General features: G+C 34.2%; 36 protein-coding genes and 3 tRNA genes. 15 read left to right on the top strand and 24 right to left on the bottom strand.

What is annotated here, in order from left to right:
- Positions 1-180: 180 nt before the first annotated feature.
- From ABD745_RS10995 to ABD745_RS11005, 3 genes are all read right to left on the bottom strand, one after another.
- Positions 181-253: transfer RNA gene (locus ABD745_RS10995), tRNA-Lys, on the bottom strand.
- A 71-nt stretch (positions 254-324) separates the two neighbouring features.
- Positions 325-407 (bottom strand) — tRNA-Leu (locus tag ABD745_RS11000).
- 35 nt (positions 408-442) lie between these two features.
- A tRNA-Lys gene (locus ABD745_RS11005) sits at positions 443-515 on the bottom strand.
- A gap of 114 nt (positions 516-629) precedes the next feature.
- Here ABD745_RS11005 and ABD745_RS11010 point away from each other — a divergent pair.
- Positions 630-1,145, top strand: coding sequence for a shikimate kinase (locus tag ABD745_RS11010; RefSeq protein WP_344829268.1), 516 nt, complete (start codon positions 630-632; stop codon positions 1,143-1,145).
- Positions 1,146-1,160: 15 nt separating this feature from the next.
- Here the strand turns inward: ABD745_RS11010 and ABD745_RS11015 are convergent, their stop codons facing one another.
- Entirely contained in the window at positions 1,161-1,604 is a 444-nt protein-coding gene (locus ABD745_RS11015; protein WP_344829270.1) for an RNA-binding S4 domain-containing protein, read from the bottom strand.
- Positions 1,605-1,658: 54 nt separating this feature from the next.
- Between ABD745_RS11015 and ABD745_RS11020 the strand changes: the two genes are divergently transcribed.
- Positions 1,659-2,414 (top strand): hypothetical protein, encoded by a 756-nt coding sequence (locus ABD745_RS11020; RefSeq protein WP_344829272.1) that lies wholly within the window; start codon positions 1,659-1,661, stop codon positions 2,412-2,414.
- A gap of 45 nt (positions 2,415-2,459) precedes the next feature.
- On the opposite strand, the gene ABD745_RS11025 is transcribed toward ABD745_RS11020, so the two are convergent.
- The 3 genes from ABD745_RS11025 to ABD745_RS11035 form a co-directional block, all read right to left on the bottom strand.
- Entirely contained in the window at positions 2,460-3,977 is a 1,518-nt protein-coding gene (locus tag ABD745_RS11025; protein WP_344829274.1) for an FMN-binding glutamate synthase family protein, read from the bottom strand.
- A 53-nt stretch (positions 3,978-4,030) separates the two neighbouring features.
- Positions 4,031-5,377: a tRNA (N(6)-L-threonylcarbamoyladenosine(37)-C(2))-methylthiotransferase MtaB gene (gene mtaB, locus ABD745_RS11030; RefSeq protein WP_344829280.1), complete on the bottom strand. Its 1,347-nt coding sequence runs from the start codon at positions 5,375-5,377 to the stop codon at positions 4,031-4,033.
- A 65-nt stretch (positions 5,378-5,442) separates the two neighbouring features.
- Positions 5,443-6,033 (bottom strand): DUF1572 family protein, encoded by a 591-nt coding sequence (locus ABD745_RS11035; protein ID WP_344829286.1) that lies wholly within the window; start codon positions 6,031-6,033, stop codon positions 5,443-5,445.
- A gap of 82 nt (positions 6,034-6,115) precedes the next feature.
- Here ABD745_RS11035 and ABD745_RS11040 point away from each other — a divergent pair, with 82 nt between their 5' ends.
- Complete coding sequence (locus ABD745_RS11040) at positions 6,116-6,451, top strand: nuclear transport factor 2 family protein (protein WP_344829290.1); 336 nt, start codon at positions 6,116-6,118, stop codon at positions 6,449-6,451.
- A 45-nt stretch (positions 6,452-6,496) separates the two neighbouring features.
- Here ABD745_RS11040 and ABD745_RS11045 read toward each other — a convergent pair whose 3' ends face one another.
- Together ABD745_RS11045 and ABD745_RS11050 are read right to left on the bottom strand one after the other, a co-directional pair.
- A complete protein-coding gene (locus ABD745_RS11045) occupies positions 6,497-8,590 on the bottom strand; it encodes a T9SS type B sorting domain-containing protein (RefSeq protein ID WP_344829296.1) in 2,094 nt (697 codons plus the stop codon).
- A 134-nt stretch (positions 8,591-8,724) separates the two neighbouring features.
- A complete protein-coding gene (locus tag ABD745_RS11050; protein ID WP_344829302.1) occupies positions 8,725-9,522 on the bottom strand; it encodes a hypothetical protein in 798 nt (265 codons plus the stop codon).
- Between the two features lie 204 nt (positions 9,523-9,726).
- Between ABD745_RS11050 and glgP the strand changes: the two genes are divergently transcribed.
- Positions 9,727-11,391: an alpha-glucan family phosphorylase gene (gene glgP, locus ABD745_RS11055; protein WP_344829307.1), complete on the top strand. Its 1,665-nt coding sequence runs from the start codon at positions 9,727-9,729 to the stop codon at positions 11,389-11,391.
- A gap of 156 nt (positions 11,392-11,547) precedes the next feature.
- On the opposite strand, the gene ABD745_RS11060 is transcribed toward glgP, so the two are convergent.
- Positions 11,548-11,733, bottom strand: coding sequence for a DUF6496 domain-containing protein (locus ABD745_RS11060; RefSeq protein ID WP_344829315.1), 186 nt, complete (start codon positions 11,731-11,733; stop codon positions 11,548-11,550).
- A 12-nt stretch (positions 11,734-11,745) separates the two neighbouring features.
- The gene (locus ABD745_RS11065; RefSeq protein WP_344829323.1) at positions 11,746-12,219 is read right to left on the bottom strand and encodes a hypothetical protein; all 474 of its coding nucleotides are present in this window, start codon (positions 12,217-12,219) and stop codon (positions 11,746-11,748) included.
- Between the two features lie 120 nt (positions 12,220-12,339).
- Here ABD745_RS11065 and ABD745_RS11070 point away from each other — a divergent pair, with 120 nt between their 5' ends.
- The gene (locus ABD745_RS11070) at positions 12,340-14,469 is read left to right on the top strand and encodes a S9 family peptidase (RefSeq protein WP_344829333.1); all 2,130 of its coding nucleotides are present in this window, start codon (positions 12,340-12,342) and stop codon (positions 14,467-14,469) included.
- 69 nt (positions 14,470-14,538) lie between these two features.
- On the opposite strand, the gene ABD745_RS11075 is transcribed toward ABD745_RS11070, so the two are convergent.
- On the bottom strand, positions 14,539-14,820 hold the full coding sequence (locus ABD745_RS11075; RefSeq protein WP_344829350.1) for a type II toxin-antitoxin system RelE/ParE family toxin: 282 nt from the start codon (positions 14,818-14,820) through the stop codon (positions 14,539-14,541).
- Positions 14,820-15,074: a DUF2281 domain-containing protein gene (locus ABD745_RS11080; RefSeq protein WP_344829359.1), complete on the bottom strand. Its 255-nt coding sequence runs from the start codon at positions 15,072-15,074 to the stop codon at positions 14,820-14,822. Before ABD745_RS11080 ends, ABD745_RS11075 begins: the two co-directional genes overlap by 1 nt.
- Before the next feature lie 87 nt (positions 15,075-15,161).
- Here ABD745_RS11080 and ABD745_RS11085 point away from each other — a divergent pair, with 87 nt between their 5' ends.
- The 5 genes from ABD745_RS11085 to recG all read left to right on the top strand — a co-directional run bounded on the left by ABD745_RS11085 (position 15,162) and on the right by recG (position 23,368).
- Positions 15,162-16,871, top strand: a complete 1,710-nt coding sequence (locus tag ABD745_RS11085; protein ID WP_344829371.1) for a peptide MFS transporter — start codon at positions 15,162-15,164, stop codon at positions 16,869-16,871.
- Positions 16,872-17,005: 134 nt separating this feature from the next.
- Positions 17,006-18,892 (top strand): peptide MFS transporter, encoded by a 1,887-nt coding sequence (locus tag ABD745_RS11090; protein ID WP_344829380.1) that lies wholly within the window; start codon positions 17,006-17,008, stop codon positions 18,890-18,892.
- 138 nt (positions 18,893-19,030) lie between these two features.
- Positions 19,031-20,542 (top strand): peptide MFS transporter, encoded by a 1,512-nt coding sequence (locus tag ABD745_RS11095; protein WP_344829389.1) that lies wholly within the window; start codon positions 19,031-19,033, stop codon positions 20,540-20,542.
- 38 nt (positions 20,543-20,580) lie between these two features.
- Positions 20,581-21,114, top strand: coding sequence for a thioredoxin family protein (locus tag ABD745_RS11100; protein ID WP_344829398.1), 534 nt, complete (start codon positions 20,581-20,583; stop codon positions 21,112-21,114).
- Between the two features lie 166 nt (positions 21,115-21,280).
- Positions 21,281-23,368 carry an ATP-dependent DNA helicase RecG gene (gene recG, locus ABD745_RS11105; protein WP_344830066.1) on the top strand — a complete coding sequence of 696 codons (2,088 nt, stop codon included), beginning with the start codon at positions 21,281-21,283 and terminating at the stop codon, positions 23,366-23,368.
- Between the two features lie 598 nt (positions 23,369-23,966).
- On the opposite strand, the gene ABD745_RS11110 is transcribed toward recG, so the two are convergent.
- The 4 genes from ABD745_RS11110 to dapA form a co-directional block, all read right to left on the bottom strand.
- Positions 23,967-24,413: a response regulator gene (locus ABD745_RS11110; protein WP_344829408.1), complete on the bottom strand. Its 447-nt coding sequence runs from the start codon at positions 24,411-24,413 to the stop codon at positions 23,967-23,969.
- Complete coding sequence (locus ABD745_RS11115; RefSeq protein ID WP_344829414.1) at positions 24,410-24,988, bottom strand: helix-turn-helix domain-containing protein; 579 nt, start codon at positions 24,986-24,988, stop codon at positions 24,410-24,412. The genes ABD745_RS11110 and ABD745_RS11115 overlap by 4 nt, the downstream gene beginning before the upstream one ends.
- A gap of 298 nt (positions 24,989-25,286) precedes the next feature.
- Positions 25,287-25,790, bottom strand: a complete 504-nt coding sequence (locus tag ABD745_RS11120) for a GNAT family N-acetyltransferase (RefSeq protein WP_344829422.1) — start codon at positions 25,788-25,790, stop codon at positions 25,287-25,289.
- Between the two features lie 74 nt (positions 25,791-25,864).
- Entirely contained in the window at positions 25,865-26,737 is an 873-nt protein-coding gene (dapA, locus tag ABD745_RS11125) for a 4-hydroxy-tetrahydrodipicolinate synthase (protein WP_344829431.1), read from the bottom strand.
- A gap of 194 nt (positions 26,738-26,931) precedes the next feature.
- Here dapA and ABD745_RS11130 point away from each other — a divergent pair, with 194 nt between their 5' ends.
- The 4 genes from ABD745_RS11130 to recO are packed head-to-tail and all read left to right on the top strand — an operon-like array spanning position 26,932 to position 31,614.
- A complete protein-coding gene (locus tag ABD745_RS11130; protein ID WP_344829442.1) occupies positions 26,932-27,690 on the top strand; it encodes a 5'-nucleotidase C-terminal domain-containing protein in 759 nt (252 codons plus the stop codon).
- Positions 27,690-28,640, top strand: coding sequence for a bifunctional metallophosphatase/5'-nucleotidase (locus tag ABD745_RS11135; protein ID WP_344829451.1), 951 nt, complete (start codon positions 27,690-27,692; stop codon positions 28,638-28,640). The genes ABD745_RS11130 and ABD745_RS11135 overlap by 1 nt, the downstream gene beginning before the upstream one ends.
- 2 nt (positions 28,641-28,642) lie before the next feature.
- On the top strand, positions 28,643-30,928 hold the full coding sequence (gene porZ / locus ABD745_RS11140; protein ID WP_344829472.1) for a type IX secretion system anionic LPS delivery protein PorZ: 2,286 nt from the start codon (positions 28,643-28,645) through the stop codon (positions 30,926-30,928).
- Positions 30,928-31,614: a DNA repair protein RecO gene (gene recO, locus ABD745_RS11145; RefSeq protein ID WP_344829479.1), complete on the top strand. Its 687-nt coding sequence runs from the start codon at positions 30,928-30,930 to the stop codon at positions 31,612-31,614. The genes porZ and recO overlap by 1 nt, the downstream gene beginning before the upstream one ends.
- Positions 31,615-31,627: 13 nt before the next feature.
- Here recO and ABD745_RS11150 read toward each other — a convergent pair whose 3' ends face one another.
- From ABD745_RS11150 to ABD745_RS11180, 7 genes are all read right to left on the bottom strand, one after another.
- Positions 31,628-34,285, bottom strand: a complete 2,658-nt coding sequence (locus tag ABD745_RS11150) for an MGH1-like glycoside hydrolase domain-containing protein (protein ID WP_344829487.1) — start codon at positions 34,283-34,285, stop codon at positions 31,628-31,630.
- A gap of 152 nt (positions 34,286-34,437) precedes the next feature.
- Complete coding sequence (locus ABD745_RS11155) at positions 34,438-35,247, bottom strand: glucose 1-dehydrogenase (RefSeq protein ID WP_344829497.1); 810 nt, start codon at positions 35,245-35,247, stop codon at positions 34,438-34,440.
- Between the two features lie 185 nt (positions 35,248-35,432).
- Positions 35,433-35,906, bottom strand: a complete 474-nt coding sequence (locus ABD745_RS11160; RefSeq protein WP_344829505.1) for a GNAT family N-acetyltransferase — start codon at positions 35,904-35,906, stop codon at positions 35,433-35,435.
- A gap of 3 nt (positions 35,907-35,909) precedes the next feature.
- Positions 35,910-36,524, bottom strand: coding sequence for a DUF1684 domain-containing protein (locus ABD745_RS11165; RefSeq protein ID WP_344829513.1), 615 nt, complete (start codon positions 36,522-36,524; stop codon positions 35,910-35,912).
- A 78-nt stretch (positions 36,525-36,602) separates the two neighbouring features.
- Complete coding sequence (locus ABD745_RS11170; protein ID WP_344829520.1) at positions 36,603-37,004, bottom strand: hypothetical protein; 402 nt, start codon at positions 37,002-37,004, stop codon at positions 36,603-36,605.
- Between the two features lie 91 nt (positions 37,005-37,095).
- Positions 37,096-38,598 carry a malate dehydrogenase (quinone) gene (mqo, locus tag ABD745_RS11175; RefSeq protein ID WP_344829528.1) on the bottom strand — a complete coding sequence of 501 codons (1,503 nt, stop codon included), beginning with the start codon at positions 38,596-38,598 and terminating at the stop codon, positions 37,096-37,098.
- A gap of 306 nt (positions 38,599-38,904) precedes the next feature.
- Positions 38,905-39,942 (bottom strand): NAD(P)H-dependent glycerol-3-phosphate dehydrogenase, encoded by a 1,038-nt coding sequence (locus tag ABD745_RS11180; protein ID WP_344829535.1) that lies wholly within the window; start codon positions 39,940-39,942, stop codon positions 38,905-38,907.
- Positions 39,943-40,170: 228 nt separating this feature from the next.
- Between ABD745_RS11180 and ABD745_RS11185 the strand changes: the two genes are divergently transcribed.
- Positions 40,171-41,202 carry a M23 family metallopeptidase gene (locus tag ABD745_RS11185; RefSeq protein WP_344829542.1) on the top strand — a complete coding sequence of 344 codons (1,032 nt, stop codon included), beginning with the start codon at positions 40,171-40,173 and terminating at the stop codon, positions 41,200-41,202.
- Positions 41,203-41,229: the final 27 nt, after the last annotated feature.

The raw sequence follows: 41,229 nt of genomic DNA on the forward strand, positions 1-41,229 counted from the left end.
AGTCACTTATCATCGAAATATCTGAAAATATAGATAGTCGTTTTTTAAGAGCTGCAAAGATACAATATTTTTTGTTTTTGCAAAATTTATTTTTAAAAATCAAAGGCTTCTTGCGGAAGCCTTTGAAACACCAAATCACAAAATATTAATATGAAAAAAATTTACTTTTCAGTAAACTTGTGACCCGGCTGGGATTCGAACCCAGGACCCATACATTAAAAGTGTATTGCTCTACCAGCTGAGCTACCGAGTCGGTCACAATCGTATGATAAATATAGTACTAAATCTAATAAATCATACCAATTATTTCAATTTTCTGCAGTGTGCCTGCGACTGGATTCGAACCAGCACATCCTTAGGAAACCACCCCCTCAAGATGGCGTGTCTACCAATTTCACCACGCAGGCAATAAAATTACAAAATGTGGTAATTTTTTTGCTTGTGACCCGGCTGGGATTCGAACCCAGGACCCATACATTAAAAGTGTATTGCTCTACCAGCTGAGCTACCGAGTCGGTCACTTTATTAACGATTAATACTGTAATAGTATCCCTCATTTTTAGTGGTGCAAAGATATGAGTTTTTTCTTTATCTCAAAACTTTTTCGCAAATTTGTTTAAAAAAAATTCATGATAATTTCATTGGTCGGATACATGGGAAGTGGCAAATCTCACATTTCCAAAATATTAAGCGAGAAAATAAATTTTAAATTAATTGACCTCGATAAAGAGATTTCTAAAAGAAAAAAGCTGACAATCCCTGAAATCTTCGAGAAAAAGGGAGAAATCTACTTTAGAAAGCTGGAAAGAGAAACTTTGGAAGAACTTCTGGCAACACAAGAAAACTTGGTTTTGAGTCTTGGTGGGGGAACTCCCGTTTACTATAATAATATGGAAATCATCAACCATAATTCAAAAAGTATTTTTTTGAGAGCATCAATTGCCACTTTGTCTGAAAGAATTTCAAAACAAAAAGAAAAAAGACCTTTGATTGCGAATATTTCCGAAGAGGACCTGCCTGAGTTTATTGCAAAACATCTATTCGAAAGAAATGAATTTTACAGTAAAGCACAATTTATTGTAAGTACCGATGCGAAAGAACCTGAAAAAATTGTTGAAGAAATAATAGAAAAGCTCTATCTCTAGAGCTTTTATTTAAAATTAATTTTCACTTCCCGAATCACCACCTGTTTCACCAAAGAAATCATCCCAATCTGTAAAATCTGCTGCCACATCATTTTCATTTTCTACATAATCATCCATTTCTCTTCGGTCTTTCTTGGTTGGTCTACCCTCACCTTTAATTCTGTAATAATCCTGTGATGCTTTCCTCATTTTGAGGATTTCATACTGTTCTTTATCTGTCACATCTTTTATGTGAAGCGAAACAAGTTTAGCCCCCATTCTGCTTTTAGGAATCTGAATCACTTTAATTTTATAATCAATCTGATTTTTACGGATCTTAATCACATCTCCTTCTTTTACCTCTTTAGAAGACTTCACAACCGACTCACCGATAGAAACTCTATTCTTTTTAATCTCCTCAGTAGCAATGGTTCTTGTCTTATAAAAACGAATACTCCATAAAAATTTATCTATTCTCATAATTTTTTATACTTTTGTCGTTATATTATTTGTAAAGTAATTAAAGTTTTTGAAATGAAAAAAATATTTTTATATATCCTTGCGGGATCTTTATGTTTTTCTGCTTGTAAAAAGGATGACGATGATGTGGCAACTTTTGTAGAGCCAGATGACATAGCAGTTAGAAATTCTTATGATGATCAGGCAATTCAAAAGTTTATGAATGAAAATTACCTGGATACTCAAGGAAATATAAAAGCATTCAGTTCAACAGATGCTACTGATGATAATTACAAAAAATTATCTGAACTTAATCCTGTAAAACTTCCTTCGGGGGTTGTTTATATTGTAAGAGACGGAGCACAACCTTCCCCCGGAGTTACAATTGACCCATTTGCGACTGATCTTAGTGCAAAAACCCAGATCAGAACAATGATAAGAGCAAACTATTATCTTGCAACCAATACAGATGGAAATATAGCTTTTTCACTTGCAGGAAGTCTTGTTAACACTATTAATGGCGGAGGCTCTCCTTTGACAGACCCTCTCTTTTATTATGTGAAAAAAAGCATTTTGGATGCAGACACTTCAAAACCAAGAAGTTACTATGAGATTGAAGGACTTCAAGAAGGATTGACATATTTCAAAGGATTTACAAATATGGCAGATGGAGATCCCTATAATTTACAAGGAGTGATTATTGTACCATCCAGAGCAGCCTTCGCAAGAGATGCACACTACAACTATAATAATTATTCATTGAAGAATATTTCTTTTATATTTAATTTTCAAATCTATAAAGCAAATGCAAGACCGCTTATTGATCAATAAATAAAAAAGCGCTTCAAAATTGAAGCGCTTTTTTATTTATTTAAATTAAGATCTTGCTTTCTGTTTTACATTACCCAAAATATCAGGAAAATAAAGGTCTGCCAAATGATCAAATTCATCACCCCTCATAAACATGGTAGCATCAACTTCTTCGTAAGAGCTTCTTCCGGCTGCTGCAATTAATTCGTTGCAAGTATGCAGGGTATTTTTATGAAAATGATATACTCTTTCTGCTTTATCTGTAACATCCAGTCCTTTAATTAACATTTTATCTTGTGTTGCAACTCCAGTAGGGCACTTATTATTGTTACATCTCAACGCCTGAATGCAACCCAAAGAAAACATAAATCCTCTAGCATTATTACACATATCTGCACCCATCGCAACTGCTCGCAGAATATCCAAACTTGTAAGAACTTTTCCGCTGGCAATGACTCTCAATTTTCCTCTTAAATTATAATTATTAAGCGTTCTGTTCACAAAAATCAGAGCCGGTTCCAAAGGCATTCCTACTCCATCTGAAAATTCCGGTGGTGCTGCTCCGGTTCCTCCTTCTGCTCCGTCGATTGTGATAAAATCAGGGTAAATTTTTAATACATTCATCTGAACACAGATATCTTCAAACTCTTTGGTATCACCAATACAAAGCTTAAACCCAACAGGTTTCCCTCCTGAAAGTTCTCTCAATTGCTGAACAAATCTCAACAATCCCGCTGCATTAGAAAAAGCTGAATGTGATGGAGGAGAAATGATCGTCATTCCCGGGGTGACGTGACGGATTTTTGCAATTTCAGGGGTATTTTTTACGCCCGGTAAAACTCCACCGTGACCGGGTTTTGCACCTTGAGATAATTTAATTTCAATCATCTTTACATTCGGAAGATTGGAGTATTTTGTAAACAATTCAGGATTAAATTTTCCTTCGTCATCCCTACATCCAAAATATCCTGTTCCGATCTGCCAGCAAAGATCTCCTCCTTCCAAATGATGGGGAGAAATCCCTCCTTCGCCCGTATTATGATAAAAATTTCCTTTTTTTGCGCCTCTGTTCAAAGAAATCTGAGCTCTGTCACTCAACGCCCCGAAACTCATCGCCGAAATATTAAATAATGAAGCATGATAAGGCTGGGAACACTGCTCACCTCCTACCCAAACTCTCGGCAGTTCTTCTGAGGGAGATTTAGCGTAAATAGAATGCTTAATTCCTTCATATTTTCTATGATTAACTTCTAATTGAGTTCCAAAAGGAACTGTATCACTCAGATTTTTGGCACGTCTGTACACTGCAGAACGCTGATTTCTAGGGAAAGGTTTCCCATCTGTTTCTCTTTCGATAAAATATTGCTGCATTTCGGGCGAAATACTTTCAAAAAAGTACCGGAAATACCCGACAACAGGAAAGTTCCTTAAAATAGCATGTTTTGACTGATAAGCGTTGTAAACCCCTAATGCATAGAAGGCTGACAAAAGAATCGGAATCCAGTAGTCTGCTTTGATCAGCAATGCCACAACCCAAGCGACAATTACCAACACAATTCCCCAAGATAAAAACTTATCTCTCATAGAATGTAATATTTAAAAGTTAAAATAAATTTAGTAGAAATTTTGCAAAGAGCCTATGCTTTTGCTAAAAAACTTTCGTAGGATGACTGCACAGAAACCGTGCCATCTGACAGGATTTTTTCTAAATTTAAGAATTCGATCTGGTTTACAGATGCTTGGTCAAAATCTTTTTGTACTCTCACATAATTTTCTGTGAAGCCATACATTTTGCCTTCTTTATTTTCGTGCTCCCAAAGAACAGGAAGTGTTTTCCCCAATTGAGTTTGATAAAATGCCATTTTCTTCTTTTCAGAAAGAATTCTAAGCATTTTGTTGCGTTTTTTTCTTTCAGGGATCGGAACAACGCCTTCCATTCCTACAGCTTCCGTATTTTCTCTTTCAGAATATGTGAAAACGTGTAAATAAGTAATAGGAAGATCATTCAGGAAATTATAGGTTTCCATGAATCTTTCTTCAGTTTCTCCCGGAAAACCAACGATTACGTCAACACCGATAGCCGCATCAGGCATTACTTCACGGATTTTATTGACTCTGTCATTGTATAATTTCGTTAAATAACGACGTTTCATTTTTTTCAATAAATCATCGCTTCCCGACTGCAACGGAATATGAAAATGTGGGACAAAACTTTTACTTTTAGAAACCAATTCAATGCTTTCGTCTTTCAAAAGATTAGGTTCAATCGAAGAAATACGGATTCTTTCGATTCCTTCAACCTGATCAAGCTCTGAAATTAAGTCTAAAAAAGTATGTTCGTGTCTTTTATTTCCGAATTCGCCCTTTCCGTAATCACCGATATTTACACCAGTTAAAACAATTTCTTTGATGTCTCTTCCGGCAATTTCTTTGGCGTTTTTGATAACATTTTCGATGGTATCGGAACGGGAAATCCCCCTTGCTAAAGGAATCGTACAGTACGTACATTTATAATCACACCCATCCTGAACTTTCAGAAAAGCTCTGGTTCTGTCACCAATTGAGTAACTTCCGATAAAGAAATCGGTCTCTTCAATTTCACAAGAATGAACAATACCTTCACTGTCAGATTTCTCCAAGTCATCAAGATAACTTAAAATATTGAACTTTTCTTTGGCTCCAAGAACCAAATCAACACCTTCAATCTGTGAAATTTCTTCAGGTTTCAGCTGTGCGTAACATCCGACAATCACCACCAAACCTTCCGGATTGGCTTTCATGGCTCTTTTTACGTGAAGTTTACATTCACGGTCGGCGTTTTCTGTTACTGAACATGTATTAATGACATAAATATTTGCCTTTTCGTCAAAACTCACCTTATCATAACCTGCATCTGTCAATTGACGGGCAATAGTAGATGTTTCCGCAAAATTTAATTTGCAGCCAAGGGTGTGAAATGCGGCTGTTCTCTGAAAAGTTGACATTATTTACTCCTAAATTTTAGGGTGCAAAGATAGTAATTTTAATATTATTTCTAAATTGATTGAATCTATTGATTATATTCATCTCTTACTTCCGGGCTATTTTGAAAACAAACAGGCGAAGAATTTGAATTAAAATCGTTTTCTGAAAGTTTGTTTTTCATTTCATTATTAAACTCCTGAGATTTATTTCTTGCAATAGAAAGTGTTTTCCAATCGCCATCTTTTATCATTTTTGCAATGTATACAATTTGTCCGATATGATAAGGATAATGAGCCATCTGACGGAAAACAGCATCTATAACCAATTGCGGCTCACTTCTTATATACAGCGTAGAATATAAATTATCGTCATTAATTTGGTTTAAAGCATTTAAAAAACATTTCCAGCCCTCTTCCCAAAAATCTAAAATCTCTTTTTTAGTTTTAAAATTATTTAGAAATTCTCCATCGCGGTTTCGCCAGCTTTTTTCGCCGTCTTCCGTTAAAAAATTTGTCCATCTCGAAAGCATATTTCCAGCAATATGTTTTACGATAATGGCTATGGAATTACTTTCTTCATTAAACTGCCAGAAAAGCTGCTCTTCGGAAAGCTGCTCAAATGTTTTATCACCAAGAGATTTGTAATATTCAAAACGTTTTATAAATAGCTCTTTCATGACATTTAAAATAAAAACCAAGTTAATAATTTTCGCGTATATGATATAAATGAAAATTATGATTTGTAAAGTCAGTCATTTTATGAAAGATTTAAATTCCTTGAATCCTGTACATCTGGAAAAATGGTTTACTGATGAAAGCATAATCTGGATTCCGCCTTCGAAAGAAATTTCGGGTAAAAACAGAATTCTGGCTTTGTTCAGGGCAATTTTCAGACGTTATGAAAATATAGAATGGCATGTTTCTGATATTTTTGCTTTAGGTAATGAGAAATATTTTTATCAAACCAATTCTTTGGGAAATATATCAGGAAAAGGAACATATGAAAACGAAATCTGTACAATTATCCAGTTTTCAGAAAGCGGAAAAATAGTATATCTTTCTGATTATTTTAAAGATACAAAAGTATTCAACTAAAAAACCATCTCTTTCAAGATGGTTTTATGTTTATCAAAATTATTTTTAGTCTCTGTTTTTCACCATTACCCATCCTGAATATTTGAATAAAGTATTCTTTTTATCATTCTCGTTCCATGTTACGGAATACCAGTAAGTACCTGTTGCGACTTTTTTTCCTGCAATGGTTCCGTCCCATTTGTAATTATTAGATTTATCTGCCTGGAAAATTTTTGTTCCATATCTGTCAAAAATATTGAATACTAAATTTTGTTTACTTCCCAATGCAGAATAATCTATAACATCATTAATTCCATCTCCGTTTGGCGTAATTACATTCACCAAATTAGGAACAACAATCGTAATATCAATTGGATCGCAATCGTAAGAATCTTTCACAAAAACATGACTGTCACCACGAGGAACATTGCTAAAGGCATTAGAATCCTGCCAGTTTATTCCGTCCATAGAATATTTATATGGTGCAGTTCCGCCTGTTACATTAACGGTAACTGTATTATTGGCAATATCAACACTTGAAATAACCGGCTGTTCAGAAGCATAAACTTTTACGGCTTGTTTTGTTACACATTCTCCTGTCTTGAGTTTAACCCAATAGGTACCAACTCCTACATTATTAATTGTCTGAGTTGTTGCTCCGGTACTCCATTCATAACTTGTAAATCCGGGACCGGCATCCAATGTTGTCTTATCTTCCATACAGATTATTTTATCTTCCAGAATATTCGAATATACCGGAGAAAGCACGATTAAAGTTACTTTCGCTATAGCAAAACAGCCGTTTCCGTTTATTACTTTTATGAAAACTACACCGTTTGGCGCGATATAAGCTGTTGGGGTAAGAATTTCATTTGTTCCATTCTCTGCATCTGCTAAAGACGGATAATATTTTTTAGTCCCCGTTTGGCTTGTAACCAGAGCAAGTGTAAGGTCGAATGACGCTGTTGAGGGTTTTGATTCAATAAAACATGATCTTAAAGTTGCATCATTTACAACAACTACAGGATAAAATTTAAGAGAAATTTCCGCAATGGCTACACATCCGTATTGGGAAGTAATTTTCACATAAACTATGCCTTCTGCAGATACAAAAGCGGCAGGATTGGTAATTTCATTAATGCCGGCATTAAGATCACCAATTGAATTATAATATTTTTTAACAGCAGTAGGATCAGCAAATACTGCTGCAGAGGTAAGATCGAATGTTCCAATTCCGGCATTGTTATTATTACAACTGTAAAGAATAACATTAGTTCCGGAAATATTTCCATATTTAAATTTAAAAGTTCCAACCTGTCTACAAGAATTTATAGGATTGGCAGGATTTGCAGGATCTTCGTAATGTATGCTATAATAGTAAGTAGAAGTTGTATTGACAGTCTGCGGTGCCAAAATAGGGTTTGCTCCGGAAAGGGCATCATTTTGAGAAGTATGATAACTTATCACGAAATTGACATTCCCGTTCAAAATACCTGCAGACAAAGTATTAAAATTAAAAATCATTGGATTTTCGCATACGACAATTTCCCTTGGATCTGCAGGATTTGCAGCAGGAACTCCCGGTGCTGTAAACGGCTGAGTCTGTATATTAGGATTCGTAAATGGTGAAGCCAAAGTAGCTGTTCCTCCCCACGTTAAAGAAAATGGAGCCATTGTAGGATTAAATACATCAACCCAATTATCTATATACAAATAATACGTCTGCCCCGGTAAAACATCCAAATATTTACAGTAAGGTGTAAGAGAACCACCTGGCGCGCTTATAATAGTGCTCGTCATATTTAATCCGGTCGCTGCACCAACACCAACAACAGTGGCTGCATTACATCGTATTGCCGCTCCTAAAGTTCCGCAGGTAACATTCGGGCCGTAAACTGCCCAATCATAATCTGCATCCGGATCACTCGGGGTGAGATCAAAAGTTAGTGTTCCGCCTGTAGCAATAGTAATTTTATACCAAATCGAATTATGTTCACCCGATATCAGACAGCCTCCTAAATTTTCATTAACGGCACCGATTCCCGAAGGAGAGTAGGTAATATTAGAATTTCCACAAACCGTCAATGCAGTAGAACAATCTGCCTGGGAGAAAACGGAGTGTGATACAAGTAATAAGAAAAGCAGTAAATATTTTTTCATATCCTTTCATTTTGGTTATTAATTCAGTGATGTAACTACGTGTATATCAAATGTAAACATTTTGCATGAAAAATAACTTATTTAAGAAAGAATAATTCAACAAAAAAGGAAAAATAATAAGGTTTTAATACAGATTATTTAATACTCGTAATATTTCCGCAAAGATTCTCTAAATGAAAAATTTTATGAAACGGGCTTTTCACTTCATTTAAATGCTCTTTATCCTGAATAAAAGTATATCTGGAAGCAATAGAATTCATGTCTGAAACAATCACCAGCCAACATTCATCAACGGTATTATCATAATAAGGAAATTTCTCGTTTTTCTTTTCGATTAATTCTAAAATTTTCTCCGAACAAAGCTCATCAAACAAGTTCATGTTATATTCGTGAGTAATGAAAACATTTCTGCGATGAGAAGATTTTCTGACACTTTTCACACATCCTGCAGGTTTTCCCCTTTTGATGCTTTTATAGATATTCAGAATAATTTCTTCATGACTTTCCAAAGTATCCAGTTTAATATTCGGGTAGAATTCTAAAAAATAAACACCACGATATTTCGTAGTGTCTTCTTGTTCCAATAATATTTCAGTCTGACGGAAAATTTTGTTTAAATTACTTTCAACCTTTTTCATTTCCAGATGGTTAATTACTTCGGTTAATTCGATTCCGATCTTTTTGTCGTTGAATTTTGCGATAAAGTCTGGACTTTCGCAGGTAAGATTTTCAAATTGAACTTCCGGAAAATGGTGCATAAAAGAATTGAGTAGTAAAATCTCGGCCTTCTTCTTATATTTTTCACGGTCGTGAAGAGGAGATTCATCTATTTTACGATGATATTTCTCTATCGGCTTTTTTTTCAAATGTCGATTCAGATAATATAAGCTTAGATTTTTAATTAAATCTTCATCAGAAAATACCTTTTTCATGTGACAATTTTTATTATCGTTATGGTACACATAAAACCTATGATTTTACATCATGAAAGTTTTGATTTTCAAAATTTTACATATTAAAGGTAAACAAAAAAATTGCTCGAAATTTATTTTTAATGTTAATTTATAAAATAATTAATCTAGAGTTTATTTTCATAATCGATACCTTTGACGCTTCATTATAAAAACTGTTGATGTATGGATTTTAAAAATTTTAAAATACCCTTTAGTGTAAATCCACAATATTCTAAAAAAGTAGCCTATTTCTCAATGGAATTTGCCATTGAACAGGTTTTAAAAATATATTCGGGAGGACTTGGATTTTTGGCAGGATCTCATATGAGAAGCGCTTATAATCTTAAACAGGATCTTATCGGAATCGGAATTCTCTGGAAATTCGGTTATTATGATCAGGCAAGAAATCACGACCAGACTTTACAGCCAACCTGGACAAGAAAAATGTACAGTTTTCTTGAAGATACGGGAGTAAAATTTCAGATTGAAATTCACAGTGCTCCGGTTTGGGTAAAAGTATATTATCTTGATCCCGAAATTTTCCATACAGCTCCGATGTTTTTCCTTTCAACGGATGTTCCTGAAAATGATCATGTTTCAAAAACGATTTCTCATAAACTCTATGATGCCAACGAATCTACAAAACTGGCACAGTATATTTTACTGGGAAAAGGCGGTGCAAAATTATTGGATGAATTAAATATCGAAAGAGATATTTATCACCTGAATGAAGCTCACGGACTGCCTGCCGCTTTTCATTTGCTGAAAAAATATAATGGAGATCTAAATCGAGTTAAAGAAAAACTGGTTTTCACAACCCATACTCCTGAAGAAGCCGGAAATGAAAAACATAATTTAAGACTTTGCTATGATATGTCTTATTTTTCAGGCTTTAGTATGGAAGATGTGAAAAGTATTGAAGGTACAGATGAAGACCGTTTCAACCACTCGCTTTGTGCTTTAAAAATGGCAAGAGTTGCGAATGGAGTTTCCCAACTTCACGGCGTCGTTTCACGAGCAATGTGGAGCAAATATCCGGGAATTTGCGAAATTACTTCTATTACCAACGCTCAGGAATTTAAATATTGGTCGGATAAACCACTTTACAACGCAAAGGATGAAAATGACGAAACCGTTTTCGATTACCGTAAAAAACATTTAAAGAAAAGACTTTTCAAAATCGTAGCAGATCAAACAGGAAATTTATTTAATCCTAATATCTTCACCATTGTCTGGGCAAGAAGATTTGCAGGTTACAAACGAGCAGACTTACTTTTACACGACAAAGACAGATTTTACAAATTATTAAATCATCCGAAATATCCTGTACAAATTATTTGGGCGGGAAAACCTTATCCGATGGATTATTCTGCGATCTCAACGTTCAATTCTTTGGTTGAAGAAAGCAAAAATCATAAAAATATGGCGGTTCTTACAGGTTATGAATTGTCATTAAGTAAATCTTTAAAACAAGGTTCAGATCTTTGGCTGAACAATCCAAGGGTTCCGAGAGAAGCTTCCGGAACTTCCGGAATGACGGCTGCAATGAACGGTTCTGTAAACCTTTCAACCGACGACGGATGGATTCCTGAATTTGCAAAACACGGCGAAAATTCTTTCGTTGTTCCAAAAGCAGATTATCACAATATGAGTGTTTATGAGCAGGATAATTATGATTTAAACAAATTATACGAAATCCTTGAAAATGAAATCCTTCCTGCTTATTATGACAACCCGAATAAATGGAGAAAAGTTCAGTATAACTCGATGAATGATGTGAAAGACCAGTTCAACAGTGATAGAATGGCTGATGAATATTATAAGGTGCTTTATAATTATAATGGATAATTTAATATTTATAAATACTTCGACAGGCTCAGCATGACACCGCTACAAATTCACTTAAAAAGTTAGTATTAGAGATGTCATGCTGAGCCTGTCGAAGCATCTTTTTAAAACAATAAAATCGGTTTGAAACATATTCATACCGATTTTATTTTTGTATTAATCCTTTTTTCTTTTAGGTACTTTTAGACCGGCTTCTTTAGCTTCGGAAATACCGATGGCAACTGCCTGTTTTCTGCTTTTCACTTTTTCTCCGGACGAAGATTTCAACTTCCCTTCCTTGAATTCGTGCATTACTTTTCCTACTTTGTCCTGAGCTTTTTCTGAATATTTTGTCTTGCTCATAATACTGATATTTTAAGATTTGGGTAAAGAAACTCCTATTTCATAAACACTTGCATGCTTCAGATATTTCGACCGTTCTCTTGATGTCACCGATTCGAAATGATCATTTTTAATCACAATAATCGGGTCTTCTATATTTTCAATTTCAAAATTGGCAAAATATCTTTCTTCGGGACTTTTTTGTTGTTGATTAGATTTAATTTTCTGCAGTTCATCTGCATACTTTCGAAATCCTGGATCTGATGAATGAATAAATTTGTACTCATCACCTGCATCCACAAAAAAATGAAGCTTTTTTTCAATTAAATCTGCATCCTGGCAAATTTCAGGATTGTCATTTCCGTCTTTGAAGCCTACTTCCACCAAATTTCCTTCTTTTTTCCGAGCACATTCTTCGGCATCTTTAAAACTTGAAAATCCTGTATATACGATTTGATCGTCTAAAACATAACGATTCAGCTTTTGGTTAAAGGCATTCGTTTCCATAATTATTATTGATTTGATTATACTTTAATATATTCAATTCTTTTGCCAAAGACCTTAATTAAAATTGCTTTTTTCTGCATTTGATAAAATTGTTATATTTGGATTCTCTTAAAATTAGAAATGAAAAAATTCTTACTAACTCTAACTATTGCTGCTGCATTTCAAAGTTTGTCGGCACAGGAAATCACTTTAGACAAAATATATTCAGGATATTACCGTGGAAAAGGCATTGCCGGAATCACTTCCATGAAAAACGGTGAAAATTATTTGGTTATCGAACAGGGCGGAATCGCAAAATATTCTTACAAAACTTCTCAAAAAGAGGGAAACCTTGTAGACGGACAATTCCAGAGCTATGAATTTTCTGATGATGAGTCTAAAATCCTTTTGTTAAAGGAAAGTCAGCCAATTTACAGACATTCTTTCTTAGGAAAATATGATGTTAAAGACTTGAAATCAGGAAAAACAGTAAGCCTTAACGAAGGAAAAGCCGTTCAGGAACCAAGATTTTCGCCTGATGCTACAAAAATTTCTTTCATTGCTGATAACAATCTATTCTATCAGGATTTAAATTCAGGAAAAATTACACAAATCACTGAGCAAGGCGTTAAAAATAAAATATTAAACGGTCTTGCAGACTGGGTGTATGAAGAAGAATTCGGACATGCAAGATTGTATGAATGGACAAAAAATTCTGACGCGATTCTTTTCGTAAAATTAGACGAAACAGAAGTTCCGGAAATCTACATTCCAATTTATGGTAAAACGCTTTATCCAAGCGAGATGCGATATAAATATCCGAAAGCGGGAGAAAAAAACTCTGTGGCTTCAGCGTATATTTATCAATTAAGTGATGGTAAAAAAACGAAGGTTAATTTAGATAATTTCAAAAATTATTACATTCCAAACGTTATTCAGACTGCAAAACCTGACGAAATTGTTTTAATTACTTCCGACAGAATTCAAAATGCTTCTGATGTTTTAAAAGTAAACACAAAAACGGGAGCCGTTCAGAAATTATTTACAGAAACGGATGAAAAATGGATCGATACAGACAGCCCGACATTAGAATTTTTAGAGGATAATTCTTTCCTTTGGGGATCTGAAAGAGATGGAAACCGTCATCTGTATTGGTACGACAAAGATGGAAAGCTGAAAAAGCAAATCACAAAAGGGAACTGGGAAGTAACTGATTATTATGGGTTTAATCCTAAGTCTAAAGAAATTTACGTTCAGACTACAGAAAAAGGAAGCATCAATAAAGTGGTTTCTAAAATAAATATCGAAAATGGAAAATCTCAGCTGATTTCAAACGGAGAAGGAAATAATTCTGCAAATTTCAGCAAAAACTATAATTATTTCATCGAAACCTCATCTACCGCTGCAAAACCTTACACCTATGTTTTAAAAGACGGAAATGGTAAAGTGGTAAAAGAACTTCAGAATAATGACGCTCAACTTCAGAAATTAAAAGCTGATAATTTTACGGAAAAAGAATTCATCACAATTCCAAACGAAGCCGGAGATCAGATGAATGCTTGGATTATTAAGCCTAAAAATTTTGATAAAAACAAGAAATATCCACTGTTCATGTTCCAGTATTCAGGACCGGGCTCTCAGCAGGTTTCAAATTCTTGGGACAATGGAAACGGAATCTGGTTCGAAATGTTGGCACAAAAAGGGTACATCGTGGCTTGTGTTGACGGGCGTGGAACTGGTTACAAAGGTGCTAAATTCAAAAAAGTAACGTACATGAATTTAGGAAAATATGAAATTGAAGATCAGATTACCGCCGCAAAATGGTTCGGAAACCAATCTTATATCGATAAATCAAGAATCGGCATGTTTGGGTGGAGTTTCGGAGGTTACATGACAAGTTTGGCGATGACGAAAGGAGCTGATATTTTCAAAATGGGTGTCGCGGTTGCGCCTGTTACGAACTGGAGATATTATGATTCGGTTTATACTGAAAGATTCATGAGAACACCTCAGGAAAATGCCGATGGATATGATAAAAACTCACCAACTGAATATGCAAACCTGTTAAAAGGCAAATTCTTACTAATTCACGGAACTGCCGATGACAATGTACATTTCCAAAATTCTATGGAATTCTCAGAGGCTTTGATTCAAAACAAGAAACAGTTTGATTTCATGGCTTATCCTGATAAAAATCACGGAATTTACGGTGGACAAACAAGACCTCAATTATATCAGAAAATGACTGATTTTATTTTGGAGAATTTGTAATCTCAAATAAAATTTAAACATAAAAAATCCGAATCTTTTTTTAAGATTCGGATTTTTTTATCTAGTAAACTAGTAAAAATGAAAACTTCGGTTATCAATAATGGTTACAAGAAAAATTTTATCATTAACTTCCTGATAAATTAGAGAATTGTTTTCGTCAATAATACATTTTCTTAAATTCAGTATCTTAGATTTTGGACAAATCGCAACATGATTTTTAAGATTATCAATTAATTTATTAAAATGATTTTCAAATCTTTCGATTTCTTTTATTGTCCAGTTTTCAAACAAATAATCAATTACCTTTAAATAATTCTTTAAAGTTTCTTGAGACCAAATAATTTCCATCATTATTTCTTTGAAGCAATGTAATCTTTGATTTTCTTTTGAGCAGTTTCATGACTTAAAGTTTTGTCATTTTCTATGTCATCAACTCCTTTTTTTATTGATTCTCTTTGAGACTCAGATATTATTCCCGACCAATCATTTTCATTTGATCTGTTATATTTTGTCTTCAAAAAATCAATAAAATCATTCACCTCTTCATAAAAATTTTCAGGAAGTGTTTTTATATTATTCTCTAAGTCTTTCAATGTAATTTCCATTTTCCTCATCTTTATTTTATTCAAAGTTAGTAAAATTCGATTATTATTTTTAAAATTCTATATTTGTGAAATTTGAAATTTGAAAATATGAAGACTAAACATCCTAAAGGGTTGCCTTTCCTCTTCTTTACTGAAATGTGGGAACGTTTCGGGTACTATTTAATTCTCGGAATTTTTGTTTTGTACGTTATCGAACCTACCGGAATGAAAGGAGGTCTCGGACTTCCCGACAAAACTGCAGACGACATTTTCGGAACTTATATCGCTTTGACTTATTTGACACCTTTCATCGGAGGATTTTTAGCAGACAGGGTTTTAGGTTATATCAAATCCATTTATTTGGGAGGAATCTTAATGGCAGCCGGATATATCGGGATGGGAGTTTTCAAAGATCTCACTTTATTTTATTCTTCATTAGCATTAATTATCATCGGAAACGGTTTCTTTAAGCCAACAATTTCTACTTTATTAGGAAATCTGTATTCCGAGGAACCTTATAAAGCCAATAAAGATTCCGGTTACAATATTTTTTACATGGGAATCAATATCGGAGCGTTTATCTGTAATATTATTGCGGCGTTCATGCGAAATAAATTCGGTTGGGGTGAAGCCTTCATCACTGCCGGAGGTGGAATGCTGATCGGAATGATAATTTTTACAATTGGTAGAAAACACTACATCCATGCAGCTCAGATGAAGCCAGTACAGGAAGGCGATACGAAGCTTTCTGAGATTTTATTAAAAGTTTTTGTTCCTGCAATTATTTTTGGGATTATAGGTTGGTGCTATATACCTTATGGAGAACTGATTAATTTAGATAACCTTCTTAATATATTTACAAGCACTTCAAATATTTTCGGCAGTAACAATACAGATGCATTTATTTTCGCCTGTGTTCCTGTTATTTATTTTTACGCTTCACTTTATTTTAAAGCAAAACCGGAAGAAAAACCTTCAATCGGAGCTTTACTTTCCGTGTTTTTGATCAGTATGTTTTTCTGGGCAGTTTTTAAACAAAATGGAACAGCTTTAACGAGATGGGCAAATTATTACACCGACAGAAGTGTTCCCGCATCTTTAGAAAAACCATTGGAAGGAATTTATATGGTTGACGGAAAAGGATATGAAAACAAGGAAGTTTCTGTTTATGATAATCAATATCAGTCTCAAAAAGATAAGGACGGAAAACCTCTCAAAGAAACAGGAAAAGATATTTATTTTAAAAATATTTCGTCTGAACAACGGGCAGATTTAGAAAAAAATCCAGAGAAAAAAGTATACTTATATAACACAGAATTATTTCAATCGATCAATCCGTTTTGGGTAATTGCTCTAACACCGGTTATTGTAGGATTTTGGGCATTATTAAGAAGAAAAGGAAAAGAACCTTTGACACCTACAAAAATCGTCTTGGGACTTTTCATTTCAGGATTATCCTGTTTAGTAATGGTTTTAGCCGTTTGGGCTGGAGATAACGGTGCTGTTAAAGTTTCGCCCTGGTGGCTGGTTGCAAGTTATGGAGTTATCACAGTCGGGGAATTATGCCTATCACCGATGGGACTTTCTTTCGTTTCAAAACTTTCTCCTGCGAGAATTACGGCCTTAATGATGGGAGGATTTTTCCTTGCCAACTCTGTTGGAAACAAACTTTCAGGAATTTTAGCGAGTACGTGGTACAGTTATGATAATAAAATGAATTATTTTCTCGTGAATTTTGCTTTATTGATATTTGCAACACTTTTAGGACTTTCAATGTTAAAAAGATTAAATAAAATAATGAAAGAAAAAGGACATTAAACCTTAATTTTAATAAAGAATATCAAGCTGTAGAATCGTTCTGCAGCTTTTTTATTTAAATATAAAATTAAAACCTTGCCGAAAACACAAAAAAAACTATATTTGTCAGTCTTAACAAAAATTAACAAGTAAATATGGATACTGTTCAAAAGAAAGGTCACCCTAAAGGTCTATGGGTACTATTTGGTACAGAAATGTGGGAGCGTTTCAACTTCTATGGAATGAGAGCTATTCTTACATTATTTATGGTAAATGCTCTTCGTCTAGGAGAATCTAATGCATCTATCATTTATGGTGGTTTTTTAGCACTATGCTATTTAACCCCACTTTTAGGAGGATTTATAGCTGATAAATTCCTAGGAAACAGATATTGTATCCTTTTGGGAGGAACTTTAATGGCTATAGGACAGTTTTTACTTTTTTACAGCGCAACTATATTTGATGGTAGTTTAGAAACCTCAAAAATAGCATTTTGGCTAGGTCTATTAGTTATTATTTTCGGTAATGGATTCTTTAAACCTAACATTTCATCGATGGTAGGAAGTTTATATCCTGCTCAAGAAAAGTCTAAACTAGATTCTGCATTTACAATTTTCTACATGGGGATTAATATTGGAGCTTTATTAAGTCAATATTTTGTTCCAATAATTGCAGATGTTGTTGTAGATGGGCAAAGAGACATTTTTGTTTTTAAGTGGGGATATTTAGCTGCAGGTATTGCAATGGTTCTTGGAACATTAATATTCCTATTTTTAAAAGATAAATATGTTGTAACACCTGAAGGAAAGCCAATCGGAGCAGTACCTTCTAAAGCAAACAATTCTGAAGAAAATGGAGAAAAAGCAAAGTTTTCATCTTTATCATTGGGAATTGCGGTTGCTTTATTTGTTGTTTTATTCTTCGTATTTAGATATCTTCATGTAAGTGAAGTATTTTTCAGCAAATTTGAAATAGGAAGTTTAGTAAAAGGTATAATTTATCCAATTATATACGCTTCAGGTATTTCTTTAGCTATTCTTATTCTTATGGATAAAGCTCTTACAAAAATAGAAATTCAGAGAATATTAGTAATATATATTGTATCATTCTTTATTATATTTTTTTGGGCAGCATTCGAACAAGCTGGTTCATCTTTAACATTCATTGCTGATAACCAAACTGATAGAACATTCTTATTTGGATGGAAAATGCCAGCATCAATGGTACAGATTTTCAATGGATTATTTGTTGTTATTTTAGCAGTTCCTTTCAGTCTTCTTTGGGATAAATTAAGAGAAAAAGGGAAAGAACCAGTATCCCCACTTAAGCAGGCCATTGGATTAGCATTAATCGCTCTATCTTATTTTATTATTGCCTATAATGTAAAAGACTTGGGAAATAGTGGCTTATTGGCAATAAAATGGTTAGTATTATTATATTTCATTCAGACTTGTGGAGAGCTTTGTCTTTCGCCAATTGGTCTTTCATTAGTTGGGAAATTATCTCCAAAAAGATTTGCATCATTATTATACGGAGTATTCTTTATTTCTAACGCTGCCGGTTATGCTTTAGCAGGAACATTAGGCTCAATTTTACCAGCTACAGGAGATAAGTTTATGATTGCAGAAAAACAAGGCATTGATTTACAAGCTGTCTTAGATAAAAAACATAATGCTTCTCCAAAAGAACTATTTATTTTAGCACAATATGACCTTGCTAAAATAGACAAAGAAAAATTAGACAAAACGGAAATCAAGCTTAACGAAGCTATTGAAAGTAACAATAAAACAATTAACGAAATAAAAAAAGCAGATAAAAAAGCAGAAATAAAACCTGAACAGCTTTCTTATCCATCAGATTCCGACTTAGCTAAACTAAAATCTGAAAATATTATTACCGTAGAGTATAATTCGTTTGTAGGTTTTACAATCCACAACTTATTTGAATTCTTCATGGTATTTGTTGTTCTTTGTGGTATTGCTGCTGTAATTTTAGCGTTAATTTCACCAATCTTAAAGAAAATGATGCACGGTGTAAACTAATTCACATCAAATAAAATACAATTAAAACCTCTGTTAAGTCGGAGGTTTTTTTTATTTTCGTGTGTTCTTCCAATATGGCGTATTTTGTCATACTATTGCAAGAACTATAAAATTAACTAAAAATTATCATATACAATTATGAGCTTAACTTTAGATGAAATACAAAATTTCAAAGGAAAATATCCTAGACAGATCTGGAGCCTGTTTTTCTCTGAAATGTGGGAACGTTTTTGTTTCTACGGAATGAGAGGAATGTTGGTTTTCTTTATGATCTCCCAACTTAATTTCCATGAAAAGGAAGCTAACCTTCAATATGGTGCCACACAGGCTTTCGTGTATGCCTTTACTTTTATTGGCGGTCTATTTGCCGATAAAATCTTAGGCTTCAGAAAATCTCTTTTCTGGGGTGGACTTCTAATGATTGTCGGGAGTTTGATTCTGGCAACAGATCCTCACAAATTCTTTTTCTTAGGAATCGCATTTACCGTTGTAGGTACAGGTTTCTTTAAACCAAATATTTCATCAATGGTTGGTCAGCTCTACAAACCGAATGATTCAAGAGCTGATGCCGGTTTTTCATTATTTTATGCCGGAATCAATCTTGGAGCTTTACTTGGTGGGTATTTTTGTATCGCTATTGGAAAAGGAGAAATTTTGTCTACTGTAATTCCTGAAGCATTAAGATGGAATATTGCTTTCGGATTAGCAGCTATTGTAATGGTCATAAGCTTAATTAATTTTGTTTTCACACAAAAAAGTTTAGGAACAATCGGGCTTCAGCCAGGGCATCCATTAAATGAAGTAAAATCTGCACCAATTCCAAAATGGCAGGAATACGGGGTGTATGTTTTATCATTAATTTTCGTCCCTATCATCATGGTAATGGTTGCAAAAACCGAATACACAGACTATTTTATGTGGACAATCGGACCATTGACATTGATTTACTTATTTTACGAAATGACAAAAGTGACGCCTGCTGAACGTAAAAAACTTTGGGCGGCTTTAGTTTTCATATTATTCTCAATTCTATTTTGGGGAATTTATGAGCAAAGTGGAGGTTCATTAAGTATTTTTGCTGCTAAGAATTTAAATAAAGATCTTCTTGGATTGGATCCAAACGGTGTTAATAATTCCGGAGGTGCATTTTTCATTATTTTCCTTGCTCCGTTACTCGGATTGCTTTGGATTTGGTTGAATAAAAGAAAAATCGAACCGAATACGATTATCAAATTTGGTTTAGGATTTATTTTCCTGGGACTTGGATATTATGTTTTATTTGCGACAAAACTTTTTGCAAACCTGCAAGGTATCACCTCTTTAAATTTCTTTACAATTGCCTTATTGGTTATTACTTTAGGAGAACTTTGTCTCTCTCCTATCGGTTTATCCATCATGACAAAGCTTTCAACGAAAAATCTCCAGGGTATGATGATGGGAATGTGGTTTTTGGCTTCAGCTTACGGACAATATGTTGCCGGGATCATTGGAGCTGGTCTAGCGACGGCAAAAGAAGGCTCTACCAACTATGATGCTTTGATCACTTACACCGATGGATATAAACAATTGGGATTATATGCTGTAATTGCCGGAGTTGTATTAATTTTAATCTCTCCGTTTGTAAAAAAATTAATGCAGGAGGTAAAATAAAATAAGAAATTGCTTATTTTTACTTAAACCATCAAATCATGAAGAAAATTATAAGCATTATCTGTCTCTTTTTGTTGACTCTCAACTTTGCACAGATAAAATGGATGACGATTGAAGAAGCATTGAAAGCTCAGAAAGAGAATCCTAAAAAAATATTAATCGATTTTTATGCAGACTGGTGCGGTCCGTGTAAGATTATGGATAAGAAAACTTACGGACATCAGGTGATTGCTGATATTTTAAATGAAAATTATTATCCTGTAAAATTCAACGCTGAGGAAAAAAAATCTTTGGAAATTTTTGGAAGAACTTTTTCAAATCCTGATCAGGAAAAAAAGAAAGGAAAAAATTCCCTGCATGAGTTTACTCAATATATGAATGTAGGAGCTGTTCCGAGCACCGTTTTTCTGGATGAAAAAGGAGATCCTATTACTATTTTGCAGGGAGAATTATCTGCAAAAGAATTGGAACCTTACTTAGAATTTATTTCTAAAGATCTTTTTAAGAAAATTCGTTCACGAGAACAATGGGAAGATTATCAGAAAAAATTTAAATCTAAAATAAAAGATTAATCTGGAATTCAGGAGGCATGATTCGAGTTTTTCAATTTAATCTTAAAAAATATCAGGGAGACTTTCAATTTTTTTGGAAGTCTTTTTTATTTTCCCGAAATTCGGACTTTTATTTTTTCACCTACAACATAGATCAAAAGTTCGAAGCCTGTATCCCGAAAACCGAATAATGACTTTAGAAACATCCATAGAATACGTCAAGGGAATCGGTCCCGAAAAAGCCAAACTCATCAAAAGTGTGTTGGGAATTTCTACAGTGGAAGATCTTCTGAACTTTTTTCCTCTCCGTTATCTGGATAAAAGTAAAGTACATAAGGTTTCTCAACTTCGAGATGTCACGACTGATGTTCAGTTGAAAGGAAAAATAACGAGTGTTCAGGAGCTGCAGACAGGAAAAACAAAACGACTTTCTGCCAAATTCAATGATGATACAGGAACAATGGATCTTGTCTGGTTTCAGTATTCAAAATGGCTGAAAGAACAGCTTCCGATCAATCAGGAAGTTTATATTTTCGGGAAGATCAATGTGTTTAATAATCAATTTTCTATGCCGCATCCGGAAATAGAAGTTGAGGAGAAAAAGGACACAGAAAATCGCTTAAAACCAATTTATCCGAGTTCTGAAAAATTAACCAAAAGAGGCTTAAACCAAAGATTTTTTCAAACTGTTTTAAGAAATATCTGCAAAGAAATCCCGAATCTTCTTCATGAAAATTTCCCGGATTATCTGATGAAAGCCTTTAAATTTTTATCAAGACAACATACTTATCTCAATGTACATTTTCCAAAAGATATGGAACATTTTGAGAGGGCAAATTATCGGTTAAAATTTGAAGAATCTTTCTTTTTCCAGTTAGGATATGCTTTAAAAAAGCTTCACCATAAAAGTCATACAGCTGGAAATCCGTTCCCCGTTGTTGGCGATTTTTTTAATGATTTCTATAATCATCATCTTCCGTTTGATTTAACGGGTGCTCAAAAAAGAGTTTTAAAAGAAATCCGTCTGGATATGAAGCGACCGATCCAGATGAACCGCCTGTTGCAGGGAGATGTTGGCTCAGGAAAGACAATGGTGGCTCTATTGACGATGCTTATCGCGAAAGATAACGGTTTCCAAAGCTGCTTGATGGCTCCCACAGAAATTCTTGCACAGCAGCATTATAACGGCATCAAAGATTTATTAAAAGATACCGAAGTCAACGTCCGGATTCTTACAGGTTCTACTAAAAAATCTGAACGCAAAATCATTCACGAAGAACTCGAAAATGGAGAACTTTCTATTTTGGTGGGAACTCATGCTATTTTGGAGGATAAAGTTAAGTTTAAAAACCTTGGTTTAGCCATTATCGATGAACAACACAGATTTGGGGTTGCGCAGAGAGCTAAACTTTGGGCAAAAAATAAAATTCCGCCGCATATTCTGGTAATGACTGCCACTCCTATTCCAAGGACTTTGGCAATGAGTTTTTATTCTGATCTTGATGTTTCTGTAATTGATGAAATGCCGGTCGGGAGAAAACCAATTATTACGGCTCACAGAAGAGAAAAAGACAGGGCTTATGTTTATAATTTTTGCAGAGAAGAAATCCAGAAAGGTCGACAGGTTTATTTTGTTTATCCTTTAATTGAAGAATCCGAAACATTAGATTATAAAAATTTAATGGAAGGACTTGAACATGTAATGGAAAATTTCACTCATTACAACGTTACTATGCTTCATGGAAAAATGAAACCTGATGAAAAAGATGCCGCAATGAACTATTTTGCTTCCGGAAAAGCAGAAATTATGGTGGCTACAACGGTAATTGAAGTCGGTGTAAATGTTCCGAATGCTTCTGTAATGGTAATTGAAAGTGCAGAAAGATTCGGATTGTCTCAACTTCATCAGCTTCGTGGTCGTGTAGGTCGTGGTGCAGAGCAGAGCTATTGTATTCTGATGACTTCCGATAAATTGTCCAGCGACAGCAGAACCCGCATCAAAACAATGGTTGAGACAAATGACGGATTTAAAATTTCAGAAGTCGATATGCAGCTTCGTGGTCCCGGAGACATTTTGGGGACACAGCAAAGCGGTGTGGTAGATTTTAAAAGACTTGACCTTGTAAATGACGCAGCAATCATTAAAACAACCAAAAATACAGTAGAAAAAATACTTGAAGCCGATCCTTTACTTTCCAGACCGGAAAATCTTATTATTAAAAATTACTATCTGAGAAATTATAACGGAAAAAATAAATGGAGTAAAATTTCATAAAAAAACCGCGAAAAGAATTTAATCTTCACGCGGTTCCCCCTTATAAAACTGTTATTTTGAAGAAAATTACTTTGCTTCGTTAAAATAATTTACTTTAATTTTTCGCTTAATATTTTGTGATTTGATGTGGTGTTTTGAAAATATCTATAAATATTATTTGAGTCTTAAGCTTTAAAATAAAGCAAAAACAAAATGAATTATGTTTCCAACTTGTTTATTATAAAAACTAACTGAGATTTCGCCAAAGGATTTTTTTTAATGAAACGAATATAATATCCTCAGGCTACTTTTTGAGTTTTCATGATTGTACCGTTTTGTTTAAAGATCTTCTGCGCTTTCTAATTGGAAATGGTATAATTCATTTTGTTAAACTAACATTGTGATTTTATATAATCTAATTTCTCATTTGAAACAATTATTTTCTTTTCATTTATTGTCTTTTTTATATAATAAATCTGTGTTCCTAATCTTGCATTTAAAAAAATATACCTAGTAAAAATTAGTTCTATTTTAAATGTTAATTATCACCCTTATGTGAGTATTACCTTACAAATATAAAACATTAATTTCAATCCCAAAATAGATAATTAACTTTTTTTCACACTTTCATGATAAAATTATTTTTATTCAGTCCTGATGTATGATATTGCCAATTAACTGTCATTATTTCGGTGAGCACTTTTTTCAGATCTTTATAGTTATCAGGCTGTTTCATGAAAATATTTGCTTCTTTTACAAAAACTTTCTCTTCTTCTTCAGCAGAAAGACGATCCGAATAAATCGCAGTAACCATATGATCAAACCTGAAATCGGATTTAATCTCTACCAAGCATTCCAGACTATTTTTTGTGGGAATATCATAGTTCATAAATAGAATTTCCGGGATAATTGCTTCTTTGTCGTTAAGATAATTCATTAGATCTTCACCATTAAAAAATGTCCGGACTTTGATCCCCATTTTCAATTCCTGAAAGATATTTTTAAAAAGTACATGGATGCCTTCATCGCAATCTGCCAAGATCACATTAAGATATTCTTTATTCATACAACCTTACGATATTGCTGATCCAAATGTCGGATTTTCCTCCTCATCATGATAATTTTTTGAAACTGGGAAGGTGTAATTCCTGTTGTATTTTTAAACTGAGTACTTAAATGTGCAACGCTTGAATAATTCAGCCGGTGGGCAATTTCAGTAAGATTTTGCTTTTTACTGATCATCAATTCTTTTGCATGCTCAATTTTTTGAATAATAATAAAATTTTCAATTGAAGTGTAAGTAACTTCCGAAAAAAGATTAGACAGATAACCATAGCTATGATTCAGTTTTTCGGCAATGTAAATCGAGGCTTTTACCGGGATAATTTCATTAGAAAAAACCAGTTCCACAATCGCATCCTTGATTTTTTGTACTAAAGCCGTTTTCTGGCTCTCGATAATTTCAATTCCGTAATCTTCAAGGTTTTTCTTAAAAGTTTTATGCTGTTCCTCCGTAAAAGATTCATAAAACTCTACTTCTCCAACGTTCAGCAGCCGATATTTTAAGCCCTGTTCTTTAAGCTTTTCATCCAATATCTTCTTACAAAGTGTATTGAAATCAAATTTTACATACATTTTCATCCTATTATTATAATGTCTTTAATGTTTATGTAAATATAATTTTTTTATTTCAATTATATGTGAAATAGTATAAATTCTCTATTCAAAACATATAAACAAAAAATCCCTGCATTGATGAATACAGGAATTTAAACACTAAGGATGAAAAAAAATATACTGATAAAAAGCTAAAATAGCTTAAGACCAAGCATATGAATGTTATTATATTGAAGTGATTTGGTTCTATTGCAAAGATGCAGAAAAAAAATACATCACCTTTTATAGAATTACGTTAAAATGTTATAGAATTTTAAGTCATTTATTTGTGAATTAAAAATTCCATTAAATAATCATCCATTACAAAATTATTTCCAATATCAAAAACTCCTTCATCATATACACTATAACCCTGTGATTCATAGAATTTTTTTGCAGAATTATATTTATTTACATTTAAAATAATTCTTCTGTCTCCACTTTCTTTTACCTTTTTATTTAAAAACTCCAATGCTCCTTTTCCAAAACCCTTTCCTTTACTTTCCGGAACCAGATAAATTCTGTGAAGTTTCGTGGTTGCTTCTTCATATTGGGTTTCATATCCTATAAATCCTTCAAAAGAATCATTCTTTTCATCTTTAATTAAATAATACTGATAATTTGGCTGATGTAAATGACTTCCAATTTCCTCAGCTGAATACATTGTTGATAACATATATTCCATTTGTTCGCTGGAAAGTATTTCTGAATAAGCATTCTCCCAGGATCTTCTCGCTAAATCCTGAATCAACGGAATATCGTTTTCTGTAGCTTTTATAAACTCCATATCTTAATTTTTATGGTTAAAAAAAAGTGAAAAACCATTGGTTTTCCACTTTATCTATTATTAATTGCTAATTATTAAATTTTTGCCATTTCAGCTTTAATTTTAGCATACAATCCTTCTGAAGCAGCAACAAGAGGAAGTCTTAAATAATTTTTAATAATTCCTTTTTCTGTTAGAATAACTTTAATTCCGCAAGGATTTCCTTCAGCAAAAATCAATCTTGTAATTTCGACTAATTTGTTGTGGATTTCGTAAGCTTCTTTCACTTTTCCATCAAAAGCCAACTGAACCATTGTAGAAAATTCTTTAGGATAACCTTGTCCGATTACAGAAATTACGCCATCGCCACCTGCTAAAGTTACAGGAAGTGTAAATTCATCATCACCTGAAACTAAAGAAAAGCCTTCCGGTTTTTTTCTTAAAATATCGAAATACTGAAGAATATTCGGTGAAGCTTCTTTAATTAAGAATAAATTAGGGAATTCATTTGCCAAACGTAAAGTCGTTTCCGCTTCAACGTTTTGTCCGGTTCTTGAAGGAACGTTATAAATAATGATATTTTTTCCTGTAGAAGCCAATGCTTTATAATGTTGGTAAAGACCTTCCTGATTAGGTTTATTGTAATATGGAGACACAGAAAGTACCGCTTCAAATTCAGATAAGTCTGCTTCTTCAATTTGTTTTTTAACTTCAAGCGTATTATTCCCACCAATTCCCAACACCAAGGGCAAGCGTTTATTATTCACCTTAATGATATGATTTACCACCTGTTTCTTCTCCTCGTCAGAAAGCGTTGCAGCCTCTGCCGTAGTTCCCAAAACAACTAAATAATTGGTTCCGTTCTCGATATTATAGTCAACAAGTTTTGTTAAACTATCGAAATCAACGGATAAATCTTCATTAAAGGGCGTCACCAAAGCAACACCTACTCCTTTTAAAATGCTCATCTGTTAAAATTATTTTTGCCAAATTTAATAATTTACGGTAAGAATTTCTAATAATTAATAATGTTTTATTATACATATAATTATATTTGCATATACTAAAAGATATTATGGCATCGACGTGACCAAAGTTGTGTATAAAAGCACAATAAGAATTGGCGATTACATATGACCTTTAAACAATTAATTTACAACATATGAAAAATAAATTCTTGTTACTGGGAATTGCTCTGGCTACACTTTCTGCTTGTAAGACGGCTTCGTCGCTGCAGGTGGCGAATGTGAAGACTCAGAAAAATATTTCTATTAATAATGAGCTAAAGAATGATGAGGAGTTTGTAAAAATTATTGAGCCATATAAGCAAAAATTGGATAAAGAGATGAATCAGAAGATCTCCCACACCAATGTTGATCTTACAAAACAGGGGGACAATAGCAATTTGGGCAATCTTTTAGCAGATTATACATTCGATGGAGCTAATGAATGGACGAAAGCAAATCTTCAAAAAAATATCGATGCTGCGTTGATCAATATCGGGGGAATCCGTACAACGATCGGAAAAGGTGATATTTGGCTGAAAAGTGTGTTTGAAGTAATGCCTTTTGAAAATGAAGTGATTATCGTAAAAATGAAAGGATCAGATTTACAGGGACTTTTTGATTATTATGCAAAACATCAGGTAAATAATCCTGTTTCTCATTTATACATTGAAACCAATAACGGACAAGTAACCAAGACCTTAATCAACGGAAAAGCGGTAAATCCAACACAGGATTATTACATCGCAACGTCTGATTACTTGGCTTTGGGTGGTGACAATATGAAATTCTTTGCAAAAGGAGAATCAATCTCAACAGGAATTAAATTAAGAGATCTTTTCATTGATTATTTTAAGAAGAATCCTGAAGTTGTGACAAATACAGATGTTCGTTTAAATTTTATCGGTAAGAAGTAATGGATAGAAAAAGTTTTTTAAAAGCAATAGGTGGCGGAACTTTAGCAATGGCTTTAGCTCCGAATATGATGATGGCGGAAGAATTAAAAATTCTTGACCTAAAATCCGCAAACAAACTGACGATTCTTCATACCAACGATCAACACAGCAGAATAGAGCCTTTTGACGAAAGTTATTCTAAAAATCCCAATCAGGGAGGTTTTGCAAGAAGGGCAAGTTTAATTCAACAAATCAGAAATCAGGAAAGTAATGTTTTACTTCTTGATTCAGGTGATATTTTTCAGGGAACTCCTTATTTTAACTTTTTCGGAGGTGAACTGGAATTTAAATTAATGTCCATGATGAAGTATGATGCTTCAACCATGGGAAATCATGATTTTGATAATAGTTTAGACGGATTTTTAAAGGTTTTGCCGAATGCGCAGTTTCCTTTTATCTGTTCAAATTATGATTTTAAAAATACAATTCTTGACGGAAAAACGTCTCAATACAAGATTTTCAACAAAAACGGAATCAAAGTCGGGATTTTCGGAGTAGGAATTCAGTTAGACGGATTGGTTGGTAAAAAGCAATATGGAGAAACGGTATATTCTGATCCGATCGATGTTGCTCAACATTATTCAAATTTCCTTAAAAACGATCAAAAATGTGATCTTGTAATATGCCTTTCACATATCGGCTACGATTACAAAGACGAACCAAATAAAGTAAGTGATAAAATTTTAGCTGCTAAAACAGAAAATATTGACATCATTTTAGGCGGACACACGCATACTTTCTTGCCGGAACCACAGACTTTTACCAACAGACAAGGTAAAAATGTTTTGGTAAACCAGGTTGGTTGGGCTGGTCTTCTTTTAGGCAGAATAGATTTCTTTTTCGACTCAAATAAAAACGTAAAACATATTTCCTGGAACAATCAGGTAATTGACAGCAGTATAATAGCATAAGCATGAAAAAACTCTCTTTAATTTCTCTTGGTATTTTGGCATCCCTGCAAGTAGCAAATGCACAAACTATTTCTTCAAAAAAATGGGCAGATCTGTTTTCTTACAACAACGTTCTTGCCATGAAAGAAGACAATGGAAAAATAGTTGCAGCCGCAGAAAACGGGATATTCTATTATACAATTTCTACAGGAGAAATTACCAAGCTGTCTAAGGCAAATGGCTTGCACGAAGTAAAAATTTCGGCTTTCGATTATAATCCTCAAAATAAAATCGGACTGGTAGGATACCAAAACGGTTCGTTGGACGTGATTTCTCCGGATGGAGTAAAATATGTGGTGGATATCCCGATTGCAACAGGCTATAACGGAAGTAAAAAAATTAATCATATCTCCATTACAGGAGATCTTGCCGTTATTTCTGTAGGATATGGAGTTTCTATTTTTGATCTTAAAAAGAAAGAGTTTAAAGATTCTGCATTTTTCTTATCAGGGGGAATTTATGAAGCAAGTAACGAAGCTACAATTTTTGGTAACAAGGTATATTCTGTAACCAATACAGGGTTAAAAAGCCATGACATGAATATCACTTTCCCAGTTTTCACAACATGGACTACTGAAATGGCTGGTTTATTTAAACATATTGATTCGGAAGGAGTTTTAAGTTTTTCATCGGCAACAACAGGTTATTTATATAACGGAGGAACTCCGATTGCACTTTCACAGTCATTCACCAATGTTCACGATGTAGTGGTGAACAATACCAATATTATTGTAACTGATCTCAACAGAGTTTATACATTCAACACCAATGGAAATTTCAATAATACTGTCAGTTTCGGAGAAGAATGTAATACGGCAACAACAGCTGGAAGCAGTGTTTATGGCGGAACAATTCTATCAGGGATAAAAAATGAAGCCAGCAATTCTTTTAAACCGGACGGACCTTATTTTAATTATGCTTACAAAATAAGTTTATATGGAGAAAATCAGGTATTAGTTTCCACTGGAGGAAGAGAAAACAGGTTTAATACTGCAGTTATAAATCCAAAAAATCCGGGCTTCTATTATTTTAATGGAATGGAATGGATTTATCCTTCTTATTTTATAGGAAATACTACACGATTCAACATACTGGATGTCGTATCAGATCCTGTAAATCCTGATGATATTTTCTTTACCAATTACACTCTTGCTTCAGGTCGCGGCATTTATAAAATGAAATATAATGCGGGCAGCAAAGATTTTACATTCACAAAAAATTACGACTTAGGAACTACTGATATTTTCACGAGGCGTGCCGTAGGTCTTACTTTTGATGATTCTAATAATATGTTTGCGGCAATAGCATTTTCCGGGGATGGTGCTGCACAGGGGCCTTTCACTGCGATAGGAGCCTTTGATAGAGCAACTGATGATTTTCTTATAAAAAATACAACCTCAAGTTTTGGAGCCGCGCAAAAAGCATTGTATTATGAGGGATTATTATGGATTCCCATTCCGAGGGTTAATGGTTTTATAGCATATGATCCTAATAAGACAGTGAATACATCTGATGATAAAGAATATATTCTTAGCCAATCTAATGGTTTTGCAAGCAATTCCGGGGGCTCTATTTCAGTAGCGATTGATAAATCCGGTGATGCATGGATTGGCGGAGATGTAGGATTGAGAATTTTACCTAATGCAGTTTCAGCTATTAAAACACCTGCAAACGCAACTGTTGAACCAATTATCATAGAACAAAACGGTCTTGGTGAAGAACTTTTCAGAGATTCTCAAATTCTGCAGATTGAAGTAGATGCAGGAGATCACAAGTGGGTCTCTATAGACGGCGGCGGTGTTTATTATCTGTCTGCAGATGGACAGCAAACCATCAGGCATTTTACAAAAGAAAATTCCCCGCTTCCTACAAACAGCATTACAGACATCAAAGTTGACAGAAAAACAGGAAAAGTTTATTTCGTTTCTTATGACGGAATTGTGACATATCAAGGTGATGTTTCAGATGTAACTTCGGATTTCGGAAACGTTTTAGTTTATCCAAATCCTGTAGTTTATTCTAATTTCAAAGGGAAAGTTACCATTAAAGGATTAGCAGAAGTTACCAATATCAGAATTGCAGATGCAACAGGAAATGTGGTTCATTCTGCTGTGGCAAGAGGGGGATATTATGAATGGGATCTTAATAATCAACGAGGAAAAAGAGTAGCTTCAGGGATTTACTTTGTATTAATGACGAACGAAGACGGCTCTGACAAAGCTACTGCAAAGATAGCTGTGGTTAATTAATGAATTCACAAAACGGATTTCTATTATCATACATAAAGTACGGAGAAAATGATGCAGTTTTGCATTGTTTCACAGAAGAAGATGGCTTTCAGTCTTACTTTTTAAAAGGTATTTATGCCAAAAGAAATAAGAAAAAAGCCCTGCTTCTCCCGTTGAGTAAGCTTAATTTTTCTTTAAATCCATTAAAAGGAAACGGAATACAAACCATTTCAAGATTTGAGATGGTAAAAAGCAATGATATTTACAGTGATATCAGATGTAATTCTGTTGTTTTCTTCGTTTCAGATTTTTTGAACCAAAACTTAAGGCATGAGAACAAAAATCACAATATTTTCTTTTGCCTTGAAGAGTTTATTGATGAACTGGAAAACCAAAATTACCAGTCGCATTTAATATTTTTAATTAAAATTTTAAAAATTCAGGGAGTTGCACCATTAATTAATGAAGGGAATTATCTTGATCCCGAAACCGGAACTTTTTCACCTCATCTCACTCATCAAATTTTCACGGAAGAAATTTCAACTCTCTGGAAAGCCATTCTTTCAATCGAAAATCCGTATCTGATAAAAGTTCATTCAACGTTCCGGAAAGATTTTTTAGACAGTCTTTTGGTGTATTATCATTATCATATTACAGATTTTAAAATTCCAGCCTCATTGGAAGTGATACAGCAGATATTTGAGTAGTTTTTAATGAAAATTATTTCGCTTCATCCGGCATTTCTGTTTCCGATTCTGCCATCTCTTTTTTCGTAAATCTTGGCTGAAGAATTTTTGCAATCAAACCCGTCCATCCTGTTTGATGAGATGCTCCTACTCCACGTCCGCTGTCACCATGAAAATATTCATAGAATGGAACATAATCTTTAAAATCAGGATCAGCCTGAAATCTCGGATACTGTCCGTTGACAGGGCGATTCCCATTTTCATCCTTTAAAAATATTTTGGATAATCTTTTACTTAAAGCATCAGCAATCTCATCTAAATTTGAATAATTCCCGCTTCCTGTAGGATATTCTACCATAAAATCCGGACTGTAATAAAAGAAAAACCGTTGCAGACTTTCAATAATTAAAAAATTAATCGGAAACCAGATCGGACCGCGCCAATTGCTGTTTCCTCCAAAAAGCCCGCTATCACTTTCCGCAGGAGTATATTTTACTAGGTAATCTGTTCCGTTTAAATTTAATTGATACGGATTTTTTTCGTATTCTTTCGACAAAGCACGGACTCCAAAATCACTCAAAAACTGCTCCGGATCAAGCATTCGGCTTAACAGTCTTTTTAAACGATGACCACGCAAAAGTGAAAGTAAATGTTTAGAATCTTCACCTTTTACTTCCCAGTGCGAAACCAAGGCAGCCAGTTCAGGTTTATTTTCCAGCACCCATTTCATTCTTTTTTTGAAATTAGGTAATTTTTCAATCATTTCATCATCGATCACCTCGACCGCAAACATCGGAATTAATCCAACAGCCGTTCTCAGTTTCAGATACATATGATTTCCGTCGCTTGAGGAAAGGGCATCATAGAAGAATTCGTCTTCCTCGTCCCAAAGACTGAAACATTCATCACCCATATTGTCGAGAGAGTTGGCGATTGCAAGGAAATGTTCAAAAAACTTCATTGCCATTTCTTCATACACTTTATTATAAAGAGCCAATTCTAAGGCAATTCTCATCATATTCAGAGAAAACATTGCCATCCAGCTCGTTCCGTCTGACTGTTCTAAATGTTCGCCATTCGGAAGAGGCAGATTTCTGTCGAAAACACCGATATTATCGAGTCCTAAAAATCCGCCTTCAAAAATATTATTTCCGTTGTTATCTTTTTTGTTGACCCACCATGTAAAATTCATCAGCAGTTTTTGAAAAGCACTTTCCAGAAACTCAATATCTGGTTTGTTGTTTAAATATTCATCGATTTTAAAAACCCTGAAAACCGCCCAGGCGTGAACCGGAGGGTTTACATCACTCAAATTCCATTCATAAGCCGGAAGCTGCCCGTTTGGATGCATATACCATTCGAAAAGGAACAATTTTAGCTGATGCTTTGCAAAATCGGGATCAATTAATGAAAAACTTATCGTGTGAAAAGCAAGATCCCAAGTCGCATACCAAGGATATTCCCATTTATCGGGCATTGAAATAATATGGTAATTGTTCAGGTGTTTCCATTCATAATTTCGTATTTTTTCGCGCGATTTTGAAGGCTTTATTTCTGCAGGATCACCTTTAAGCCATTTTTCGACATTGTAATGATAAAACATTTTGTTCCAGAGCATTCCGGCAAAAGCCTGTCTCTGAACTAATTTTTCATCATCGGTTTTTATTCCTTCCTGTATTTCTCCGTAAAATTCGTCAGCTTCTTTCTGTCTGGAATTAAAAATTTCATCAAAATCTTTAAAAGGCTGTTTTAAATCTTTATCAGAAAGTCTGAATTCGAATATTTTTGTTTCTTTTGGTTTAAAATTTTCGTCAATAAAAAAGGATGCCTTTGTCCCAAAATCTTTTGGATTGACAGATTGAGAATTTCCATTAATTACAAAATCATTGATTCCGTCTTTGCAGTATTTTGATTCTTTCGGAGATTGATAGAGCTTTTCGTTATTGGTTTCGTTATCACAAAACAGAACTTTTTCAGATTGTTTTGCGTATAAATTTTTTATCTCTAAATCTTTATGATTGATTTTAATAGAATTTGATTCTTCAGAATTCATCTGAGGTTTATAATCGTCATATCCCCAATTCCATGTATTTCTGAACCAAATTGTTGGTAGAATAATCAACGGAGCTTCCGTTTCAGATTTGTTGACGATGGTCAGTTTTACTAAAATATCATTCTGGCTTTCTTTGGCATATTCTATAAAGATATCGAAATATTCGTTTTTGTCGAAAATTCCGGTATCAATCAGTTCGTATTCAGGGTCTTGTTTGCTTTTTTCTGCATTTGTTTTTATCAGATCTTCATAAGGAAAAGCATTCTGAGGATATTTGTACAACATCTTCATGTAAGAATGTGTCGGCGTGGAATCTAAGTAATAAAAATATTCTTTTACATCTTCGCCGTGATTTCCCTGTCCGTTCGTTAAGCCAAAGAAACGCTCTTTCACCATTTTATCTTTTTTATTCCAAAAGCCGACGGAAAAAATTAACTTTTGGAGATCATCACAAATTCCGCAAATTCCTTCTTCGCCCCAACGATAAGCTTTTGCTTCGGCAATGTCGTGGGTTGTATAATTCCAGGCGTCACCGTTTTCGCTGTAATCTTCACGCACCAATCCCCATTCGCGGTTGCTGACGTAAGATCCCCATTTTTTCCAAGTAACGTCTGATAATCTTTCTTTTTCGGAATTCATTTTGAAATAAAATTTAATGAAACAATTGTTGTTGAAATAACGACTGACCGCGCCCCGGATTGAACGGCATGTCTGAGCTATTTTTGTAAGCCAAGGAAAATGCTAAGGCACAAAAAAGCGAGTAGTGAAAGCCGGAAATGTGCGCCCAAAAATTATCCGCCTGTGGAAAAACTTTCGAAGGTTGTCATTCCGCCATCGACAAAAATACTCGTTCCGGTAATGTAATCTGCCAAATCACTTGCTATAAAAGCTGCCAAATTCCCAATATCCTGTGGTTGCCCGATTCTGTTGTAAGGAATTAATTTCAACAATGAATCTAAAGCTTCCGGAGTGCTCCAAGCGTTTTTGTTGATTGGCGTTTGAATCGCTCCCGGACAAATAGAATTCACGCGAATTTTATCTGCTCCGTATTCCTGAGCCAAAGTCTGCATCAACATTCTGATCGCTCCTTTGCTTGAAGCATAATTGGCATGACCCGCCCAAGGAATGATCTCGTGAACCGAACTGATATGAATGATTTTTCCGCAGGCAACGGAACGTGAAGTATCAATTCCGCGACGGAGAAATTCTTTGATGGCTTCCCGTGCGCAGAGAAACTGACCTGTAAGATTGATTCCGATGACAGTATTCCATTGATCAAGTGTCATTTCTGTGAATTTTGAGTCTTTCTGAACCCCTGCGTTATTGATGAGAATATCAACCGTCCCGAATTGTGAGACGACGTCCTGAAACATTTTAACAACCTGATCTTCCTTGGAAACATCACATTGATAGGTAATTCCGTTTCCTCCTGCATCAGTAATTTCTTTTAAAACGGCTTCTGCTTCGTCTGTAGATCTTTCAGAAGAGTGATTAACAATGATTGTAGCTCCTGCTGAAGCTAATGATTTTGCGATTCCCGAACCTATTCCGCTGGAGGCTCCAGTAACTACTGCAACCTGATTACGAAGTGATATTTCCATGTTTTATTATTTGATGTTACTCAAATTTAACTGAAAGTATCACGCCAAACATTAAAATTTTAATTAAAAATTTCTTAAAGTTTGATGTTTTGTAAATTTTGGCTAAAGCCTTTTTAATTTCTATTTTGTAAACGGGCTAAAGCCCGTTTCTATTGAATTGTTAATGTATTTTAAGATAATCTGCTTTACAATTTTTTGTACATTAAATATTGCGGTCCGCTTCTGCCAACTCTTGTTTTCCCATCGTAGAAATATCCGACTTTTAAGTATAATTCATACGCGGAAATGTTATTTTGATTTACAGCAAGAACGATTTCATCACAAGTTTTGAAGTTTTGTCTAATAAAATCATCGATTTCAAGCATTGCAGCTTTTCCTATTCCTTTTCCCTGTAATTCCGGATTTATGGATAATGATCGAAGTAAAGTTGAGTTTGGATTGTCTGTCAGGTCAAATTTATCATCTCCAAAATCCAGCACAAAAAAACCAACAGGTTTTTCATTATCAAAAATCGTTATGGGAAATGCTTTCTGATCATCTCTTTCTTTAATTCTTTGCAAAGCCATCTCCGCTGTTGATGTATACTGAATCTGAATTTCATCTAAAGTATAATTGACTTCAGATAAATCTTCTTTTGTGAAAAATTGTAAGCTAATCATAAATCAATGATGATAAATATCCTCATACATTACTCCTGCACGAATTTCAACCGGTAATTTATTTTCCTCCGGAACAATCGGGCAATTATAATCGTACGCATTGTAAGCACAGTAAGGCTGATAAGATTTGTTGAAATCCAGAACGATCGTATTGCCTTTTGGAATTGTTAAATCCATATATTTTCCTCCGCCGTATGTTTCTTTCTCATTGGTTGCATCACGAAAAGGCAGAAATAAATAATCTTTATATTTCTTCTGTTTGATTAAAGCTAAACTTTGATACAACGTTAAAGTATAAGAGTTTCCGTCCAATTCAAAAGTCGCTTTACCGTATTCTTTGTAAGATTTCGTTTTTCCGGAAGATGTCGGTAATTCGAATGGTTCTGCGTTTTCTGTTTTTACAACCTTTGCTGTCACTCTATATTTTGAATTAATCGGAAAGAAAGGATGCGCTTTAAAATTCGTGAAATTATCCCCGCGTAAAGGCGTTTCTTTAGGATTTAAATATTCTTCGTTCAGTTCTTTCTGAAATTTTTTCCCTTCTGATTTTTCTTTAGAAATCTTTTGTGAAAAGATCATTAAAGGCAATAGTAAAAAGATGAATATATATTTTTTCATTGATTTTAAAAATAAGGTTAAAACGATGGATTTTTAACTTTTTGCAATTAAAAAATTATCCAATACGTTTGATTATATTTAGTAAGATTCGGAAATTTTCACGCGATAAACGTCTGATGAATTTCTTTTAATCGATTCTACGAAAAAGCCTCCTTCTTCTGGAATAACTTCCTTTAAATCAAAACTTTTACAATCTCTTGGAAGTCCGGAAAAGACCAATGTAAACCAAAAATCTCTCATAAAAGGAACAGGAGTCCAGTTAGGAGATATGCTAATATTTTCAGCATGAATTAATCGGCTTTTGTGATCCGACTGATTATCAAAAAGATATGTTGAATGCCAGATTCTGATCAGATTTCCCAAAAACGGAGATGCCGGGAAACAACAATGTACAATAACCTGTTTTTCCTCCTCAATTTTGGTTTGAAGAGACTCAAGAAGTTCTTTTACGATGACAGGTTTTGCTATTGTTTCCGACATATTAACTTAATAATGAAGAATAAAAATGGGTAATAAGTAATTCACAAAGATAATCTAATATTACTCATTACCCAATGTTCATAAATTATGTTTAATAATCAAGTTCTAGCTTTTCCTTTGAATAATTTCTTACTTTCTCTGTAAGCTCAGGATGATCTGCCAGTTTTTGACCATAAGAAGGAATCATTTCCAACAGTTTGTCTTTCCATTCTCCGTGAAGTTTTTCAGGAAAACATTTTTCAAGAACATTAAGCATTGCGTAAACCGCTGTTGAAGCTCCCGGCGAAGCTCCTAATAATGAAGCAATTGTTCCTTTTTTATTCACAACAACTTCTGTCCCGAATTCTAATTTTCCACCGTCTTTTTCATCTTTTTTGATGACCTGTACCCTCTGTCCGGCAACTTTTAATTCCCAATCCTCTTCTTTTGCATCTTTGATAAACTCCCTTAAATGTTGCATTCTTTGGGATTTTGTCATCGCAACCTGCTGAATCAGATATTTCGTTAAAGGAATATTGTGCCACCAAGCTCCGAAAAGAGATCTTAAATTTTTTGTATTCACACTTTCCGGTAAATCGAGATAGCTTCCTTCTTTTAAAAATTTTGTAGAAAATCCTGCAAAAGGACCGAAAAGAAGTGCTTTTTCACCATCAATAATTCTTAAATCCAAATGTGGAACTGACATTGGAGGAGCATCAACTGTAGCCTGCGTATACACTTTTGCCTGATGTTTTGCCACCAATTCCTGATTGTGAGTAACCAGCCATTGCCCGGAAACCGGAAAACCTCCATACCCTTCACTTTCTTTGATATCCGAACTGTCTAATAACGGCAATGCATAACCTCCCGCCCCGATGAATACAAAATCTGCCTCAACTTCCTGTTTATGATTGTGAATTCTATCTTTCACCTTCATTTCCCAGGTTCCGTCTTCTTTTGGATCGATATCTTTCACTTCATGGTACAGGAAAACTTCAACATTAGAATCTTCCAGCAAATGTCTTCCCATTTTTCTTGTCAGAGTTCCGAAATTCACATCTGTTCCCAAATCCATTTTGGTTGCAGCCATTATTTCAGACTGATTTCTTTTGCTCATCACTAAAGGAATCCATTCTTTTAGTTTTTCATGATCTGCAGAGAATTCCATTCCTTTAAATAAAACGGATTCAGACATTTTATTATGGCGTTTTTTTAAATATTCGGCATCTTTTTCACCGAAAACCAAACTCATGTGCGGACAGGAATTAATAAAATCTTTCGGCTCCTGAATATACCCTTTTGCTACTAAATAAGACCAGAATTGTTTTGAAATTTCAAACTGTTCGGCGATATTTTCTGCCTTTGAAATCTCAATGGTTCCATCCGGTTTTTCGGGAGTATAATTAAGCTCACAAAACGCTGAATGACCTGTTCCTGCATTATTCCAGGCTGCTGTACTTTCTTTTGCAAACCTGCCCAGTCTTTCGAAAATCGCGATCTCGAGGTTAGGATCAAATTCATGTAATAATGTAGCTAAAGTGGCACTCATAATTCCGCCACCTATTAGAACTACGTCGTATTTTGGTTTCGGCGTTCTGCTTATAAGTTGTGACATAAATCTAAATTTTATATCAAATTTCGGTAAAAGTTTTAAGAAAAAGAACCTGTTTAACGATTTTAACAGGTTAAATTTTAGTCAAATTTAAAGTTTTGATTAAGCTGAAAAATGTGATGGAAATTATCGATTTTGATTGATTGAGAGAGTGATTTAAAATTGAATTTAAACCATTAAGAGTTTAATCAAGATTTTAAGATTATTAAGAAAGATGCTTCGACAGGCTCAGCATGACATTTCTAATACTAACTGTTTTTTAGCAATGTCATGCTGAGCCTGTCGAAGCATTATTTTATTATGATGAGATTAATTCAATTTAGTCGTTAACTTTCTGAACTGCTTTTCTGCATTTTTTCCTTCGTATAATATTCCGTAAATCGTATCTACAATCGGAAGCTTTAAACCTTTTTCTTTTGAAGTTTTATAAATGGAATCTGCTGCGTAATATCCTTCCGCAATCATATTCATAGACTGGATTGCCGATTTCACCGTATACCCTTTTCCAATAAGGTTTCCTAAGTTTCTGTTTCTTGAAAATAATGAATACGCCGTAACCAATAAATCGCCTAGATATGCACTCTCATTAACATCTCTTGGTGCTTCATAAATGGCTTCCAAAAAAGTTTCCATTTCACGGATTGCATTTGACACAAATACGGCAGTGAAGTTATCTCCATACCCTAAACCGCTTGCAATTCCGGCTCCGATCGCAAAAATATTTTTAAGAATCGCACTGTATTCATTTCCTAAAATATCTTTGCTTGAGTGCATTTTAATAAAATCAGAATTGAAAATATCAACTAATTTCTGAGCTGTTTCTTCCTCAACTGCCGCGACTGTAAGATAAGAAAGTCTTTCCATGGCAACCTCTTCTGCGTGACAAGGTCCTGCAATTACCGCCTGATTTCTAAAACCTATTTTAAATTCGTCTCTTAAATAATGCGCCACCACATCATTCACTTTTGGGATGATCCCTTTGATCGCAGAAACAAAAACTTTGTCTTTATAATCACAAGTCATCTTCTCCAAAGTATCTGAAAGATAAATGGACGGAGTTGCCAAGACGATAATATCGCAGGCAGAAACCAATTCGTTGATATCTGTTGTGAGCTTTAGGCTTTTAAGGTTAAAATTAACGGCTGTAAGGTAAGTGGGATTGTGCCCGCGAAGCTCTATTGCTCCTTTTACAAATTCACTTCTGACACACCAATGTACTGTTTTGCAGTTTTCAACAAGCATTTTCACGATTGCAGTTGCGAAACTTCCGCTTCCAACAACGCCTACTGCAACATCATTTTTGCTTTTTTTCGGATTCGATTCTGTATTCGTTTTATTTTTAGCCATAATAGAAATGTGAACTGCAAATATATTAAAACAAAGATTTAACAAAGCCTTACAATACATGATAAAGCCCATTTTTAGATAAAATTAACACTTCAACACAATTAAATGTTTAATTAACCGTTAATTACAGAAATAACTAATTTTTTGTTAAAAATATCTCATAAAGTTTATTTTTAATTTAAATTTGCACCTTTAAAACCGTTTTGTAATTATACTAAGAGAAGAAAAATGAAGAATTTTCTAAGCAGCAAAAGGAATGTAAATCTCCTTCTGGGAGTACTTTTACTAGTCGTTTTTGCACAAGGCATTTTCATTGCAAAGTTGTACTCTTCAAAGGATGACAAAAATTATGAAGTGAACCTTGTAAAAATAAACACTGAAAAAGACAGTGTAGATTATCTAAAAATGAAAACAGATCTTACCTTGGTAGATCAAACTGTAGCACAGCTGAATTCTTTCCTTAAATCTAAGGATGTTCCAAGTGAAAAGCTGACAATTCTGAGCAAAGACAGCATTTCAAATTCTATTTATCTGGTAAAACAGGCAAACAGGTACAGCCAATATTTAAATGATCTTCAAAAAAAGCTGATGCAGGTTCCTTTAGGAATGCCGACGGAAGGGTATATTTCATCTAATTTCGGGATCAGAAAAAATCCAATTCCTTTTAAAACCGTTTTTGCTTCTGTAAAACCGGGTACAGGAAATGCAGCAAAACCAACAGCTGTTGCAGCCGCTCCTGAAGTAAAAGCTGAACCGGTAGAAAGAATTATCGAAGTTACAGACAGCTATGGCGAAAAAAGACAGGTAAAAGTAATGGTAACACCAAAAGTTGCAAGTTCAGCTGCTCCCGCTTCGGCTATAACATCTTCTACAACATCAAAATCTGTCGCAAACAATACCTCAAATAAGCCTACCGAAAAAAATAATGCACCCGCGGAAGCCGATCAAATGCAATTCCATAAAGGACTGGATATTGCAGTTCCTTTTGGTTCTGATGTGATTGCCACTGCTGCAGGAACCGTAATTTTCTCAGGTCAGAAAGGCGGATACGGAAACTGTGTGATCGTTTCTCACGGAAATGGTTTGGCAACACTTTACGGGCATTTATCTCAATTGGTTGCTAAAGTGAATGATAAGATAAAAGTGGGTCAGGTGATTGCAAAATCTGGCAATTCAGGACGTTCTACAGGACCTCATCTTCATTATGAAGTACACAAAAACAATACTCCGGTAAATCCGAAGTTGTTTATGAATCTGTAAATTTTATACAAAATATTAAATTTTCGG

Source organism: Chryseobacterium ginsenosidimutans, assembly GCF_039536845.1.
Classification (GTDB): domain Bacteria; phylum Bacteroidota; class Bacteroidia; order Flavobacteriales; family Weeksellaceae; genus Chryseobacterium; species Chryseobacterium ginsenosidimutans_B.

What these genes read in the sequence shown, in the direction of transcription:
- ABD745_RS11060 (WP_344829315.1), bottom strand. Translation starts at nt 11,733, where the DNA reads ATGAGCAAGACAAAATATTCAGAAAAAGCTCAGGACAAAGTAGGAAAA.
- mqo (WP_344829528.1), bottom strand. Translation starts at nt 38,598, where the DNA reads ATGTCACAACTTATAAGCAGAACGCCGAAACCAAAATACGACGTAGTT.
- ABD745_RS11160 (WP_344829505.1), bottom strand. Translation starts at nt 35,906, where the DNA reads ATGATTAGCTTACAATTTTTCACAAAAGAAGATTTATCTGAAGTCAAT.
- ABD745_RS11050 (WP_344829302.1), bottom strand. Translation starts at nt 9,522, where the DNA reads ATGAAAAAGGTATTTTCTGATGAAGATTTAATTAAAAATCTAAGCTTA.
- ABD745_RS11170 (WP_344829520.1), bottom strand. Translation starts at nt 37,004, where the DNA reads ATGTCGGAAACAATAGCAAAACCTGTCATCGTAAAAGAACTTCTTGAG.
- ABD745_RS11020 (WP_344829272.1), top strand. Translation starts at nt 1,659, where the DNA reads ATGAAAAAAATATTTTTATATATCCTTGCGGGATCTTTATGTTTTTCT.
- ABD745_RS11165 (WP_344829513.1), bottom strand. Translation starts at nt 36,524, where the DNA reads ATGAAAAAATATATATTCATCTTTTTACTATTGCCTTTAATGATCTTT.
- ABD745_RS11065 (WP_344829323.1), bottom strand. Translation starts at nt 12,219, where the DNA reads ATGGAAACGAATGCCTTTAACCAAAAGCTGAATCGTTATGTTTTAGAC.
- ABD745_RS11115 (WP_344829414.1), bottom strand. Translation starts at nt 24,988, where the DNA reads ATGAAAATGTATGTAAAATTTGATTTCAATACACTTTGTAAGAAGATA.
- ABD745_RS11110 (WP_344829408.1), bottom strand. Translation starts at nt 24,413, where the DNA reads ATGAATAAAGAATATCTTAATGTGATCTTGGCAGATTGCGATGAAGGC.
- ABD745_RS11040 (WP_344829290.1), top strand. Translation starts at nt 6,116, where the DNA reads ATGAAAGATTTAAATTCCTTGAATCCTGTACATCTGGAAAAATGGTTT.
- ABD745_RS11070 (WP_344829333.1), top strand. Translation starts at nt 12,340, where the DNA reads ATGAAAAAATTCTTACTAACTCTAACTATTGCTGCTGCATTTCAAAGT.
- ABD745_RS11150 (WP_344829487.1), bottom strand. Translation starts at nt 34,285, where the DNA reads ATGAATTCCGAAAAAGAAAGATTATCAGACGTTACTTGGAAAAAATGG.
- ABD745_RS11080 (WP_344829359.1), bottom strand. Translation starts at nt 15,074, where the DNA reads ATGGAAATTACATTGAAAGACTTAGAGAATAATATAAAAACACTTCCT.
- ABD745_RS11015 (WP_344829270.1), bottom strand. Translation starts at nt 1,604, where the DNA reads ATGAGAATAGATAAATTTTTATGGAGTATTCGTTTTTATAAGACAAGA.
- ABD745_RS11035 (WP_344829286.1), bottom strand. Translation starts at nt 6,033, where the DNA reads ATGAAAGAGCTATTTATAAAACGTTTTGAATATTACAAATCTCTTGGT.
- ABD745_RS11085 (WP_344829371.1), top strand. Translation starts at nt 15,162, where the DNA reads ATGAAGACTAAACATCCTAAAGGGTTGCCTTTCCTCTTCTTTACTGAA.
- ABD745_RS11135 (WP_344829451.1), top strand. Translation starts at nt 27,690, where the DNA reads ATGGATAGAAAAAGTTTTTTAAAAGCAATAGGTGGCGGAACTTTAGCA.
- ABD745_RS11100 (WP_344829398.1), top strand. Translation starts at nt 20,581, where the DNA reads ATGAAGAAAATTATAAGCATTATCTGTCTCTTTTTGTTGACTCTCAAC.
- ABD745_RS11130 (WP_344829442.1), top strand. Translation starts at nt 26,932, where the DNA reads ATGAAAAATAAATTCTTGTTACTGGGAATTGCTCTGGCTACACTTTCT.
- dapA (WP_344829431.1), bottom strand. Translation starts at nt 26,737, where the DNA reads ATGAGCATTTTAAAAGGAGTAGGTGTTGCTTTGGTGACGCCCTTTAAT.
- ABD745_RS11090 (WP_344829380.1), top strand. Translation starts at nt 17,006, where the DNA reads ATGGATACTGTTCAAAAGAAAGGTCACCCTAAAGGTCTATGGGTACTA.
- ABD745_RS11075 (WP_344829350.1), bottom strand. Translation starts at nt 14,820, where the DNA reads ATGATGGAAATTATTTGGTCTCAAGAAACTTTAAAGAATTATTTAAAG.
- ABD745_RS11010 (WP_344829268.1), top strand. Translation starts at nt 630, where the DNA reads ATGATAATTTCATTGGTCGGATACATGGGAAGTGGCAAATCTCACATT.
- ABD745_RS11180 (WP_344829535.1), bottom strand. Translation starts at nt 39,942, where the DNA reads ATGGCTAAAAATAAAACGAATACAGAATCGAATCCGAAAAAAAGCAAA.
- ABD745_RS11045 (WP_344829296.1), bottom strand. Translation starts at nt 8,590, where the DNA reads ATGAAAAAATATTTACTGCTTTTCTTATTACTTGTATCACACTCCGTT.
- ABD745_RS11120 (WP_344829422.1), bottom strand. Translation starts at nt 25,790, where the DNA reads ATGGAGTTTATAAAAGCTACAGAAAACGATATTCCGTTGATTCAGGAT.
- mtaB (WP_344829280.1), bottom strand. Translation starts at nt 5,377, where the DNA reads ATGTCAACTTTTCAGAGAACAGCCGCATTTCACACCCTTGGCTGCAAA.
- ABD745_RS11155 (WP_344829497.1), bottom strand. Translation starts at nt 35,247, where the DNA reads ATGGAAATATCACTTCGTAATCAGGTTGCAGTAGTTACTGGAGCCTCC.
- ABD745_RS11185 (WP_344829542.1), top strand. Translation starts at nt 40,171, where the DNA reads ATGAAGAATTTTCTAAGCAGCAAAAGGAATGTAAATCTCCTTCTGGGA.
- ABD745_RS11095 (WP_344829389.1), top strand. Translation starts at nt 19,031, where the DNA reads ATGAGCTTAACTTTAGATGAAATACAAAATTTCAAAGGAAAATATCCT.
- glgP (WP_344829307.1), top strand. Translation starts at nt 9,727, where the DNA reads ATGGATTTTAAAAATTTTAAAATACCCTTTAGTGTAAATCCACAATAT.
- porZ (WP_344829472.1), top strand. Translation starts at nt 28,643, where the DNA reads ATGAAAAAACTCTCTTTAATTTCTCTTGGTATTTTGGCATCCCTGCAA.
- recO (WP_344829479.1), top strand. Translation starts at nt 30,928, where the DNA reads ATGAATTCACAAAACGGATTTCTATTATCATACATAAAGTACGGAGAA.
- ABD745_RS11025 (WP_344829274.1), bottom strand. Translation starts at nt 3,977, where the DNA reads ATGAGAGATAAGTTTTTATCTTGGGGAATTGTGTTGGTAATTGTCGCT.